This window comes from Methylobacterium sp. Leaf87 (genome assembly GCF_001422775.1).
Lineage (GTDB): Bacteria > Pseudomonadota > Alphaproteobacteria > Rhizobiales > Beijerinckiaceae > Methylobacterium.
Genome location: NZ_LMMI01000059.1, coordinates 1 through 57,419 on the forward strand (window position 1 = coordinate 1; position 57,419 = coordinate 57,419).

The 57,419-nt window shown below is 69.4% G+C and carries 47 protein-coding genes and 2 pseudogenes (1 of these 49 running past the window's edge); 15 read left to right on the plus strand and 34 right to left on the minus strand.

Annotated features, from left to right (window positions below; genetic code table 11):
- From ASF22_RS20010 to pgeF, 3 genes and pseudogenes are all read right to left on the minus strand, one after another.
- Window positions 1-407 (minus strand): annotated as a pseudogene (locus ASF22_RS20010) (porin family protein); the annotation flags it as partial.
- A 30-nt stretch (window positions 408-437) separates the two neighbouring features.
- A pseudogene (locus ASF22_RS25085) lies at window positions 438-622 on the minus strand (porin family protein); the annotation flags it as partial.
- A gap of 262 nt (window positions 623-884) precedes the next feature.
- Window positions 885-1,652 (minus strand): peptidoglycan editing factor PgeF, encoded by a 768-nt coding sequence (pgeF, locus tag ASF22_RS20015; RefSeq protein WP_056267598.1) that lies wholly within the window; start codon window positions 1,650-1,652, stop codon window positions 885-887.
- Between the two features lie 182 nt (window positions 1,653-1,834).
- Between pgeF and ASF22_RS20020 the strand changes: the two genes are divergently transcribed.
- The 3 genes from ASF22_RS20020 (at window position 1,835) to ASF22_RS20030 (ending at window position 5,045) form a co-directional block, all read left to right on the plus strand.
- Complete coding sequence (locus ASF22_RS20020; protein ID WP_082479369.1) at window positions 1,835-2,410, plus strand: hypothetical protein; 576 nt, start codon at window positions 1,835-1,837, stop codon at window positions 2,408-2,410.
- Window positions 2,411-2,829: 419 nt separating this feature from the next.
- The gene (locus ASF22_RS20025) at window positions 2,830-3,921 is read left to right on the plus strand and encodes an aromatic ring-hydroxylating dioxygenase subunit alpha (RefSeq protein ID WP_056267601.1); all 1,092 of its coding nucleotides are present in this window, start codon (window positions 2,830-2,832) and stop codon (window positions 3,919-3,921) included.
- A gap of 50 nt (window positions 3,922-3,971) precedes the next feature.
- Entirely contained in the window at window positions 3,972-5,045 is a 1,074-nt protein-coding gene (locus ASF22_RS20030) for an MBL fold metallo-hydrolase (protein ID WP_056267605.1), read from the plus strand.
- Window positions 5,046-5,089: 44 nt separating this feature from the next.
- Here ASF22_RS20030 and hslU read toward each other — a convergent pair whose 3' ends face one another.
- From hslU to ASF22_RS24255, 7 genes are all read right to left on the minus strand, one after another.
- A complete protein-coding gene (hslU, locus tag ASF22_RS20035) occupies window positions 5,090-6,403 on the minus strand; it encodes an ATP-dependent protease ATPase subunit HslU (protein WP_056267608.1) in 1,314 nt (437 codons plus the stop codon).
- Complete coding sequence (locus tag ASF22_RS20040) at window positions 6,403-7,524, minus strand: hypothetical protein (protein ID WP_244474355.1); 1,122 nt, start codon at window positions 7,522-7,524, stop codon at window positions 6,403-6,405. Before ASF22_RS20040 ends, hslU begins: the two co-directional genes overlap by 1 nt.
- Window positions 7,525-7,594: 70 nt before the next feature.
- A complete protein-coding gene (locus tag ASF22_RS20045; RefSeq protein ID WP_056267611.1) occupies window positions 7,595-9,265 on the minus strand; it encodes a methyl-accepting chemotaxis protein in 1,671 nt (556 codons plus the stop codon).
- An 89-nt stretch (window positions 9,266-9,354) separates the two neighbouring features.
- Complete coding sequence (gene hslV, locus ASF22_RS20050) at window positions 9,355-9,882, minus strand: ATP-dependent protease subunit HslV (protein WP_056175741.1); 528 nt, start codon at window positions 9,880-9,882, stop codon at window positions 9,355-9,357.
- Between the two features lie 102 nt (window positions 9,883-9,984).
- Entirely contained in the window at window positions 9,985-11,007 is a 1,023-nt protein-coding gene (locus ASF22_RS20055; protein ID WP_056175746.1) for an HD domain-containing phosphohydrolase, read from the minus strand.
- A gap of 172 nt (window positions 11,008-11,179) precedes the next feature.
- On the minus strand, window positions 11,180-11,803 hold the full coding sequence (locus ASF22_RS23485) for a TadE/TadG family type IV pilus assembly protein (RefSeq protein ID WP_056267614.1): 624 nt from the start codon (window positions 11,801-11,803) through the stop codon (window positions 11,180-11,182).
- Window positions 11,797-12,315, minus strand: coding sequence for a TadE/TadG family type IV pilus assembly protein (locus ASF22_RS24255; protein WP_056175753.1), 519 nt, complete (start codon window positions 12,313-12,315; stop codon window positions 11,797-11,799). The genes ASF22_RS23485 and ASF22_RS24255 overlap by 7 nt, the downstream gene beginning before the upstream one ends.
- Window positions 12,316-12,682: 367 nt before the next feature.
- On the opposite strand from ASF22_RS24255, the gene ASF22_RS20070 reads away from it, so the two are divergent.
- Entirely contained in the window at window positions 12,683-14,140 is a 1,458-nt protein-coding gene (locus ASF22_RS20070; protein ID WP_056267617.1) for a TadE/TadG family type IV pilus assembly protein, read from the plus strand.
- The gene (locus ASF22_RS20075; protein ID WP_244474356.1) at window positions 14,137-16,866 is read left to right on the plus strand and encodes an ATP-binding protein; all 2,730 of its coding nucleotides are present in this window, start codon (window positions 14,137-14,139) and stop codon (window positions 16,864-16,866) included. Before ASF22_RS20070 ends, ASF22_RS20075 begins: the two co-directional genes overlap by 4 nt.
- 12 nt (window positions 16,867-16,878) lie before the next feature.
- Here the strand turns inward: ASF22_RS20075 and ASF22_RS20080 are convergent, their stop codons facing one another.
- The 6 genes from ASF22_RS20080 to ASF22_RS20105 all read right to left on the minus strand — a co-directional run bounded on the left by ASF22_RS20080 (window position 16,879) and on the right by ASF22_RS20105 (window position 23,502).
- Entirely contained in the window at window positions 16,879-19,530 is a 2,652-nt protein-coding gene (locus tag ASF22_RS20080) for an ATP-binding protein (RefSeq protein ID WP_056267619.1), read from the minus strand.
- 295 nt (window positions 19,531-19,825) lie between these two features.
- Window positions 19,826-20,947 (minus strand): AAA family ATPase, encoded by a 1,122-nt coding sequence (locus ASF22_RS20085; protein ID WP_056267622.1) that lies wholly within the window; start codon window positions 20,945-20,947, stop codon window positions 19,826-19,828.
- Window positions 20,944-21,870 (minus strand): oxygen-dependent coproporphyrinogen oxidase, encoded by a 927-nt coding sequence (gene hemF / locus ASF22_RS20090; RefSeq protein ID WP_056267624.1) that lies wholly within the window; start codon window positions 21,868-21,870, stop codon window positions 20,944-20,946. Before hemF ends, ASF22_RS20085 begins: the two co-directional genes overlap by 4 nt.
- 66 nt (window positions 21,871-21,936) lie before the next feature.
- Window positions 21,937-22,209: a YiaA/YiaB family inner membrane protein gene (locus ASF22_RS20095; RefSeq protein ID WP_056175765.1), complete on the minus strand. Its 273-nt coding sequence runs from the start codon at window positions 22,207-22,209 to the stop codon at window positions 21,937-21,939.
- Between the two features lie 48 nt (window positions 22,210-22,257).
- Window positions 22,258-22,935: a PspA/IM30 family protein gene (locus tag ASF22_RS20100; RefSeq protein ID WP_056267627.1), complete on the minus strand. Its 678-nt coding sequence runs from the start codon at window positions 22,933-22,935 to the stop codon at window positions 22,258-22,260.
- A gap of 87 nt (window positions 22,936-23,022) precedes the next feature.
- Entirely contained in the window at window positions 23,023-23,502 is a 480-nt protein-coding gene (locus ASF22_RS20105; protein WP_056267630.1) for a tRNA (cytidine(34)-2'-O)-methyltransferase, read from the minus strand.
- 154 nt (window positions 23,503-23,656) lie between these two features.
- Here ASF22_RS20105 and ASF22_RS20110 point away from each other — a divergent pair, with 154 nt between their 5' ends.
- Window positions 23,657-25,522: an ABC transporter ATP-binding protein gene (locus ASF22_RS20110; protein ID WP_056267632.1), complete on the plus strand. Its 1,866-nt coding sequence runs from the start codon at window positions 23,657-23,659 to the stop codon at window positions 25,520-25,522.
- Here the strand turns inward: ASF22_RS20110 and ASF22_RS20115 are convergent.
- On the minus strand, window positions 25,501-26,781 hold the full coding sequence (locus ASF22_RS20115; protein WP_082483876.1) for a GGDEF domain-containing protein: 1,281 nt from the start codon (window positions 26,779-26,781) through the stop codon (window positions 25,501-25,503). The two genes, ASF22_RS20110 and ASF22_RS20115, sit on opposite strands and share 22 nt — an antisense overlap.
- Before the next feature lie 321 nt (window positions 26,782-27,102).
- Between ASF22_RS20115 and ASF22_RS20120 the strand changes: the two genes are divergently transcribed.
- From ASF22_RS20120 to ASF22_RS20140, 5 genes are all read left to right on the plus strand, one after another.
- A complete protein-coding gene (locus ASF22_RS20120) occupies window positions 27,103-28,578 on the plus strand; it encodes a SulP family inorganic anion transporter (RefSeq protein WP_056267635.1) in 1,476 nt (491 codons plus the stop codon).
- Between the two features lie 89 nt (window positions 28,579-28,667).
- Window positions 28,668-30,491: a phosphogluconate dehydratase gene (gene edd, locus ASF22_RS20125; protein ID WP_056267639.1), complete on the plus strand. Its 1,824-nt coding sequence runs from the start codon at window positions 28,668-28,670 to the stop codon at window positions 30,489-30,491.
- 167 nt (window positions 30,492-30,658) lie between these two features.
- Window positions 30,659-31,276, plus strand: coding sequence for a bifunctional 4-hydroxy-2-oxoglutarate aldolase/2-dehydro-3-deoxy-phosphogluconate aldolase (eda, locus tag ASF22_RS20130; protein ID WP_056267642.1), 618 nt, complete (start codon window positions 30,659-30,661; stop codon window positions 31,274-31,276).
- Between the two features lie 773 nt (window positions 31,277-32,049).
- A complete protein-coding gene (locus tag ASF22_RS20135; protein ID WP_056267645.1) occupies window positions 32,050-33,702 on the plus strand; it encodes a porin in 1,653 nt (550 codons plus the stop codon).
- Between the two features lie 279 nt (window positions 33,703-33,981).
- Window positions 33,982-34,911, plus strand: a complete 930-nt coding sequence (locus ASF22_RS20140) for an amino acid ABC transporter substrate-binding protein (RefSeq protein WP_056175791.1) — start codon at window positions 33,982-33,984, stop codon at window positions 34,909-34,911.
- A 61-nt stretch (window positions 34,912-34,972) separates the two neighbouring features.
- Here the strand turns inward: ASF22_RS20140 and ASF22_RS20145 are convergent, their stop codons facing one another.
- The gene (locus tag ASF22_RS20145; protein ID WP_244474357.1) at window positions 34,973-35,785 is read right to left on the minus strand and encodes an urease accessory protein UreD; all 813 of its coding nucleotides are present in this window, start codon (window positions 35,783-35,785) and stop codon (window positions 34,973-34,975) included.
- A 59-nt stretch (window positions 35,786-35,844) separates the two neighbouring features.
- On the minus strand, window positions 35,845-36,690 hold the full coding sequence (sseA, locus tag ASF22_RS20150) for a 3-mercaptopyruvate sulfurtransferase (RefSeq protein ID WP_056267929.1): 846 nt from the start codon (window positions 36,688-36,690) through the stop codon (window positions 35,845-35,847).
- Between the two features lie 219 nt (window positions 36,691-36,909).
- On the opposite strand from sseA, the gene ASF22_RS20155 reads away from it, so the two are divergent.
- Window positions 36,910-37,158 carry a hypothetical protein gene (locus ASF22_RS20155; RefSeq protein ID WP_056267650.1) on the plus strand — a complete coding sequence of 83 codons (249 nt, stop codon included), beginning with the start codon at window positions 36,910-36,912 and terminating at the stop codon, window positions 37,156-37,158.
- Between the two features lie 6 nt (window positions 37,159-37,164).
- Window positions 37,165-37,527 (plus strand): hypothetical protein, encoded by a 363-nt coding sequence (locus tag ASF22_RS20160; RefSeq protein ID WP_056267652.1) that lies wholly within the window; start codon window positions 37,165-37,167, stop codon window positions 37,525-37,527.
- On the opposite strand, the gene ASF22_RS20165 is transcribed toward ASF22_RS20160, so the two are convergent.
- Entirely contained in the window at window positions 37,508-38,704 is a 1,197-nt protein-coding gene (locus ASF22_RS20165) for a GNAT family N-acetyltransferase (protein WP_244474358.1), read from the minus strand. The two genes, ASF22_RS20160 and ASF22_RS20165, sit on opposite strands and share 20 nt — an antisense overlap.
- A gap of 26 nt (window positions 38,705-38,730) precedes the next feature.
- Window positions 38,731-40,143 (minus strand): oligosaccharide flippase family protein, encoded by a 1,413-nt coding sequence (locus ASF22_RS20170; protein WP_056267656.1) that lies wholly within the window; start codon window positions 40,141-40,143, stop codon window positions 38,731-38,733.
- A 252-nt stretch (window positions 40,144-40,395) separates the two neighbouring features.
- On the opposite strand from ASF22_RS20170, the gene mntR reads away from it, so the two are divergent.
- Window positions 40,396-40,848 carry a manganese-binding transcriptional regulator MntR gene (gene mntR, locus ASF22_RS20175; RefSeq protein ID WP_056267662.1) on the plus strand — a complete coding sequence of 151 codons (453 nt, stop codon included), beginning with the start codon at window positions 40,396-40,398 and terminating at the stop codon, window positions 40,846-40,848.
- A gap of 6 nt (window positions 40,849-40,854) precedes the next feature.
- Here the strand turns inward: mntR and ASF22_RS20180 are convergent, their stop codons facing one another.
- From ASF22_RS20180 to ASF22_RS20205, 6 genes are all read right to left on the minus strand, one after another.
- The gene (locus ASF22_RS20180; RefSeq protein WP_056267664.1) at window positions 40,855-42,132 is read right to left on the minus strand and encodes a type III PLP-dependent enzyme; all 1,278 of its coding nucleotides are present in this window, start codon (window positions 42,130-42,132) and stop codon (window positions 40,855-40,857) included.
- On the minus strand, window positions 42,125-43,621 hold the full coding sequence (locus tag ASF22_RS20185; RefSeq protein ID WP_056267667.1) for an AMP-binding protein: 1,497 nt from the start codon (window positions 43,619-43,621) through the stop codon (window positions 42,125-42,127). The genes ASF22_RS20180 and ASF22_RS20185 overlap by 8 nt, the downstream gene beginning before the upstream one ends.
- A 4-nt stretch (window positions 43,622-43,625) precedes the next feature.
- On the minus strand, window positions 43,626-43,877 hold the full coding sequence (locus ASF22_RS20190) for an acyl carrier protein (protein ID WP_056176188.1): 252 nt from the start codon (window positions 43,875-43,877) through the stop codon (window positions 43,626-43,628).
- 123 nt (window positions 43,878-44,000) lie between these two features.
- Window positions 44,001-44,918 carry a transglutaminase family protein gene (locus ASF22_RS20195; RefSeq protein WP_056175823.1) on the minus strand — a complete coding sequence of 306 codons (918 nt, stop codon included), beginning with the start codon at window positions 44,916-44,918 and terminating at the stop codon, window positions 44,001-44,003.
- Complete coding sequence (locus ASF22_RS20200) at window positions 44,915-47,434, minus strand: circularly permuted type 2 ATP-grasp protein (protein WP_056267668.1); 2,520 nt, start codon at window positions 47,432-47,434, stop codon at window positions 44,915-44,917. The genes ASF22_RS20195 and ASF22_RS20200 overlap by 4 nt, the downstream gene beginning before the upstream one ends.
- Window positions 47,431-50,700: a transglutaminase family protein gene (locus ASF22_RS20205; protein WP_056267671.1), complete on the minus strand. Its 3,270-nt coding sequence runs from the start codon at window positions 50,698-50,700 to the stop codon at window positions 47,431-47,433. The genes ASF22_RS20200 and ASF22_RS20205 overlap by 4 nt, the downstream gene beginning before the upstream one ends.
- Before the next feature lie 351 nt (window positions 50,701-51,051).
- On the opposite strand from ASF22_RS20205, the gene ASF22_RS20210 reads away from it, so the two are divergent.
- Window positions 51,052-52,212, plus strand: coding sequence for a putative zinc-binding peptidase (locus ASF22_RS20210; protein ID WP_056175832.1), 1,161 nt, complete (start codon window positions 51,052-51,054; stop codon window positions 52,210-52,212).
- 18 nt (window positions 52,213-52,230) lie between these two features.
- On the opposite strand, the gene ASF22_RS20215 is transcribed toward ASF22_RS20210, so the two are convergent.
- The 7 genes from ASF22_RS20215 to ASF22_RS20240 form a co-directional block, all read right to left on the minus strand.
- A complete protein-coding gene (locus tag ASF22_RS20215) occupies window positions 52,231-53,853 on the minus strand; it encodes an ABC-F family ATP-binding cassette domain-containing protein (protein ID WP_056267673.1) in 1,623 nt (540 codons plus the stop codon).
- Between the two features lie 72 nt (window positions 53,854-53,925).
- Window positions 53,926-54,336: an acyl-CoA thioesterase gene (locus ASF22_RS20220; protein WP_056267676.1), complete on the minus strand. Its 411-nt coding sequence runs from the start codon at window positions 54,334-54,336 to the stop codon at window positions 53,926-53,928.
- Window positions 54,337-54,411: 75 nt separating this feature from the next.
- Window positions 54,412-54,540: a hypothetical protein gene (locus ASF22_RS25270; protein ID WP_274533805.1), complete on the minus strand. Its 129-nt coding sequence runs from the start codon at window positions 54,538-54,540 to the stop codon at window positions 54,412-54,414.
- A 193-nt stretch (window positions 54,541-54,733) separates the two neighbouring features.
- A complete protein-coding gene (locus ASF22_RS20225; protein ID WP_056176191.1) occupies window positions 54,734-55,027 on the minus strand; it encodes a hypothetical protein in 294 nt (97 codons plus the stop codon).
- Window positions 55,028-55,177: 150 nt separating this feature from the next.
- The gene (locus tag ASF22_RS20230; RefSeq protein ID WP_056176194.1) at window positions 55,178-55,363 is read right to left on the minus strand and encodes a DUF1508 domain-containing protein; all 186 of its coding nucleotides are present in this window, start codon (window positions 55,361-55,363) and stop codon (window positions 55,178-55,180) included.
- Between the two features lie 142 nt (window positions 55,364-55,505).
- Complete coding sequence (locus ASF22_RS20235) at window positions 55,506-57,002, minus strand: DEAD/DEAH box helicase (RefSeq protein WP_056267679.1); 1,497 nt, start codon at window positions 57,000-57,002, stop codon at window positions 55,506-55,508.
- A gap of 276 nt (window positions 57,003-57,278) precedes the next feature.
- On the minus strand, window positions 57,279-57,419 hold the 3' portion of the coding sequence (locus tag ASF22_RS20240; RefSeq protein WP_200927165.1) for a LysR substrate-binding domain-containing protein. The gene runs 756 nt beyond the window's last position; 141 of the gene's 897 nt are visible here — the last part of the coding sequence; its start codon lies off the right edge, out of view; the stop codon is at window positions 57,279-57,281.

The window sequence follows — 57,419 nt, forward strand, 5'->3', positions numbered from 1 at the left end:
CCGGCCGGGTTGAAGCCGGCCGGGTTGAAGACCTGCTGGGCGGCGAGGGGGCCGGTGGCGGAGAAGCGGTTCCGCTCACGCCCGAAGTCGACGTACTGGGCGTCGGCCTCGACGCCGACGACGAAGCCGGAGCCCGGGGTGAACTGGTAGTTGTAGCCGATCTGGCCACCGCCGACGAAGCCGTCGTTGCTGCGGCCGTTGCCGAAGGCGATCGCCTGGGTGGTGCCCGGCAGAACCAGGGTGCTGGCGCTGTTCACGCCGATGACGGTCGGGGCGCTGTTGCTGGAAGCGTCGAAGCCGTAACCGGCGTTGAAACCGGCGTAGAAGCCCGTCCAGGTGAACACCGGCACCGGCACGAACACCGGCGGAGCCGCACGGCGCGGAAGGTCTGGCGACGTCCCTCGCATTGTGAACGAGCGCGGTGGTCACGGCCTCGNGCGTCGAAGCCGTAAGCGTCGAAGCCGTAACCGGCGTTGAAACCGGCGTAGAAGCCCGTCCAGGTGAACACCGGCACCGGCACGAACACCGGCGGAGCCGCACGGCGCGGAAGGTCGGCGGCGAAAGAAGAACCGGCGATAAGGATGCCGGCGAGCGCGGTGGCGCCGCGAAGAATGGATTTCATAGTATGGTCCTCTACCAATTCGCCCCGCCGCTCCTTTTGGAGGCATCCGGTGCAGTTCCCCGTCTTTAGTCCAGTCGACCGGAAGAAGCTGTGGCTTTGCGAACACGTCGCTTGCCGGGAAGGCGGCCCCATTGTGGCGGTGCCCGCCTCGATCTTCTGGTAACTCGCCGGGCCAACGCGCGCCAATGGCCAAGGTTCAACCCTCGACGCGATTCGTTGCATCAAAAGTTCTGCCAGATTGTCGCACCTGGCCTCAAGGTGATCAGACGAGGGTGATGGCCGAAATCAGCCGGCCGTAATCGGCCTCGTGGCGGTGGGTCGCGCGGCGGAAGCTGTAGAAGCGCTCCGCGTCGGCATAGGTGCAGAGCCCGAGACTGGAGGCCTGGACGATGCCGGCCTCGGCCAGGCGGGCGGCGATGAACCCCGGCAGATCGAACTGCGCGTGGTCGGGCCGTTCTCCGGCACCCAGGAACGCTTCGCATCCGGGGGCTTCGACCCGGAAGCGCGCGATGAAGTCGGGGCCGACCTCGTAGGCGGCCTGCGCGATCGTCGGCCCGAGCACGGCGACGATGCCGGGCCGGCGCGCGCCCAACCCTTCCATACCCTGGACCGTCGCCTCGATCACGCCCGTGAGAGCGCCTTTCCAGCCGGCATGGGCGGCGCCGACGACGCCATTCTCCGCGTCGGCGAACAGGATCGGTCCGCAATCGGCCGTGGCGATTCCGAGCGCGAGGCCGCGCACCCGCGTCACCATGGCGTCGGCCTGCGGCCGCGCCGCGTGGGGAATGGGGGCCTCCACCACCACGGCCTTGGCGGAATGGACCTGATACAGGCTGGCGAGGTTCTCCGGTGCCACGCCGAGGGCCGTGCACATCCGGGACCGGTTCTCGGTGACACGCGCCGGATCGTCGGCCGAGCCGAGGCCGCCGTTGAGAGAGGCGTAGAGCCCGTCCGAGACGCCGCCCTCCCGGGTGAAGAAGGCGTGGCGCAGGCCCGGCAGGGCCCGCAATTCTGGGGCTTCGAGGAACATGGTCGTTGGCTCCGGCGACGGGGAGGCCTCGATACCCTGTTCCGGACAGCGCGACGACCATCCCGGCATTCGCCGGGTGCCACCCCAAACATCGGAGCCGCCCGTAACGGTTCGCGCGCCGAATTTCACACTTCGTTAAGCATATTTTGATCGGATGCTCGCGAAAGCCGAGGACACATCCGATGTCGGAACCCGCCCGCCAATTCCCGCCCAACGATCAGCCGGGTCGTCCCCAGCCGGGTCCGCTCCGGGATTGGCTCGCCGCGATGAAGGCGGTGACGGCCACCCAGGCGGCGCAGGCCTCGCGCCCCGCCGGCATGCCGCAGCCCGTCGAAGAGGTGGCCGAGCCGCAGGCCGAGGCCCCGGCCTGGACCCCCCGCGTCGTCGCACCGAGCGCGGCGACGCCGGCGCCCCTCGTCGATTCCGAGACCGATCTCTCGGACCTGATGGCCGAGAATCTGATGCTGAAGGCCAAGCTGAAGGTCGAGTTCGAGCGCTACGACAGCCTCCAGGCAGTCCTGGCGGACGAGCTGCGGGGCCTGCGTGGCCATGTCGAGTCCGAAATGCAGGCCCTCGACGAGGTCCGCGCCGAGCGCGATCAGCTCAAGGCCCTCACGGCCGCCGCCGCCAGCGAAATGCGCGAGATGCGCACCAAGATCAACGCCAACGCCGAGGAGCTCGCTCAGGCCCGCTCGGAGCGGGATCTCTGGATGGCCCGGGCCGAGACCCTGGCCCAGCCCTTGTTCCAGCGTCGCTGAACCGACATCCAAGGCAAAGCCGCAGGCTCGTCTTCAGGCAAGCCGCAGGCGCGCCAGACAGGCCGAAGGCCCGCCCCTTTCGGGGCGGGCCTTCCATTGCCGGACCACTCGTTGTCCGGCCGATCCCTTGTTCTTCCCGCCGAGGCGCTAGTAGGCAGCGCCGGAGGCGACGGTCCAGGTCAGGGTGGCCGGGGAGAGCGGCTGATGACAATGAGACACTGGATCACCTCCTTTCGTTCGTTGCGACTGAGGGCAAGGTAGGGGTCGGATCGGGGTTTGAAAAGGGCCTCGGTTGCGCCCTTCCGCCGCTCCCCTCCAGACCCGGGCGGGCCGAGGTGGACTTGAAGTCGACTGGCCACGGCGAGGCCCCAAGTCTAAGACGCTGGCACCCGCCCGGGAGGGCGTGCCCGGAACCCGCCATGTCCGCCAGCCCCAGCCCGCGCGCTCCGGCGCCCGACGAGGCCGCCCTCGATCCCGATGCCATGCGCCAGCCGCTCGGCGACGCGTGGTACTGCGTCGCCCGCTCCGACGGTCTGAAGCCCGGCAGCCTCAAGGCGGTGGAACTCAACGGCGAGCAGATCGTCCTCGGCCGCGACACCGCCGGAGCCGCCTTCGCACTCCGGGATCGCTGCCCCCACCGCGGCATGGCCCTGTCGAAGGGCCGCTTCGACGGCGGCGCCCTGACCTGCCCGTTCCACGGCTGGCGCTTCGGCACCGACGGGCGCTGCCGCGACGTGCCGACCCTGTCCTCCTCCGACGCCGCCGATTTTTCGAAGATCGCGGTGCAGCGCTTCCCCGTCCGCGAGAGCGCGGGCTTCGCCTGGGTCAATTCGTATCTTGGGAGCCCGTCCGGCACCGACGTGCCGGCCCTGCCCGAACTCGGGTTCGAGGCCGCCGGCCGTGTCGTCATCGAACTCGTAGTCGAGGCCTCGTTCGATCTCACCACCTTGAGTCTCGTCGATCCCGGCCACGTCGCGTTCGTGCACGATTCCTGGTGGTTCCGCCCGTCGAAGGAACTGCGCGAGAAGGTGAAGACCTTCACGCCGACGCCGCACGGCTTCACCATGACGAGCCACGCCACCACCACGAGTTCGCCGGTCTATCGGCTGCTCGGCGGCGCCCCGGCGGTGGAGATCGAGTTCCGCCTGCCCGGCGTGCGGCTGGAGCGGATCGTGGCGGGGGCCAAGCGCGTGGCGAACTACACCTTCGCCACGCCGCTCACCCACAACCGCACCCTGCTGACCAACGCCCTGTACTGGAACATGCCGGCGCTGAACCTGCTGAAGCCCGTGGCCCGCCCGCTGATGCGCCAGTTCCTGACCCAGGACCAGCAGGTGCTCCAGCACGCCCAAGCCGGCCTCGACCGGAAGCCCACCATGGTGCTGTTCGGCCAGGGCGATCTGCCCTCGCAATGGTACTTCCGCCTGAAGCGCGAGGCCCTCGCCGCCGCCCGCGAGGGCCGGCCGTTCCGCAATCCCCTAGCGACGCAGGAACTGCGCTGGCGCTCTTGAACCGCAGCGTGGCCGCTTGAACGGCCGCGTGCACCAGCCATCTCGGGTGGATGAAGCGCAACGATCTGATCACGGCCCTCAGCGCCGCCACGGTGATGACCCTCGGGGGCGTCGGCTATGCGGCGCACAAGCGCACGCGCAACCCGTATTACCGGGGGCCGAAGAGCGATCATTTCGACGGCCTGCGCTTCCACGGGCCGGACCAGCCCGCCGACAAGGATCTCTCGGACATCGCCCGCTGGCGCCGCCGGCGCGGCATCTACAGTCCGGTGCGGGCCCTGTGGCCGAAGCACCATCCGAGCCCGTTCCAGGACCGGCCGCCCGAGCGGTTCGCGGGACTGCGCGTCACCCTCATCGGGCACGCGAGCTACCTGTTCCAGGTGGCGGGGCGCAACATCCTGGTCGACCCGGTCTACGCGAACCGGGCCAGCCCGGTGCGGTTCGCGGGCCCCAAGCGCGTCAACCCGCCCGGCATCGCCTATGCCGACCTCCCGCCCATCGACGTGGTCCTGATCACCCACAACCACTACGACCACCTCGACGGCCCCACCGTCGCGCGCCTGTGGCAGGCGCATCAGCCGCTCATTCTGGCGCCGCTGGGCAACGACGCGATCCTGCGGGCCTACGACGACACCATGCATGTGGAGACCCGCGACTGGGGCGAAGCGATCGACCTCGGCGGCGGCCTCACGGTGCATGTCACGCCAGCCAATCACTGGTCGGCGCGTGGGCTCAACGACAAGCGCATGGCCTTGTGGTGCTCGTTCGTGCTGACGACGCCGGTGGGCGTGCACTACCATTCGGGCGACACCGGATTTCGCGGCGGGGCGATCTTCGCCGAGGCCCGCACCCGGTTCGGGCCGCCGCGCCTCGCCACCCTGCCCATCGGCGCCTACGAGCCGCGCTGGTTCATGCGCGACCAACACATGGACCCCGCCGAGGCGGTGGCGGCCGGCCTGCTCCTCGGCGCCGACCAGATGATCGGCCACCATTGGGGGAGCTTCCAGCTCACCGACGAGGGGATCGAGCAACCCGTCGAGGCCCTGGCGGTGGCGTGCGCCGAGAACGGGATCGCGCCGGAGCGCTTCCGGGCGTTCCGGCCGGGCGAGGTCTGGCAGGGCTGACGCCCTGCTGCCTCACAGGATGAACCGGCTGACGCCCTGCCGCCTCACAGGATGAACCGGCTCAGGTCCGCATTCGCCGCCAGGCTCTCGACCCGCGCGCGGACGTAGGCGGCGTCGATGGGCACGGTCTCGCCGGACCGGTCGGTGGCGGTGAACGAGATTTCGTCGATGACGCGCTCCAGCACCGTCTGGAGGCGGCGGGCGCCGATGTTCTCCACCGAGTTGTTCACGTCCACCGCGACCTTGGCCAGGGCATCCACCGCGTCGTCGCTGAATTCGAGGGTCACGCCCTCGGTCTGCATCAGCGCCACGGTCTGCTTCAGCAGGCTCGCCTCCGTGGTGGTGAGGATCTGCTTGAAATCCTCCACCGTGAGGGGCTGCAGCTCGACGCGGATCGGCAGGCGCCCTTGCAATTCCGGCAGGAGGTCGGACGGCTTCGAGACGTGGAAGGCGCCGCTGGCGATGAACAGGATGTGGTCGGTCTTCACCGGCCCGTGCTTCGTCGCCACCGTGGTCCCCTCGATCAACGGCAGCAGATCGCGCTGCACGCCCTCGCGGGACACGTCGGCGGACGAGCGACCCTCCTTGGCGCAGATCTTGTCGATCTCATCGAGGAAGACGATGCCGTTGTCCTCGACCTCGCGGATCGCCTCCTGGGTGAGGGATTCGGTGTCGACGAGCTTGTCGGATTCCTCGGCCAGCAGGGGCGCGTAGGCCTCCTTCACGGTCATCCGCCGGGGCTTGCCCTTCTGGCCGCTGAGCGCCTTGCCGAGCATGTCGCCGAGGTTGACCGCGCCCATGGACGCACCCGGCATGCCCGGGATCTCGAACATCGGCAGGCCGCCGGACGGGTTGCCGCTGAGTTCGATCTCGACCTCCTTGTCGTCGAGTTCGCTCGCCCGCAGCTTCTTGCGGAAGCTGTCGCGGGTGGCCTGACCGGAGGTGGGGCCCACCAGGGCATCGAGGATGCGGGCCTCGGCCGCCGCCTCGGCCTTGGCCTTCACGGCCCGGCGCTTCTCCTCGCGCTTCAGGCCGATGCCGACCTCCACGAGGTCGCGCACGATCTGCTCCACGTCGCGGCCGACATAGCCGACCTCGGTGAACTTCGTGGCCTCGATCTTGAGGAACGGCGCGCCGGCCAGGCGCGCGAGGCGGCGGGCGATCTCGGTCTTGCCGCAGCCGGTGGGGCCGATCATCAGGATGTTCTTCGGCGCGACCTCTTCGCGAAGCGGGCCGGTCAGTTGCTGGCGGCGCCAGCGGTTGCGCAGCGCGATGGCGACGGCGCGCTTGGCGTCGGCCTGGCCGACGATGAAGCGATCGAGTTCCGAGACGATCTCGCGGGGGGAGAAACTGGTCATCACGCTCCGATCGGGTGCGGCAGCCGGGCTGCCCAGGGGCGGGGGAGGGCGCGCAGGATTCGGGCCCGCAGGGGATGCCAGCCGGCGCTCAGAAGAAGGATGAAGGTGCCGAGGGCGAGGAGCGCCAAGGGCAGAACGTTGCCCGTGATTCCGATCTCACGCAGGAGGGCGTCGAACGAAAGGCCGGCATAGACCAGGCTCGACACGAGAATCGCCCGCCGGTCCGTCACAAGGGCAACGCAGGCTAACCCGAGGACGATGGCGAGTATTGGAAAGGCCAAGCCGATCTGCGAGGTGTTCCCATTCGCGACAGCGCTGAGTACCGGATGGACGATCATCGGGGCCGCAAGGAGGTGGAGCCAGAAGGCGATGTCGGTCCGGCGCGTCAACCGCCGGGGATCCGACAGGTCGAAACGCATCGCAAGCGCGAAGGTCCCGAGGCCCGCGGCACTCAGCAGCCAGGGCAGCCGGTCGTAGGCGAAGAACGGATCGACGGCGGCGACGAGACCAAGCAGCAGGCCGATCAGGGCCGCCGTTCCCGCCGCGATGGTGATGGGCACCCTGAAGCGCCAGTAATGCAGCCCCACGAGAAGCAGCGTGACGAGGCCGGCACCAATCAACGGCCGCGCTTCCGGATGACCGCGAAACACGAGATCGAACAACGTCGTCCCCCGTGAGGCCTCCGTATCCGGATCGACCAGTGTGAAGCCGGCGGCGTTATAGGTCGCCAGTGCGAAGACCACGAGTAGGACGATGCTCGGCAAGGCCATGCGTCTGCGTCGCGTGAAGAACTCCGCGAGCATCCAGGCCTCGAGGGCGACTAGACCGTAACCGCCGACCGGCCCCAGCCGATCTATCCCGAGATGACCGGTGGTGCCGAAGAACAGTACGAGGCCAAGGGTCACAAAGATATCGGCGAACCCCGTGACGAACCGCAGGCGCTCGTCGTCGCGGGGCTCGTCCTGGGCGGCGACGTCCTCGCGCGCCAATCGGTCGAGGGCCAGGGCCTGATCGTCGGTGATGATCCCGCGTGCCACCCCGGCGCGCAGGAGCACCGCATGATTCGGCAGCGGGCCGTCGCCCGGGAGGGCGAGGGCGGAGGCGGTCGGGGGCTGTTCCACGCTGCCGACTTAAGCGCGCCGGGGCTGCCTTACCAGGGTGCGGCCGGGCTCACGCCGCCCGGACGCGGGGTCAGGCCGCCCGGATGGTGCCGACGAAGCCCGTGACCTCGCCGTCGAGGGTGGTGGTCTGGCGCGCGAGTTCGGCCGCCGCGCCGAGGACCCGGGCAGCGCCCGTGCCGACTTCGGCCGCGGCGGCGCGCACCTGCCCCATGGTCCGGGTCACCTCCTGGGTGCCGTGGGCGGCGTCGGAGATGCTGCGGGCGATGGCCTGGGTGGCGGTCTGCTGCTCCTCGACGGCGGCGGCCACCCCCTGGGCGATGCCGTGGACGCTGCCGATGGTGGTCCCGATCTCCGCGATGGCCTCGACGGTCTCGCGGGTCGCGGCCTGGATCGTGGCGATCTGGGCGGTGATCTCCTGTGTCGCCTGGGCGGTCTGGGACGCCAGGTCCTTCACCTCGGCGGCGACCACGGCGAAGCCGCGCCCGGCCTCGCCGGCACGGGCCGCCTCGATGGTGGCGTTGAGGGCGAGAAGATTGGTCTGGCCGGCGATGTTCGAGATCAAGGCAACGACATCGCCGATACGGGCGGCGCTGCCGGCGAGCACGTCGACCCGCGCATGGGTGCGCCGGGCGCTCTCCACGGCGCCGGCGGCGGCGGCCGAGGTGTGCGCCACCTGCTGGCCGATGGCGTCGGCGGTGGCGGCGAGTTCCTCGGTCGCCGCCGCCACCGCCTGGACGTTGAGGGCGGTGGCATTGGCCGCCTGCATGACGGCGCTCGACTGGGCGTCGGCGTGCTCGGCGTTGCGGGCCATCGTCCGGGCGGTCTCCTCCAGGGCGGCGGCCGCCCCCGACAGGGTGCCGACGAGGCCGCCGACGCTGCCCTGGAACCGATCGGCGAGGTCGACCCGATCGGCCCGGCGCCGCGCGCTCGCATCCGTGGAGGCCCGGTCCCCATCGATCCGCAGGGTCTCGGCCTGCCGCATGGCGGTGGCGAACACCGCCATGCTGCGCTGGATGTCGCCGATCTCGTCGCGGCGCGGCGTCATGGCGGCGAGCTGGTGATCGCCTTCGGACAGGCGCCGGATCGCGGCGGCGACGCCCACCAGGGGGCGGGCGATCTGGCTGTTGCCGACGCCGACGCCGATGAGCAGGCAGGCGAGGGGCCCCCCGATCGCGAGGGCGACGAGGAGCACGATGCGCTGATCGTAGAGGCTGTCGGTGGCGCGCTCGATGGCGGTGAGGCGGGACAGGCTGTCGGCCACCAGGGCGTCGATGCTGTCCTGGTAGGCCTGCCGATTGGCGCGGTTCGCTTCCGTGAAGCCCTGGTCGGCGGCGGCCTTCGGCGAGACCTCGGTGCCGAGGCGCGCGGTCTCGAGGCGCAGCGGCGTGAAGGCGGCGGCCCCTTCGGCCACCTTGGCGAACAGCGCCTCCTCGGCCGGCGTGAGGCGGGCCGGCCAGGCCGCCAGGACCGCGTTCATGTCCGTGAGGTTCTGGCGCAGGCGCGCGGCGTATTTCACCGCATCGGCGGTGTCCTTGGCGGCGTAGATCCCGCGGGACTCGAGGGCGATGGTGGTGACGTGGCGGTTGAGCCGGGCGGCGTCGAGGGCGCGTTGGGTCGCGAGACGCCCCTGCTCGATGGCGGTGTCGAACGCCCGCAGGGTGAAGACCCCGACGCCCGCCACGAGAAGCGTCACCGCGCTGCAGGCGATGACGAACGCCAGAATCTTCGCCCTGATCCGCATGATCTTCGACTCCCCAGAACAGCTTTTCGCGTCAGTTTGGGGGGAATCTCGGAAAGGTTCGTTAATCGTACGAGACTTCGCTCAGTCGATCATGCATCCAAAGCCTCGATGACGAGACTGTGATTCGTATAGACGCAGATTTCGGCCGCGATCCCCATCGCCCGCCGGACGATGGTTTCTGCGTCGTGCTGTCCATCTTCGAGGGCGCGGGCGGCGGCAAGGGCGTAGTTGCCACCCGAACCGATGGCCATGACGCCGTGCTCCGGCTCGAGGACATCGCCGGACCCCGAGAGCAGCAGGCTGACCTCGCGGTCGGCGACCAGCATCATGGCTTCGAGGCGGCGCAGGTAGCGGTCCGTGCGCCAATCCTTGGTGAGCTCGACGCAGGCGCGGGTGAGCTGGCCCGGATACTGTTCGAGCTTGGCTTCCAGCCGTTCGAACAGCGTGAAGGCGTCGGCCGTGGCGCCGGCGAAGCCGCCGATCACCGCGCCCTTGGCCAGCCGCCGCACCTTGCGGGCGTTGCCCTTCACGATGGTCTGGCCGAGGCTGACCTGACCGTCGCCGCCGATGACGACGCGCCCGCCCTTGCGCACCATCAAGATCGTCGTCGCGTGCATCTGCGGCGGGCCGCCGGATTCGTGTGTCAAAGGGGCTCTCCCGTGTGCGTGTCCGACCGGGAGATAGGTCGTCGGGCCGCCGGGCGCCAACCGGGGACGGGATCAGGCCGGCGTCCCACCCTTCGGCAGCATCCGGGCGAAGGCCGCGACGCAGGCCGGGTCGAAATGCGAGCCGGCGTTGGCCAGGATGTGGTTGAGGGCTTCCCGCTCGCTCCAGGCCTTCTTGTAGGGCCGGTCGGAGGTGAGGGCGTCGAACACGTCGGCCACGGCGACGATGCGGCCCGACAGGGGAATCGCCTCGCCGGCGAGGCCCGCCGGGTAGCCGCTGCCGTCCCAGCGCTCGTGATGCGTGGCGGCGATCTCGGCGGCGCGCTGCATGAGGAGGGACGACGAACCCTCGAGGATGCGACGGCCGCGCTCGGCGTGGCGCTCCATCTCGGTGCGCTCTTCGGGCGTCAGGGGGCCGGGTTTCAGCAGGATGGTGTCCGGCACGCTGATCTTGCCGACGTCGTGCATGGTCGAGGCGAGGCTGAGCTGCTCGACCTCGGCGTCGGGCAGGTCGAGGCCGCGGGCGATGAGGGCGACGAGCCCGGCCACCCGCGCGACGTGGTTGCCGGTCTCATTGTCGCGATGCTCGGCGGCCTTCATCAGCATCAGCACGATCTCGCGCTCGCGGGCGGCGATGAGGGCGGTGGCCGCCTTGACCTCGCGGTCGAGCCAGGCGGCGCGCTCCCGTTCTCCGATGCGGGCGCGGTTGAGGGCGAGCAGGTTCGACACCCGTGCGCGGATCTCGATGGGGTCGAAGGGCTTGGCCAGGAAATCCGTGGCGCCGGCCTCCAGGGCCTCCCGGCGCAGGCTGCGCTGGTCGAGGCTCGTCACCATCACCACCGGAACGTGCTCGAAGCCCGGCACGGCGCGAGCGGCGCGGATGAACGCGACGCCGTTCATGCCCGGCATGTCGTAATCCGAGATCGCCAGCCCGATGGCGTCGGCATTGGCGGCGACGAAGGCCAGGGCGTCCGCCGGCCGCGTGAAGTCGCGCACGGTGCAGTCCGGAATCGTCCGGATGGCCTCGGCCATCAGCATGTTGTTCAGGGGGGCGTCGTCGAGGACGAGAACGAACATCGCGTGGCCTTGAGATCCCGGACCGCCATCGTACGCCCGGGGGCCGAGCCCCCGCCGTGCCGTGCGGCCGCGCTCGTTTTCTGGACTATCGGCGCCGTCTTGGCTGCCCGTCGCGTGCCACAGGGTGAATGAAATCTTCCGGCCGGCGCCATTTCGCTTCACCGGACGGGCCTCAGGGCGGGCAGGGCAGCCCACCCGGCAGCACGATCTCGGGACTTTCGCTGGCGTAGCGCCGGCCGTAGCGCACGGGCCACAGGGTCTTGCGCACGAGGTCGAGGCCCGACACCGCGTCCCGGAACACGCCCGGCCCCGAGACGGGCCGGTAGGTGCTGGTGATCTCGACGAGGATGAGCCGGGTGCCGGCGGGCTGGGTCGCCTCGGCGTCGCTCACCGGCGCCGGGGCCTCGGGCGCGCGCAGGGGCGAACCGGACGCCGCCGCGCTCGAGCACACCCGCAGGGGCCCGGGCTCGGTGCCGCCGGGGACGCCGGGGACGCCGACGGCGCTGATGGTGATGCGGACCCCGTCGGCGGCGTAGGGCGCGAGAACGATGGCGGCCGCCCGGAAGATGTCCTCGACCTCCGCCGAGGTCGGACGGGTGCGCTGGGACAGGGTATCGCCGATGGTGCGGGACAGGATGTCGAGCTTGCGCGCGTGGCGCAGGACGTTGGTGATCTCGACGGTGCCGAAGTAGAGCAGCAGCAGGACCGGGATCAGGAGGGCGAACTCGACGATGGCCACGCCGTCGCGTTGCCCGGCGAGGCGACGCGCTGCGCTCCGTGCGGCCCGGCTCAGCATCCGCTCGCGACGGGGGAATTGCCTTCGAGCTGGATCACCGCCGCCGCATTGATGAGGCGGCTGCCGTCTCGGAACTGGCCCGGGGCGATCCCGAAGGGCTGGAACGTGTGCTGGGCCAGCGCCGCCTGGACCACGACGACGCTGCCCTTCAGCAGGCACCCGTGCTGGGTCCCGAAGCCCGGCCGCCAGTCCTTCGTGGCGGCATCGACCGGAGAGGCGCGGTCGACGCTGGCGAAGCTGTCGTAGGCAGCGACATCGACCTTGAGGGCGTCGCATTTCACGAAGGGAGCGACCTGCCGGCACAGCTCCGTGCGGACCCCGTCGAGGGGCGAGCCGCCCGAGCCGTCGGCGCGGACGTAGAATTGCCGCATCGCGCTGTCGAGGCCGTTGTCGAGGGAGGCCGTGATCCAGTGCACGAGGGCGTTCTCGAGGACGAACAGAATGACCACGAAGAGCGGGACGATCACCACGGCGAACTCGACGGCCGCGGCCCCGCCCGTGTCCCGGCGCAACCGCCCGGCCAGACCCCGGACTCGTCGATGCGCCCCGATGGGACGTGTCTCGCCCGCGTGCCCGGCCTCCGTTGCATCCGGAGCCGCGCAGCTTCGTGTTCGGCGGTGAGCGGCGGGCGGAAACACGGGCGTGAGGGGAACCTGCGCGCGGCGCGACGGCGACACGCTCGCAACGGGATCGCATGGCGGCGGTTAATTCACCGTGTGCGCCAGCATCGATCCGCCGACGATAACGTGTTCGTTATCCGATAACCTTAAAATTTATCAGGATAGATGTTCGAAGTTGTCTCGCCTCGGCGGCGCAACTTCGCGAGGTTTATTCAATCTCAACCGGTCCGTGCCCATTCCTAGGCATGGGAGCTGAAAGATGAGCCGGTCGTTCGCCGAATTCGCCAGGGACAAGCGCGGCGGCATCGTGTTGATCTTCGCGCTGCTGCTTCCCGTCGTGACGGGGATGAGCGCCGCGGCCGTGGAATACGGGTCCCTGGTCAAGCGCCGGTCCGAGCTCCAGCGCGCGGCCGACAGCGGCGCCATCGCGGGCGTCAACCAGTTCAAGCTCGCCAACACCGACGATGCCAGCGCGGTCCGCACCGCCATCGCCATGGCCCGCGCCCAGGCCGGGAACCAGCGTCCCGTCGCGGCGGCGGCGGAGGTGGTGGGTACGCATTCCGGCGTGCGCGTCACCCTCTCGGAGACCATCGTCCTCACCCTCGGCCGGCTCCTGAACCTGCCGAGCCTGGACGTCCGGGTCCAGTCGACGGCCAAGCTCGCCGGCACCACCCGCCTGTGCCTCCTCGCCCTGGACGGCCTGTCCATGGGCGCGTTCCACCTCGAGAGTGCCGCGCGGATCACCGCCTCGGATTGCTCGCTCTACTCGAACTCGATCAATCCCGCCGGCATCCAGGGCGAGAACGCCGCTGTGGCGCAGGCCATCTCGATCTGCTCGGCCGGCGGCTATGCCGGACGGGCGAACTTCTCACCCCAGCCCGCCACGGGCTGTCCGGTCATGCGCGACCCCCTCGCGCACCTCCCGGCTCCGAGGATCGAGCCGTGCCTCGACCTCGGGAGCCTGCTCAACCCGAAGAAGTACGTCGAGGACCCCGACAATCCGGCCTACGGCAAGAACATCGTCACCACCGTGGCGACCCTGAATCCGGGAACCTATTGCGGCGGCCTCCACATCACCAAGGGCGCGACGGTGACGCTCCGGCCGGGGGTCTACGTGATGAAGGACGGGCCCCTGGTGGTCGACAAGAAGAGCTCCCTGGAGGGGGTCAACGTCGGCTTCTACTTCACCGGCCCGCGGGCGGGCCTGCTGTTCGACGAGAAGAGCGTCATCAGCCTCACCGCGCCCAAGGAAGAGCCCATGCGCGGATTGCTGTTCTTCGAGGAGCGGAACCTCGTCGCCGAGGCCGTGTCCAGCTCCCTCGTCGGCTCCCTCCTCGGGGGCGTCGGCGGCGTTGTCAACGGCGTCGGCAATCTCGCCACGGGTGTGGTCGGCCTCGTGGTGGAACTCCCGCCGCCGCTGGGCGGCAAGGGCAAGCCGAAGCCGCCGCCCGGCGGGCCGCTGCCGTTGCGCGAATACCGCATCATCAGCGACGAGGCGCGGACCCTGCTCGGCACCATCTACCTGCCTTCGGGTCGCCTCATCATCGATTCGAAGAGGCCGGTGGCCGATCAATCCGCCTACACGGTGATCATCGCCCGGCTCATCAACCTGTACGACGGCCCCAACCTCGTCCTCAACGCCCGGTACGGCGCCACCGACGTTCCGGTGCCCCGGGGCGTCGGCCCGAGTTCGGCCAACACGGAGCTCTCCCAGTGACCGCGCCGGCCGCGTCCGCGCGCCCTCGGCGCCTGCCCGTGTTCCGCTCCCTCGCGGGGCGGCTGGCGCTGGCGGTGTTCGCGTCCGTCGCCCTCGCCCTCGCGGCGGCGGCGGCGTTCAACCTGTGGCAGGAGGTCCATCGCTACGCCGAGGCCAAGCGCGACGCCCTCTCGACCATCGCGCAGGTCTTCGCCGCGTCGAGCGCCCGGGCCGTCTCCGAGGGCGATGCCGCGGAGGCGACGCGCACGCTCAGCGCCATCGCCCGCCGGCCCGACCTCGTCTACGCGGGCATCGAGCGCCCGGACGGCTCGACCCTGGCGGACCAGGGGCTCGCCATCCGCCTCGACAGCGACATCGACCTCGATGCCGGCGGCTCGCCCCTGTGGCTGCTCGGCAGCCGGACCGCGCAGGTGCGCGTCGCGATCCTGCATGCCGGCCTCACCGTCGGAACCCTCGTGCTCGTCGCCGACACCACCGACCTGATCGACCGGCTCCTCACGATCCTGAAGGCGTCGGCTCTGGCCTCGGCCCTGGCGCTGGCCCTCGGCCTCGCCGTCTCGTACGGCCTGCACCGCTCCATCACACAGCCCATCGCCGAACTCGCCGCCACCATGGACCGGGTCCGCGCGGCCGAGGATTACGGCGAGGTCGCCCGCATCGTGCGCGACGACGAGGTCGGCGTGCTGGCTCGCACCTTCAACACCCTGCTGGGCACCGTGCGCGAGCGCGGCGACCGCCTCGCCCGCCACATGGAGCGCCTGGAAAGCGACATCGCCGCGCGCACGGCCGACCTGCACGAGGCCAAGGAGGCGGCCGAAGCCGCCAACGGCGCGAAATCGTCCTTCCTCGCCACCATGAGCCACGAGATCCGCACGCCCCTGAACGGCATGCTGGTGATGGCGGAACTGCTCGCCGCCGCCGACCTGCCCGACCGGCAGAAGCGCTACGCCGAGGTCATCGCCCGTTCGGGCCAGAATCTGCTGGCCATCATCAACGACATCCTCGATTTCGCCAAGGTCGAGGCCGGCAAGATCGACCTCGAGCGCATCGCACTCGCGCCGGCCGAGATCGTCGATACGGTGGTGTCGCTGTTCGCCGAGAAGGCCCGCGAAGCGAATCTCGATCTCGCGGCCTTCATCGCGCCCGACGTGCCCCGTCAGATCGTCGGCGATCCCGTGCGCCTGGGGCAGATCCTCTCGAACTTCGTCAACAACGCCCTGAAATTCACGCCGCAAGGCCACGTGCTGGTGCGCCTCGAACGCGCCGGCCCGGACCGCCTGCGCCTCAGCGTGCGCGACACCGGGATCGGCATTCCCGCGTCGAAGGTCGGCACCATCTTCTCGGCCTTCTCGCAGGCCGACCAATCCACCACACGCCGCTTCGGCGGCACCGGCCTCGGCCTCTCCATCGCCCACCGACTCGCGCTGGCCATGGGCGGCACCATGGGGGTCGACAGCGTCCTGGGCGAGGGCTCGACCTTCTGGGCCGAACTCCCCCTGGAGGCCGTGGACGATGCGGTCCGGGCAGATCGGCGCGCCGACGGCATCCCGGAATTCGTCGTCGTGGCGCACGCGGGCGCCGCCAGCGTCGCGAGCCTGTGCGAGCGCCTGGTCGCGGCCGGCTTCGTGCCGGTCGCCGCCGATGCGCCGCAGGCCGCGACCGCCCACTGGATCGCCGATGCGGCCGATCTCGTCGCCCTCGGTCGCCGTCCGTCGGCGACGGGCCGGGTGCTCGCAATCGCCCGCATGGGCGATCCGGCCGCCGGCACGGTGCTGGGGGCGGGCTTCGCCGACGACCTCCTCCGCTGGCCCGTGGTTCAGGACGAATGGGACCGGGCCCTCGGCGCCCTGGCCAGCGGCGCCCCCTTCGCCGCAGCGGCGCGGACCGCGCTCGCCGGTGCCGCCCTGGCGCAGTTCCCCGGCGCACGGGTGCTGGTGGCCGACGACAGCGCCGTCAACCGCGAGGTTGCCTGCGCGGCCCTGGCACGCTGCGGCATCACGCGGATCGTCACGGTGGTCGACGGGCGCGAGGCCGTGGAGGCGTGCCGCGCGCAGGCGTTCGATCTCGTCCTCATGGACGGCAGCATGCCGGTGCTCGACGGCTACGACGCCGCCCGCGCGATCCGGGCCGAAGAGGCTTCGTCCGGCCGGCGCATCCCCATCGTGGCGCTCACCGCCCACGTGATCGGCGCGGCGGCCGAGGCCTGGCGCGACGCCGGCATGGACGGGACCCTGACCAAACCCTTCACCCTGGCGGCCCTCGCCGCGATGCTGTCGCGCGTTCTCGATCCCGCTGGGATGGGTTGCGATGCAGTCGCGCCCGATGCCCCCGGTGCCGAGCCCGATGGCCTCCTCGACGACGAGGTGGTGAACGGCCTCGTCGAAATGGCACTATCCGCCGGCAGCGGGTTCGCCGAGCGTATCGTCGCCCTCTACGCCGAGCACGCCCCCGTCGCCCTGGTGGAGATCGCGGCGGCTTGCGCGGCGGGCGACGCGCCCGCGCTCGCCAGTGCGGCCCACAGCCTCAAGTCCATGAGTCTGAACATCGGCGGCCGGGCCTTGGCGGCACGCCTCGCCGTCCTGGAGGAGGACGCCCGCTCGGGCGGTGTCCCGCCCGACGCCGAGACCCTGGCGACCATCGAAATCCTGACCACCGACACCCTGGCGGCGATCACCGAGCGGATGCGGGTACCGGCGCCGTCGGGACCGGATTCCGTCGCTGCGTGAAGCGCATCGGCGTCAGTTGCGACGCTCGACACCCGCATGGACCGACGCGTGGCTTGGCGGCTGGGCCGCCACCCGCAAGGCATGCCTCGCCGATCTCCGGGCCAGACCACGGGCTTCGTCCAACAGGTCCTGGAAGACCGCCGATCCTTCGCTGGCGATCCGTTGCTCGCTGCAGAGCTCCACGGCATGGCAGGCATTCGAGAGCGCGAGGAAACCCAGCGTGCCGGCGGACGACACACAGGTATGCGCTTCGAAGCGCAGCTGATCCCGGTCCGCCGCGGTCTCCCCGGCCGTGGTGAAGCGCGCGTCCAGTTCCTCGGCGAGCATCCCCAGGGCGTCGTGGACGGGCCCACGGCCGATCACGCCGATCATGGCGTCGTAGGCGCTTCGATCGAGCAGGCTCAAATCCTCGCCGCTCCGATCGACGCCCGTGGCAAGCGGGTCGGATCGGGTCGTCCGGGCCGGCGCCCGCGACAGCCACCGATCGATGATGCGATAGAGGTCCGCCCGGGCGAAGGGCTTACCCACGTGATCGTCCATGCCGGCTGCCCGGAACATCCGGATCTGGTCCGGCAGCACGTTGGCGGTCATCGCCAGGATGGGGATCGTGGCCGCTTCGGCCCCGAGCGCACGGATGTGCCGGGTCGCCGTCATGCCATCCATACCCGGCATCTGCACGTCCATCAGGATCAGATCGTAGCACCCTTCGGCCACGGCGCGGATGGCGGAGGCTCCGTCCGCAACGATCTCGACGGCATGGCCCGCGACCTCGAGGACCGCCCGGGCGAGGTCCTGGTTGATCCGGTTGTCCTCCACGAGAAGGATCCGCCCGGGCCGCTGCGCGATGGGGGGGCAACTGGCGCGCGGCGCCGACGGTTCGCCGGTCCCGAGCGGCAGTGTCAGGGCGAACCAGAACCTTGCACCCATGCCCTCCTCGGAGCGGACGCCGATCTCGCCGCCCATGAGGTCGACCAGCTGCTTGCAGATGGCAAGGCCGAGGCCGCTCCCACCGAAGTTCCGCTCGATGGAGCCGTCGATCTGCGAGAAGCGCTGAAACAGGCGATCCTGCTTCGCGCGGGCGATGCCGATCCCCGTATCCTCCACGCTGAAGCGCAGGCGCTCGCCGGTTTCCCCGGTACCCTCGTACTGGGCATTGAGTGTCACGGAGCCGTGCGCCGTGAACTTGATCGCGTTGTTCAGGAGGTTCAGCAGGACCTGCCGGAGGCGCGCCTGGTCTCCGTTCAGGCTTGGGGGCAAAGCGGAGTCGATCATCGCCCTGACATCCAGGCCTTTCTGGTCCGCGGAGCCTCGAACGATGCTGAGGCAGTTGTCGATCAGCACCCGTGGATCGAAAGCCTGCCGGTCCAGCACGACGGCTCCGGCCTCGACCTTCGAGAAGTCCAGGATGTCGTTGACGATCGTCAGCAACGCCGACCCGCAGGTGCGTACGAGTTCGGCCTGGTGCCGGAGGTCCGGGGGAAGCCGATCCGAGGCGATCATCACGTCGGTGAAGCCGATGATCGCATTCAGGGGCGTCCGGATCTCATGGCTCATGGAGGCCAGGAACTCGGTCTTGGCGAGGCTCGCCCGCTCGGCCTCCCGCTTGGCCGTTTCGGCATCATGCGTCCGGGCGGCGACCCGCTCGCTCAGGGTGGCGTTCAATCCGCGCAGCTCCGTCTCGCTCGCCCGAAGCGCCCGCTCGGCGGCATCGCGCGCGGTGTCGTCCCGAAGCGTCATGACGGCGCCGATCTGCCGTCCGTCACGGGTCAGCAGCGGCCGGGCGCTGCCGATGCCCAGCACTTCGGTGTCGTCCGGCCGCCGGACCCGCCAGCGGGCATCCAGGACCGTCTCGCCCCGAACGGCACGTGCCAGGGGCAGGTTCTGCGAATCGTAGGGCGCACCGTCCTCGGTGAAGACGCGGTAGGCGTCGCTGTACTGATCGGGCGTCACGTCGAGATGGACCGTCCCGAGAATCCTGCCCGCTGCTTCGTTGACGAGGGTGATGCGGCCGTTGCCGTCGGTGACGATGACCCCCTCGACGAGTTGGCCCAGGATGGCATCGTGGGTCGAGTCCAGGGCTTCACGGTAGCGCGCCTCGCTCTCGGCCGCCGCCTGCTCGGCGTTCCTGCGGGCGGCGACATCGAGGGCACGTTGCTCGGCGGCGGCTTCTCCGGCCCGCAAGGCGCCGCGGAGGCGCAGGTGAGCCACGACGACGCGCGCTAGATCCTCGAGTTGGCGTGCCTCCGCATCGGTGAGGGCCCGAGCCTTCGTGCCGATCAGGCACAGGGTGCCGACCCGGACTCCCGGTCGCAGGATCAGTGGGGCGCCCGCGTAGAAACGGATATGCGGCGCGCCCGTGACAAGGGGATTCGAGGCGAATCGAGGGTCGTTCTCCGCGTCTTCGACCACCATGACCGCGTCCGAGAGGATGGCATGACTGCAGAAGGACACCGCGCGCGACGTGCCTTCCAGGGCCAGACCGCACTTGGCCTTGAACCACTGCTCGTGTTCATCGACGAGGGTGACGAGGCAGATCGGAACGCCGAACAGTGCCTGAGCCGTCCGGCAGACGGCATCGAAATGCGGCTCCGGCGGCGTCCCGACGAGGGCGAGTGCACGAAGATCGGCCAGACGGTCGGCTTCGTTTGGCGTGGTTGCAGTCATGGACGGCCATCAACCCAAGGTGATTATTTCGCACAACCATTCGGCATCGGCGATCGGAAGTACAGGAACGTAAATGTGTTCTGCGATACGGCTCGATCATGTGTTGAGTTCCGCGGAGCGTCGGCGTCGATCCGGACGCAAGCGGTCCATGAATTCATTGGTTTATATCCGGTCGTGGCGAGGATTTGATGAGCTGGCCGCTCGTCTTCGGACAGACTTTGGTCGGGCAACAATCCCGCATGTCCGCAACCTTCGCGATTGGTTTCACGAGGCGTTCTTGCCGCGTCGCGCGGTCCTACATCACCACCGTGATCGCCTGCGCCGCCCGGGTCAGGCCGGTGTAGAGCCAGCGCGCCCGGTGCTCGCGGAAGGCGAAGGATTCGTCGAACAGGACCACGCTGTCCCATTGCGAGCCCTGTGCTTTATGGACGGTAAGCGCGTAGCCGTAGGTGAACTCGTCGGTCTCGCGGCGGAGGAAGGCCGGGATCTCCTCCTCGGAGCCGGACATCACCGCGCGCAGCACCTTGATGTCCACGGGGCGGCGGCGGAGCGCCGGATCGTCGTCCGGCACCACGTCGAGGCGGATCGTGTCGGGGCGCTGGGCCGCGCGCTGGGCCTGCACCGTCCAGGTCGAGCCGTTGAGCAGGCCCTTGGTGCGGTCGTTCCGGAGACAGACGAGCTTCTCGCCCACCGCCGGCATCGGGTCGGTGTGGCCGGCGATCTCGCGCAGGCGATTGTTGTAGAGCCGCCGGGTCTTGTTCATGCCGACGAGCACTTGGTCGGCCGCGATCACTTCGTTGGGGTCGAGGCTGCGCCGGGAGACCACGCGGCTGCGGCCGTACTCGCCGAGGGTGAGGCGGCCGCCCTCGCGGATCGTCATCGCCATGCGGACGATGGGGTCGTCGGCGGCCTGGCGATGGACCTCCGTGAGCATCACGTCGGGCTCGGCCTCGGTGAAGAAGCCGCCGCCGCGCACGGGCGGCAGCTGCGCCGGATCGCCCAGCACCAGCACGGGCTTGTCGAAGGACAGGAGGTCGTTGCCGAGGTCGGAATCCACCATGGAGCACTCGTCGATGATGACGAGTTCGGCCTTGGCGATGGGCCCGGTGCGGTTGAGGGTGAAGGCGGGGCCGCCGTCCTCCGTCTCCTTGGTGCGGTAGATCAGGCTGTGGATCGTCGCCGCGTCGTGGCAGCCCTTCGACCGCATCACCGAGGCCGCCTTGCCCGTGAAGGCGCCGAACACCACGGTACCGTCGACGTCGTCGGCGATGCGGCGGGCCAGCGTGGTCTTGCCGGTGCCCGCATAGCCGAACAGGCGGAACACCTGGGCGCCCCCGCCCTTGCGCCAGTCGGCGATGGCTTTCAGCGCCGCATCCTGCTGCGGCGCGAACCGGGTCGGCAGCGCGGTCTCGCTCACGGCCAGCGCACGGTCGGCGGCAGGGACGACAGGATCGACGCGACGTTGCCGCCGGTCTTGAGGCCGAAGATGGTGCCGCGGTCGTGCAGCAGGTTGAACTCGACGTAGCGCCCGCGCCGGACCTGCTGCTCCAGCCGGTCCGCCTCCGTCCAGGGCGTGCCCATGTTGGCGCGCATGATCGCCGGATAGGCCTCGAGGAAGGCCCCGCCCACGTCGCGGGTGTAGGCGAGATCCGCCGCCGGATCGCCGGTCCAATGATAATCGTAGAAGATCCCGCCGATGCCGCGCGGCTCCTTGCGGTGCGGCAGATAGAAGTACTCCTCGCACCACGCCTTGTAGCGGGCGTAGTCGGCGGCCGGCGCATGGGCGTCGCAGGCCGCCTTCATGGCGGCGTGGAAGGTGAGCGTGTCGGGGTCGTCCTGGTTGCGCCGGCGGTCGAGGACCGGCGTCAGGTCGGCGCCGCCGCCGAACCACGTCCGCGTGGTGGCCACGAACCGGGTGTTCATGTGGACCGTGGGCGCGTTCGGGTTCCACGGATGGGCGATGAGCGAGATGCCGGTGGCGAAGAAGCGCGGATCCTCCGCGGCCCCCGGCATCTGCGCCCGGAACTCCGGCGCGAACTCGCCGTGCACCGCCGAGACGTGGACGCCGGCCTTCTCGAACACCCGCCCCTTGAGGATCGCCATGGTGCCGCCGCCGCCGGGCTTGCCGGTGTGATCCGTGCGCTCCCAGGGCGTCTTCTCGAATCGTCCGGCCTCGGCCGGCGCGTCCTCGTGGAACGGCCCCGTCGCCTCGTCCTCCAGGGTCTCCAGGGCGGCGACGATGCGGTCGCGCAGGGTGGTGAACCACGCCGTCGCCTCGCCCTTGAGGGCCGTCAGCTCGGCTTCGGGCAGGGGCGTGAAGGGCGTGTCGGGGCGCGTCATGGCCCCGATGTCCCATATCGATCCCGGCGGTTCAATCCTCGCCGTCGCCTCGCCGTCACCGCGCCCTCAATCCTTGCCGACCGACATCAGCAGGCGCTCGGTCTTGGCGTCCTCGATGCGGTTGACCATGCGGCGGCCCTCGTGGACGTCGCGGACCGTCTTGGTGGCGGTGATGCACGACTGGACCAGCATGATCACCCCCATGGCGAAGTAGCCCTTCATCCAGATGTCGATGGGCATGAACAGGATGCCGAGCGCCACCATCAGGGCGGCGCCGAGGAACGACGCGTAGGTGAAGGCGACCCAGGCGCCGGAATGCTGCGTGGTTTCGTTGGTCATGGGATCGGTCCTTTTTGAAGGGGTTATTTCGCAGGGCAAGTGCGTGGATCAGGCTTGGGCGGTCGCGCGCTGGCGTAGGCGTTCGAGCACCGCGCTTCCCGTCGGACGCGTCGCTTTCCCAAACCCTTCGCGCTCCAAACGCTCGGCGATGTCGGCGCCCGACTCGGCTTCGGCCAGGGCCGCTTCGGTGTCCGCGGCGTGCGCCTGGAGGCTGCGCAGGCGGGCCAGGGTCGCCTCGGCTTCCCGCAGGGTGGCGCGGTCCTCCGGTGCGGCGGCGACGCCGAGGCGGCGGGCGGATTCGGCCGCCGCCGCGATGCGCCGGCCCCGCTCCAGTTCCGCCTGCCGGCGGGTGGCGTCGCTCACCACGGCGCGGATGCGGGTGAGTTCGCGGGCGAACCGCGTCCGCGCGGTGCGGATGGCCTCGGCTTCGGATTCGAGTTCGGCAATGGCGTCGGCGGCGTCCCGAGCGAGGTCCTCGCGGCCGGCGTCGAGGGCGGCGACGGCCCGGTCTTCGAGGTCCCTGGCGCGGCTCTCCACCTCGGCGAGGCGGCGGGCCTCGGACGTGTCGCCGGCCACCGCCGTCGCCAGGGCCATGCGGCTGCGCTCCAGGGAGACGCGGGTCTCGCGGATCTGCTGGTCGAGGATCAGCAGGGCGTTGCGGTCGATGAGGTCTTCCCGGGCCTGGGCGGCGGCGCCACGGGCGAGGGTTCGAAACAGGTTGAACATGGGGCGGTCTCCCGAGCGACGGGCGCTGCCGTCGAGGAGGAGATTGCCACGGATTGAACAGTGTTCAAGTGCGTTTATGCACGGCGTTCAAATAGGCGCTTGCGCGCCGCCCGGGAAACCGTCCGTCTGGCGCAGGCCCTCGCCGAGGATCATGGCGGCGCAGACGGCGACGTTGAGGGAGCGCAATCCGGGCCGGATCGGCACCACCACCCGGGCATCGGCGGCCGCATGGACGGAATCCGGCACCCCGGCGGATTCCCGGCCCATGAGCAGGCAATCGTCCGAGCCGTAGGCGAAGTCGCCGTACGGCAGGGCGCCCTGCGTCGTCGCCAGGACGAGGCGCAGGCCGGCTTGCCGGCGCCACCCGTCGAACGCGGTCCACGAGCGGTGGCGCGTGATCGTCACGTGGTCGAGGTAGTCCAGCCCCGAGCGGCGCAGGTGCCGGTCCGACACGTCGAACCCGGCCGGCTCGATGATCTCGACGGCGATCCCGAGGCAGGCCGCGAGGCGCAGCAGGGTGCCGGTGTTCTGCGGAATATCTGGCTGGTAGAGGGCGAGGCGGAGCATGGGCGACGTCGCGGTTGGGGAAGGGGTGGCTGGCGTATCGGATGGAAGCACCAAGTAAGGCAGGCGGATTCTCGTGCGGCATCGCCTCCGGTTGGCAGGGGCCCTACGCTGCCTAGCTATAAGGGCGCTGCCGCAACCGCATATCGGACATCTCATGTTTCTCGACTGGCTCGAGCGCCGCATCGAACCGTTCGCGCCGTTCGATGACGGGCGCATGCCGCCCAAGACCGTGCTGGGCTTCGCCGGCTTCTACCTGAAGCCCGTGCGGGCGGCGCTCCTCGCCTTGTTCCTGGTGGCGATCGTCGCCGGCACCGTCGAGGCGTCGCTCTACCTGCTCATGGGCTGGTTCATCGACCTCCTCAACACCGCCGATCGGGCGACGTTCTGGGCCGATCACGGCACCAAGATCCTGCTCGCCGCCGGGTTGGTGCTGGTGGTGCGGCCGATCACGATCTGGCTGCACGAGATCCTGTCGAACCAGCTCATCGTGCCCCAGGTGACGAACCAGATCCGCTGGCGCACGCATCTCTACACGCTCGGCCACTCGCTTTCCTATTTCCAGGCGGATTTCGCCGGGCGGCTCGCCAACCGCGTCGTGCAGGTCGGGCCGGCGGTGCGCGAACTCGCCGTCGTGTTCATCGACACGCTCCTGTACGTGGCGATCTACGCCGTGACGGCGGTGGGCCTGTTCGGGTCCATCTCCCTGTGGCTCGCCCTGCCGGTGGTCCTGTGGGTGCTGGCCTACGGCTTCCTCACCCGCTGGTTCGTGCCCCGCGCCCGCACCCGGTCGCTGGTCACGGCCGACACCCGCTCGGCCCTCATCGGGCGCATCGTCGACAGCTACACCAACATCCTCACCGTGAAGCTGTTCGCCCGCGACCGCGAGGAGCGCGCGGCGGTGCGCGACGCCGTCGACATTCACACACGCGCCTACCTGCACCAGTTCCGCCTCGTCAGCTCCACCACCACGGTGCTGGGCGTCCTCAACAGCGCCCTCATCGTCTCCACGGCGGGCGTCTGTCTCGTCCTGTGGCAGCGTGGCGGCATGACAACGGGCGAAGCGGCGGCCGGCCTCGCCCTGGTGCTGCGCCTCATGGCCATGTCGGGCTGGGTGATGCAGACCGTGCGCGGCATCTTCGAGAATGTCGGGGTGATCCAGGAGAGCATGCAGACCATCGCGCGTCCGCACGCCATCACCGACCGGCCCGAGGCCGCCACCCTGCGGGTCACCGGCGGCGACATCCGCTTCGAGGACGTGAGTTTTCACTATGGGCGCGATGATTCCAGCATCATCGAGCGTTTGAACCTCCACATTCGGGCGGGCGAGAAGGTGGGGCTCGTCGGCGTGAGCGGCGCGGGCAAGACCACCATCACGGCGCTGCTGCTGCGCCTGCACGACCTGGAGAGTGGCCGCATTCTGGTCGACGGCCAGGACATCGCCGAGGTCACGCAAGGGTCCCTGCGCAGCGCCATCGCCATGGTGACCCAGGACACCTCGCTCCTGCACCGCTCGATCCGGGACAACATCGCCTACGGACGCCCCGATGCCACCCTGGCGGAGGTCGAGCGGGCGGCGCGTCTGGCGGAGGCCGATACCTTCATCCGCGCCCTCGTCGATCACAAGGGCCGCACCGGCTACGACGCCCAGGTCGGCGAGCGCGGGGTCAAGCTGTCCGGCGGCCAGCGCCAGCGCATCGCCATCGCGCGGGTGATCCTCAAGGATGCGCCGATCCTGATCCTCGACGAGGCGACCTCGGCCCTCGACAGCCAAGTCGAGGCGGCGATCCAGGACAGCCTCGACACCCTGATGCAGGGCAAGACCGTGCTGGCCATCGCCCACCGCCTCTCGACCATCGCGGCCCTCGACCGGCTCATCGTCATCGAGGCCGGGCGCATCGTCGAGGAGGGGACCCATGCGGCCCTCATCCGCTCGGGCGGTCTATACGCCCGTCTGTGGCAGCGCCAGTCCGGCGGCTTCCTCGGCGAGGCGGCGGCGCCCTACGAGAACGCGGCCGAATAGGCGCCGGACCCGGCATCGGAGTACGCGCCCGAGATCCCGTCTCGCGGTCCGGCATCGCGGTTGGCGGCGTCAGGCAGGACGGGTCGGGCCTCGACGCGGTTCCGGCCCCGGCTCTTGGCGTCGTAGAGCGCGAGATCGGCAACCTTGAGCAAACCGGAGGGCCGAACGCCGCAGGCCCGTGTCGCACCATGGGCGGCGGTGATCCCGACACTGACGGTGACCGTCCGGTCGCGGCCGTTCTTGCGATAGCGGAAGCCGATGGTCTCCACGGCCGCTCGCAGGCGCTCGCCGAAGTCGAGGGCGTCTTCCGGAGTGCAGGCGGGAACGAAGGCCGTGAACTCCTCGCCGCCGTAGCGCGCGAGGAGGCCCCCCGCCGCCCGCGTCGGCCCGTCGAGGGCGGCCGCGATGGCGGCGAGACAGCGGTCGCCTTCGGGGTGGCCCGCCGTGTCGTTCAGGTCCTTGAAGCGGTCGATGTCGATGGCGACCACGCAGCACCAATCCTCGGCCCGGTCCCACGCCGCAGCCAGGGTCGCGTCGAAGACGCGCCGATTGGCGAGGCCCGTGAGGGCGTCGATCTCCGACAGGACCTTGAGGCGGGCATTGGCCTGCGTCAGTTCGGCGGCCTGCGCTTCCACGGAGAGCCGCAGGAGGAACGCCTGCTTCTCCTGCCGCTCTCGCGAGAAACTCACCTTGATCGGAACCAGGATCAGGCTCGCCACGAGGAGCGGCAGGCCGTTCCCGGCGAGGTCACCCTCGTGCAGGGCCACCACCCAGCCGAGGTAGAGCGCGAACGAGAGGCCGCAGAACACGAGGCTGTGCCGGAACGACAGGGCGGCGATGAGGCCGACCACGAGGGGCACGATCACCGCGAGGACCATGTAGACGTCGGCATGCCCGTCCGGCACCGTCCGGGCGCCGTTGAGGACGATGGCCATGTCGAGCAGGCTCGTCACCGTCGCCGCCACGGTTCGGCGCAGGGGTGAGGGGCGGTCCTTCAGGGACAGGATCGCCAGGCAGGCGACCGGCGTGAACACCCCGAGGGTGAGGAAGGCCGGAACGGCGAACGCGTCCGGTCCGAACACCTCGTAGTCGAGCTTCAGCGACAGGATGTTGAACAGGATGAAGACGAGGAGCCAGGAGCGGATGTAGGTGCCCGAGCCCCCGTCGTCCCCGGCCCGAAACCGCGCTTCGAGGTCGGGCGGCAACGAAAGTCTGTACCAGGGACGAAACCGGTTCGCATCGATTTCGCTCTGTAACATCGGGGCGACACGTCTCTTCCGGCAGTACGACTCGGTTTAATTTCGTACATTTCGCTTGCAGGACCGTAAACGCCGCGCGGCCTTGTATCACGCAATGGTTTTCGGCCGTTCTTTCCCTTCGCGAGAGGCGCGTGTTATGGGGCGGACATGCTGAAGGACCGCGCAAGACTCTACTGCCGTCTCGGGCCGCCATAGGGCGCCCGCACCGGACCGCGTCTCCGCGCGGATGCCCGCATGGGCGCCGCGCCTCCTCCTGGCATCCCCCGACGCCGCGGCCCCGAACGGGCCGGCCCGCGAACGGGGCGAACGGACTGATCTTCCATGACCCGACGCAACCTGCGGAGCGAGTGGGCTCCCGATGTCACGCGCGAACTCCTGGCCGGGACGGTGGTGGCCCTCGCGCTCATTCCCGAGGCCATCGCGTTCTCCCTCATCGCCGGGGTCGACCCCAAGGTCGGCCTCTACGCCTCGTTCTGCATCGCCGTGGTCTCGGCCTTCGCGGGCGGGCGCCCGGCGATGATCTCGGCCGCCACCGGCGCCATGGCGCTCGTGATGGTGACCCTCGTGAAGGAGCACGGCCTCGGCTACCTCTTCGCCGCCACCATCCTGACGGGATTCCTGCAGATCGGCGCAGGGGCGCTGAAGCTCGGCAACCTCATGCGGTTCGTCTCGCGCTCCGTCGTCACCGGCTTCGTCAATGCGCTCGCGATCCTCATCTTCCTCGCGCAGATGCCGGAACTCTTGGGCCAGGGCGCGACGGTCTACGCCATGACGGCCGCCGGCCTCGCCCTGATCTACGGCCTGCCGTACCTCACGAGGGCCGTGCCCTCGCCGCTGGTGACCATCGTGCTGCTCACGATCGTCGCCGTCGCGTTCGGCCTGCCGATCCACCGCGTCGGCGACATGGGGGCCCTGCCGACGGAACTGCCGTTCTTCGCCCTGCCGCAGGTGCCGTTCACGTGGGAGACCCTGCGGATCGTCCTGCCCTACGCGCTCACCCTCACCATGGTGGGCCTGCTCGAGAGCCTGATGACGGCCGCCATCCTCGACGAGATGACCGACACCGGCTCGAACAAGAACCGCGAATGCGCCGGCCAGGGTCTCGCCAACATCACCGCCGGGTGCTTCGGCGGCATGGCCGGATGCGCCATGATCGGGCAGTCGGTGATCAACGTCTCGTCGGGCGGGCGCGGCCGGCTCTCGACTCTGTGGGCGGGCGCGTTCCTGCTGTTCCTCATCGTGGTGCTCGGGCCCTACGTCGCCCAGATCCCCATGGCGGCTTTGGTCGCCGTGATGATCATGGTGTCGATCAACACCTTCCAATGGGGCTCCGTCCGCACCCTGCTGACCAACCCCAAGAGTTCGAGCGTCGTGATGCTCGGCACCGTCGCGGTGGTGGTGGCGACCCACGACCTCGCCCGCGGCGTGCTGTTCGGCGTGGTGCTGAGCGGCCTGTTCTTCGCCCACAAGGTGACGCGGTTCTTCGCCGTCGCCTCAGAGCGCACCGGCGGCACGCGCACCTATCGGGTGACGGGGCAGATCTTCTTCGCCACGGGGCAAGCCTTCCACGACGCCTTCGACTTTCGCGAGGACGGCCTCGAGCGCCTGGTCATCGACCTCACGGCGGCCCATTTCTGGGACATCACCGGCGTCAACGCCCTCGACCGGGTGGTGCTGAAGTTCCGCCACCACGGCGTAACCGTCGAGATCGTCGGCATGAACGCCGCGACCGCCACCCTGGTCGAGCGTCTCGCCACCCACGACAAGCCCGGCGCGACCCTTGCCTCAGGGCACTGACCGGACGCCCCGGTAGCCACGGCGGTGCCGCCGTGGTCTGAAGGCGTTCCAGACTTCGCGCCAGACTTCGCACCACGCGAGGACCAGACATGACCGAGCTTCACCCCGAGATCGCCGCCGTCACCGCGCGGGTGATCGAGCGCTCCAGGCCGACGCGAACGGCGTATCTCGATCTCGTCGCCCGCGAGCGGGACCACGGCGTCCACCGGCCGATGCTCAATTGCGGCAACCTCGCCCACGGCTTCGCGGCCTCCGGCGAGGACAAGCCGGCGATCCGCGCCGGCCGCACCATGAACATGGCCATCGTCACGGCCTACAACGACATGCTCTCGGCCCATCAGCCCTACGGCCGCTACCCCGAGCAGATGAAGATCTTCGCCCGCGAGGTCGGCGCCACCGCGCAGGTGGCGGGCGGCGTGCCGGCCATGTGCGACGGGGTCACCCAAGGCCAGCGCGGCATGGAGCTGTCCCTGTTCTCGCGCGACACCATCGCGCTCTCCACCGCCATCGCGCTCAGCCACGGCATGTTCGATTCCGCCGCCCTGCTCGGCATCTGCGACAAGATCGTGCCGGGCCTCATCATCGGGTCCCTGCGCTTCGGCCATCTGCCGATGATCCTGATCCCGGCCGGACCCATGCCGTCGGGCATCGCCAACAAGGAGAAGCAGCGCGTCCGCCAGCTCTACGCCGAGGGCAAGGTCGGGCGCGACGAACTGCTCGAATCCGAATCCGCTTCCTATCACGGGGCCGGCACCTGCACCTTCTACGGCACGGCGAATTCCAACCAGATGATGATGGACGTGATGGGCCTGCACATGCCCGGCGCCTCGTTCATCAATCCGGGCACGAAGCTGCGCCAGGCCGTGACGCGCGCCGCCGTGCACCGCCTCTCCGAGATCGGCGCCACGGGCAACGATTACCGGCCGCTCGGCCACTGTATCGACGAGAAGGCCATCGTCAACGCCGTGGTGGGGCTGCTCGCCACCGGCGGCTCGACGAACCACGCCATCCACCTGCCCGCCATGGCGCGGGCCGCCGGCATCGTCCTCGACTGGGAGGATTTCGACCGGCTCTCGGCGGTGGTGCCCCAGGTCGCCAAGGTCTATCCCAACGGCTCGGGCGACGTGAACCACTTCCACGCCGCCGGCGGCATGAGCTACGTCATCGCCAGCCTGATCGACGCCGGGCTGCTGCACGATGACATCCTGACGGTGGCGGGCACGCGCCTGCGCGATCACGCCCGCGACCCCAAGCTCGTCGACGACGCGCTGGTGTTCGAGGACGCGCCGGAAAAATCCCACGACGAGAGCATCCTGCGCGGCCCCGCCGACCCGTTCCAGACGGATGGCGGCATGCGCCTCGTGAAGGGCAACCTCGGCCGGGCGACGTTCAAGACCAGCGCCGTCGAGCCGTCGCGCTGGACCATCGAGGCGCCCGCCCGCGTCTTCGACGACCAGGACGACGTCCTGGCGGCGTTCAAGGCCGGCGAACTCGAATGCGACGTCGTGGTGGTGGTGCGATTCCAGGGGCCGCGCGCCAACGGGATGCCCGAACTCCACAAGCTCACGCCCCAGCTCGGCGTGCTGCAGGACCGGGGGTTTCGCGTGGCTCTCGTCACCGACGGGCGCATGTCGGGGGCGTCCGGCAAGGTCCCGGCGGCGATCCATCTCAGCCCCGAAGCCCTCGGCGGCGGCCCCCTGGCGAAGATCCGCGACGGCGACAGGGTGCGCCTCAGCGCGGAGGACGGCAGCCTCGAAGTCCTCGTCGATCCCGCCGAATGGGATCTTCGCGATGACGCCGCGGCCCCCGCGCCCGCCTTCGGCACCGGCCGCGAGTTGTTCGCCTTCCTGCGCCACGGCGCCGACGGCGCCGAGCAGGGCGCCTCCGCCATGCTGGCCGCCGCCGGATTGTAGGATGGCCTTTCCGGCCCATCGGTTCGCCGCGTGTCTCCGCGAGGGAGAGGCAAGGCGGGGGCTCCCTCTCCTCCCGGGAGGGGGAGCCCGTCGCGACCGCCCGATCCCAGGCGAGCGCACGCGTTTGGTATGATAGCCTCCGCTTCCCGAACCCCGAGGACCGCCCCATGACCAGCATCGACGCGCTGATGCGCTCCGTTCCCGTCATCCCCGTGCTGGTGGTCGAGGACGTGGCCCATGCCGAGCCCATCGCCCGGGCGCTGGTGGCCGGCGGCCTCACCGCCCTGGAGGTGACCCTGCGCACCCCCGCCGCCCTGGAGGTGATCCGCATCATGTCCGGGGTCGAGGGCGCCGTCGTCGGCGCGGGCACCGTGCTCAACCCGCGCGATCTCGACGCCGCCCTGCAGGCGGGCGCCCGGTTCGTCGTCAGCCCGGGCCTCACCGAGTCCCTCACCCGCGCGGCCATCGACCGGGGCGTGCCCTACCTGCCGGGCATCGCCAATTCGGCCGACATCATGCGCGGCCTCGATCACGGCCTCGATCGGTTCAAGTTCTTCCCGGCCGAGGCCGCCGGCGGCATCAAGGCCCTCAAAGCTCTGGCCGGGCCGTTCCACGCCGTCCGCTTCTGCCCGACCGGCGGCATCACCGAGGCCACCGCGCCCGACTGGCTCGCCCTGAAGCCGGTGCTGTGCGTGGGCGGCTCCTGGGTAGTGCCCGCGGGCTTGCCCGAGGAAGCGGTGATCCGCCGCTCGGCCGAGGCCGCCGCTCGCCTGCGCGCCGCCTGAGGGGGACCGAGCAGTCCCACCCGGCCCATCGTCGCCATGGAACCGCTCGGGGCATGGCCTCGACAGCGCGGGGTCGGGCCTCAGGCCGGGGACCGTCGGTATTGCGTCACCCGGGACGCCCGGGGGACGAAGCCGCTTGGCCGCCTTCGGATCTCAGGACCCCGATCCCCCGGCGTCGCCCGATTCGCACGGGCTTACCCGGAGCTGGGAGGCCGGGCCCCGCGTCATCCACAGGGGGTGTGGACGCCGCCGGGCCGTGATGGCCGATCCACCGGGATCGCCCGACGGGATCGCTTGGTATGCCAAGCGTCAGCTCCGAATCGGCACCCATCTTGAAAATAATCCCGTGCCTGCCTCGGAAAACGCCATTCAAATCAACGGGAGAATGATTTTAGGCCTTTTTCAATCTAGAAGCGGAATCATAATTCAAGTTTGAGCCGTTATAGGGCAGTTTGTTCTCCCTGGTCCAGGTCTAGGCGCGCGTCGCGGCGGCCCGGAAACCGCCTGTGCGTCATACGCTTAGCCGCCTGTGCAACGTTGCATGGCCGCAACACGGCAGCGGAACCGCTGTGCTGATCACGTTTTCGAGTTGCCCGGCGGAACCGGCTCGCACAGAGTGACTGGGCACTGGGGGCATCGCCAGCGCAACACTTCTGCAAACCAGCGAACATCGCTCGGCTGTTGAAAAATAAGGACGACACGGGTCGTGGTCCGCCGGATCACCATGCCCGAAATCGTTCATCCCTCGGGTCTCGAAGCTTTTGGAGATATCAATGAAGCTCTTGAAGAGCTCGCTTCTTGCCTCTGCTGCTGGTTTTGCAGCCGTCGCTGGAGCACACGCAGCCGACCTTCCGGTCAAGAAGGCTGCCCCCATCGAATACGTTCGCGTCTGCTCCGCCTACGGCGCCGGCTTCTTCTACATCCCCGGCACCGAGACCTGCATCCGTCTCTCCGGCCGCGCCCGCCTCGAAATCGGCTACCAGCAGCAGGACAGCCGCTCGGGCAGCAACGGTGACACCACCGGCTACCGCGGCCTCGCCCGCATCAACGTCGACGCCCGCACCCAGACCGCCTACGGCACCCTGCGCGCCTTCACCCGCCTCGAATTCGCCTCCCGCACCGGTTCGACCCAGGGCCTGCGCTCGGGCACCCAGGAGCGCATCGGCAACGCCTTCGGCGCCAGCGGTCAGGATCAGTTCGGCCGCGTCCAGCAGTTCGTGAGCACCGAGAAGGCCTTCATCCAGTTCGCCGGTCTCACCGCCGGTCGCGCCTCCTCGTTCTTCGACTTCTACGCCCACGACTTCGAGATCAGCTCCGCCACCGGCGGCTCGGACCTCGCCTCCACCAACCTGCTCGCCTACACCACCAAGCTCGGCACCGGCGGCTTCTCCGCCACGGTCTCGCTGGAAGACCCGAGCTTCCGCCGCAACACCATCTACTCGCAGGAGGCCACCACCTCGCCTGCACCCCAGCGCGTCCTGATCAGCACCGATGCCTTCGGTCGCCCGGTCTTCGGCGCCGTCGACGTGTCCCAGCGCAACCGCGTGCCGGACTTCGTCGGTGTCCTGCGCTACGACGCCGCCTGGGGTTCGGCCCAGCTCTCGGCCGCCGCCAAGGAGCTCAACACCGCCAACTTCATCCAGGGCTACAACGCCGCTACCTTCGGCGCTCCAGCCGGCGTGCCCATCGCCAACTTCGGCGGCTTCACCGCACGTCCCGCTTCCGAGTTCGGCTGGGCCGTGCAGGGCGGCGTGAAGATCAACATGCCGTTCATCGCCCCCGGCGACACCTTCTACCTCCAGGGCGCCTACGGCGAGGGCGCGACCCTCTACACCGGCTACTCCTCGTACAACGGGTCCTACGCCTCCCGCGTCAGCACCATCGCGGGCGCCGCCTTCGACCCCTACATGTCGGATGCGACCCTCAACCCGCTCACGGGCAAGATCGAGCTCTCGACCTCGTTCACCGTCGTCGGTTCGTTCCTGCATTACTGGTCGCCCGAGTGGCGTTCGGCGATCTTCGCCAGCTACGGCGAGCTGAGCTTCGCCCGCGGCGCCCGCTTCAACAACGCCCTGGCCTACGCCACCGCCACCGGCGCCCCCGGCGCCAGCGCCGCCACCGTCAATGCCCTCGCCGGCTCGCAGTTCACCGGTATCATCGGCACGCCGTCCTACAACGTCAGCCCCGTGCTGCGTGACACCTACCAGGTCGTCGCCGGCGCCAGCCTGATCTGGTCGCCCGTCAAGGATCTCGATATCGGCGTCGAGGGCCTCTACACCAAGGTCGGCGTTCAGAGCGGCCGCGTGGTCGATCAGACCCGCTCCAACGGTGCCGTCAACGCGATCAACCTCGCCAACGGCAACGTCAAGACGGTCACGGCCGACGACACCTACCAGATGCGCATGCGCATCCAGCGCGACTTCTAAGCCGCTTTCGACCGGTCGGTGTCGCTGCGACATCCGACCGGCGGTATCACCTTACCTTCGAGAATACGAACTGGCCCGGCTGCGAAGCCGGGCCTTTTTGCGTCTCGGCCTGGCCCAGTCCGGCACGCGAGTTGCGAGTTACAAGTTGCGCCGAACAGTGCGCATTCCGCGAGATCCGTGGAAATCACCGATTGCGTCGGCGGTGGCCGTCGCTAACCTGCTATAAGCGCCTTCAGCGATGGACGTCGTGCCAATCGCCCCCCGGGAGTCAGCCTGACAATGCGTTCGCGCCATTCAAGATCCGCCGTCACGGCGGCTTTCGTTGCTTTTGCGGTCTCGGCCACGGCCGTGGGTTCTGCCCAGGCCGACGATCTGACCGGCACCTTGAAGAAGATCAAGGAAACCAACGGGATCACCATCGGCTACCGCGATGCATCGGTGCCGTTCTCCTACCTCGACAACGATCAGAAGCCCGTCGGCTACGCGTTCGAGATCTGCAAGAAGGTCGCCGATGCGGTGAAGGTCAAGCTCGGCCTGCCGAAGCTCGAGGTGAAGTACAACCCGGTCACTTCGGCGACGCGTATCCCCCTCATCGCCAACGGCACCATCGATCTCGAGTGCGGTTCGACGACGAACAACCCCGACCGCCAGAAGCAGGCGACCTTCACCAACACCCACTTCCTCACGGCCACCCGCTTCGTGTCGAAGAAGACCGCCAAGCTCGACAAGATCGACGATCTCAAGGGCAAGACCGTGGTCTCGACCTCGGGCACGACCAACATCCGTCAGATCAACGAGATCAACACGGCCCGCAACCTCGGCCTGACCATCCTGCCGGCCAAGGATCATGCCGAGGCCTTCCTCATGGTCGAGACCGGCCGCGCCGTCGCCTTCGTGATGGACGACGTGCTCCTCGCCTCGCTCGCCGCCAGCTCTAAGGAGCCGGGCGCCTACAGCATCTCCAGCGAGGCCCTGTCGAAGCCCGAGCCCTACGGCATCATGCTGCGCAAGGACGATGCCCCGTTCAAGGCGGTCGTCGACGAAGCCACGGCCAAGCTCTACAAGAGCCCCGAGGGCAAGGCGCTGTACGACACCTGGTTCACCAAGGCGATCCCGCCGCGGGGCATCAACCTGAACCTGCCCATGAGCGAGGCCATGGTGAAGGCGTTCGCCAACCCGAGCGACAGCCCCGATCCGGCCGCCTACTGATTCGAACCGCCTGATCCGGTTCGTGAGAGGGGCTCCGGCGATGCTGGGGCCCCTTTTTGCATCAGGCCTGCCACACCCGGGGGAGGGGGCCGCCGCGGTAACCGACGAGGATGTGCTGGGCCAGCGCCCGCAGGGCCGCCGGGTCGCTCCCGAGGAACCGCACCACGAGGTTCCCGTTCCAGGCGCTCGCCGCCGCCTCGACGCCATCCCGCGCGCCCGCTCCGTCGAGCAGCGCCCGTATGGCGTCCAGGCGGCCTTCGGCCCCGGGCGCCACGTGAACCAGAGTCGCCATCGCCCGGGCGTCGTCCCCGATGGCCGCCCGTTCCAGGGCGTCCGCGATCGCGCCCTCGAGGCGCACCGAATCGGCGTAGACGAGGCGCCCGTCGCGCCGGATCCGCCAGTGATCGTGGAAGCGGCCCTCGCGGATCCGCTCGCCGCGCGCCACCCGCCCGAACGTCACCGCCTCGAACGCGAGCAGGCCCGCATCGCCATCGAGATCGGCGACGAGGCTGCGCTCCAGACTGGCTCCGTCGAACAGGATCGTCTCCTGCGGCAGGAAGGCGAGGTGGCCGCCGGCACCCACCGCGACCCGCGTCTCGATGATCGTCCTCGGCCCGTCGGAGCGATAGATCTTCTCCGCCGCCGTGGTGGTGAGCACGAGCTCCGCCCCCGGCCCGACGGCGACGGACACGGCGAAACGGTCGCCGCAGGCGATGCCGCCGGCGCTGTTCAGCAGCACCGCCTCGCACGGCCCCGCCGGCCCGCGCGGCAGGCGCACGCGCAAGGGGCCGGCTTCGGCGATGTCGAGGATTCGCGTGTCGGAACCGAGCCGTCCGACGCGCAGGTGCACGCGCCCGTCCGAGCGCTGGCGCATGGGCGGCGTGGAACGGTCGCCGTCCGTCACAACAGGGCGTGCGCCGGCGCGCCGACACCTCATGCGCCGGTGGCGACGGGGCGCTCCGGGTCCGAACCCCATTCCGACCACGACCCGTCGTAGAGGGCCCGTGCCGGCCGTCCGAGGCTCTCCAGGGCGAGCGAGACGATGGCGGCCGTGACGCCGGATCCGCAGGTGGTGATCACCGGCTTGCCCGGATCGACGCCGTTCTCGGCGAACACCACCCTCAGGGCGTCGGGCTCCTTCAGCCGGCCCCCCGCTTGCAGCGCCGAATAATGGACGTTCCGGGCGCCCGGCATATGGCCCGGACGGACCCCGGGCCGGGGCTCCGCTTCCTCGCCGCGAAAGCGCGGCCCGGACCGCGCGTCGACGACCTGGGCCGATCCGGATTCGAGAGCGCGCGCAACGTCTTGCGCATCCGCCACGGCCCCGTTGTCGAGGCGGGCCGTGAAGGGCCGGGGCTCGCGCGCCCGCCCTTCGCCGTCCTCGACGGGCCCACCCGCCGCGACCCAGGCCGGAAATCCACCCTCCAGGATCGCGACGTCGCGCGCGCCGAACACCTGCAGCATCCACCGCACCCGGGGTGCCGAGAACAACCCCAAGCCGTCATAGACCACGATCTGCGCGCCATCGCCGATGCCGAGCGCCCCCATCCGTGCGGCGAACACCTCCGGCCGCGGCAGCATGTGCGGCAGGCCGGACGTCCCGTCGCTCATGGCATCGATGTCGAAGCGCACGGCGCCGGGGATGTGCCCGGCCCGGTACTCGGCCGCCGCGTCGCGCCCCTGCGCCGGCAGGTACCATGAGCCGTCGAGGACCACGATGTCGGGGGCCGCGATCCGGGCCTTGAGCCATTCGGCGGTCACGAAAGGCGTCGTCGCCATCTTGTCTGAATCCATGCAGTCTCGGGGATGGGCACACTCAACCATATCCCGGCGCGACATGCATCCATCGCCGGAATTCGGGCGCCCGGGCGATCGACATCCCGCGGAACGATGCCGAGCTTTACGCGCGAAGCCGCCCGCCATGGTTTCACGGGCGAAGCCGCCCGCGATGCCCTATGTCATCCGTCGCCCCCTTCGGAAAGCCGGAGCGTTCCACCTTTGACCCCACGCGAGACCTTCCACATCGAGATCTTGAGCCCGGAACCGGTGGCGGACGGCGAGGACCCCGTGCGCCAGCGGGTCTCCGTCCGCGTCGGCAGTCTGGAAAGTGCCACGGAGCATGCCTTGAGCCTGTTCGCCCGCGCCCGCGCGCCGCAGCGCGGCGGCGGACCCGCCGAAGCCGTACGGGTCATCGACGGGGCCGGGACCGAGGTGTTTCGCCGAAGCCGCTTCGACGAGCCGGGCTGAGGAGCGATGCGACGCCTGTCCCGTCTTCTCCTGATCCCGGCCCTGGTTCTGGCCTTCTGCGCCCTGTTCGTGCGGAGCTACAGCCTGCCGCCGGCGCCCGACCGGCGCGGCGGCACGGTCGTCGTTCTCGACTGGCCGAACCGGCCGTTCTTCGGAAGTCCCCGCGGCGATTGCCTTGGGCAGCCCGCGTCCGATCTCCCCATCGCCTGCCTCATCGCTTCCGTCGCCCGTTCGCGGGAGGCCGTGGTGCTGGCGTCCCTGCCGTTCTGCGTCACCTGCCACGACCTGTCGCAGCGCATCGCTGCTTTCGGCCGCGATCCCGCTTCCGTCTCGGCGGCGCAGGCACGGATCAGTCGCTTCGGCTGGTAGGGGGCGCCGAACGTCTCCACGGCCACACGCTTGCGAGGACCGAAGCCGGGCTTCGGCGAGCGAGGGAACGGCTCAGCCAGGCACGCAAGGCTTCGAGCCGCCGGGCAAGTCCGAACAGCGGGTCGCCCCCCGGCGTCGCAACAAGCACGTGCGCGAGGGGCATCCGTCCCGCCCAGAACGTCTCGGCGAGGCGGAAATCCGGTGGTGCGCAGGAATCGGCCCCGGTGAGACCGGCATCCGCGATGACGCTCAGGGTCATGCGATGGACGAGTTGTGCGCCGGGGGAGTCGCGGGCCTCCGCTTCCGCGAACGAGATCTTCAGGCACCACGCCGTACCTCCGGTGACGTAGGTCACCGCGCTGGCCAGCGTCGTGTCCCCGCGTCGTAGCCGGTCGATCCGGGCCGTGCCGCGCGCCCCGAAGGCGGCCACGGATGCGTGCAGGAACGCGACCTGCTCCGGAGAATCGCCGAGGGCGGTCCCGGCGCGGCCCTTCCAACCCCTTCCTTCGAGGGCGACGTAGTCGTCCAGGGCCGCGCCGAGGTTCGCCGGATCACGCACGATCTCGAACGTCATGGGCCCGAGGCGTTCGGCCGATTGCCGGAGGCGCCGGCGGCGTCGCGAGGACAGGTGGTCGAGCGCGGCGGCGCGCTCGGGCTCCGTCCGGCCGGAGAGCTCCAGGACGGCGCGGGCATGGGCCCAGAAATCGGCACGCGGCAAACCGTATGCGCGGCACGCCCCCGACAGCAGTTCCGCGAAGGGGCCGCGTGTGGGCACATAGGTCAGCATCAGGCGCCGGCCGGCGAGGTGACCGGCCGCGCGCAGAAGAGCATTGAGGGCGTGGGCCGGCCTGTCCGGATCGAGGAGGGGAACACCGAAAACACCGAACCCGTGCATCCAGCCCATGGCGAGCCGCAGGGGAAAGCCCCAGCGTCGCCGTCCGCGTCGGCACGGCCACACGGCAATGAGGCGGAGGCCTGGCTCTTCCGGCGGGCGATCTCCCACCAGCAGCACCTCTACGCCGGCCCCGAAGGCCTCCCGGGCGGAGAGGGCGAAATCGGCGTCGTAGAACAGGTTCTCGATGAAGGGACGCCGGCTCAGGGTCCGCCAGGCCGCGATCCACGGCGCCGTCGGATCGAGGGGGCGCAACGCGGCGACCCAGTCATCGGCCCGATGCAAGGGCGGGGTGTCCCTGCGACCGGCCATCAGGTGCCGCGCCTGCGTCGGATCAGGGTCGCGACTCCGAGGATGTCGAAGCGCCACGCCATGGCGCCGGCCCCGAAGAGCAGGATCACGAGTTCGAGGACGACGGCCGGTACCGTCCGCCCGGCGCCCGAAGCCTCGATCCACCCGATGGCGAGCCTGCAGGCGAGGGCGGTCGCTGCGATGATGGAAACGTCGCGCCAGGGCACCGGCATCCGGATGCCGCTCGGGTCGCCGACGATGAAGACGAGGCACGCCAAGGCCTGTCCGACGACGACGGCGATGGCGGCGCCGGTGATCCCATACGGTGGGATCAGCACGGCCGAGAGGCCCGTGATGGTGACTAGGAGTGTGACGGACGCGACGGCGTCGAGGCGGCTCGACGCGGAAAAGTAGATCACCTGCCCGAAATAGTACGAGCGCAGCATCAGAAGGACGCTGGCGGCCACGAGGAGGGGGGCCACGCCGAGGGCGGCGGCGCGATAATCCGGCCCGAGGAGAATGGCGACCACGAGATCGTCGAAGGCGAGGAAGAAGACGCCCCCGAAAGCCGCGATGAGCGTCATGAGCCGCGCGGCGCCCTCCAGAACCGGGCGGGCGGCCTCCATGCCGCCGCTGCGCGCCTCCCGTTTGGCGATGGAGACGAGGGCGAGGGCGATGCTGTCGCCGAACACGACGAAGCTCTGTCGGAGAAAATCGGAGAACGCACCGTAAGCGCCGAGTTCGGCGACGCCGACGCTCTGGCCGATGATGAGGCGGTCGATGGTTTGAGCCAGGGCCGCGGCGGCGAAGGACAGGACCAGGGGCCATCCATAACTCAGCAGGCGGCGCGCTTCTGCCCAGCTCCCGCGCCCGCCTAGGAGCGGTCCGATGGCGAACAGCGGGGACAGGGCGGCCAGGATGTTGGCGAGTGCCGTCGCGAGCAGAAGATCGACGGCGTGCCCGGTCCAGAGGAGGACGCCGCTTCCGAGCACGAGAACCAGGATTGCACGCAGGACGATGGCGGCGGCCACGGCACCGACCTCGAGACGGGTACGGGCGATCTCGCAGGCCCCCTCGAACACCATCATGCCGAGGACGGCCGCCACGATGGCGGCGGCCGCGGCGGGCGCGACGATTCCGAGCCAGGCTCCGAGGGCGGCCGCCAGGGCGGCGAGGGCGATCATCGCCCCGAGCAGGCGCACGACGGTACCGACCTGATCCGGCGCGCGTACCTCTTCGTAGAGGGCGAAGAACGAGAACTTCGGCCACTGGCAGGTGGCGCCGTAGAGGACCAAGGCCCAGGACAGCATCAGAAGGTAGCCACCATAAGCCTCCACCGGTGCGAGCCGGGTGAAGACCGCCAGGGATGCCATGTTGAGGGCCGCTCCAACTCCGCGCGAGCCGACATAGGTGAGGGTGTGGCGGGCGATCATCGATGATCCACGGATCGGGCGGGCGTTGCTGGACGTCGATGGCGTCCCGTCGCTTCCACCGTTCTGTTCCACCCGTCGTCGACGCGGGCTTACCCGCTGGAGCCGCATCGAGCCCTAGCACGCCGGTGTTGCCGAGGTGTCAACGCAGTCAGACGGTGCCGATGGGGGGTCCCTTTCGCGCGCCGCCTTCGCTACACAGCGGAGATCGGACGCCCATCCGGCGCATCCACGGGAAGGGAGACGGCCGGTCACATGCAGGATTCGTCGCGATCCGATCCCGCCACCGCGCTCGTCGATCCCGACGTGCATGTGGAGAGCTTTCGCCAGGCCCGCGAGGCGAGGCGCCTGGAGCTGGTGGAGGATTACGTCGAACTCATCGCCGACCTCATCGGTGACGGCGGCGAGGCGCGCCAGGTCGACATCGCCGCGCGCCTCGGCGTGGCCCAGCCGACCGTCGCGAAGATGCTCAAGCGATTGGTGGAAGACGGCCTCGTCCAGCAGCGGCCGTATCGTGGCGTCTTCCTCACCACGGCCGGGCAGGCGCTTGCGGTGCAGAGCCGGGAGCGCCACCGCATCGTCGAGAAATTCCTGTGCGTCCTCGGCGTCAGCGCCGAGACGGCCCGGCGCGATGCCGAAGGCATCGAGCACCATGTCAGCGCCGAGACCCTGGAAGCCTTCCGGCGCTTCTCGGAGGGCAAGGTCTGAGGGGCGTCACCGCCCGATCGGCACCGCCCGTCCGCCATCGACGAGGATTTCCGCCGGCAGGGGGTGGCTGAGAAAGCCGGTCGGGCTCGCGGTCAGGCCGTAGGCACCCGATTGCAGCACGGCGACGAGGTCCCCGGCGGCGAGATCGGGCAGGAGCGCATTGCGCGCCAGCATGTCGAGGGGCGTGCAGAGGGGGCCGACCACGGTGCAGGGCGTGCGCACGCCACCCTGCGGTTCGACGACCGCGGCGACCGGATAGTCGCGCTTGACGATCTGCCCGAGATTGCCCGACGCAGCCAAATGATGATGCATGCCGCCGTCGGTGATGGCGAAGCGTTGCCCGCGCGAGATCTTCACGGCGCGGACCTCCGCCACGTAGATCCCGGCCGCTCCGACGAGATAGCGTCCCGGTTCGAGGACGATGCGCGCGGTCGCGAGGCCGGGAGCGGCGGCCACCATCGCGCGAAGGTTCGGGATGCCGGCGCCGACGGCGTCGAGGTCGAGGGCTGTATCGCCCGCGAAGTACGGGATACCGAGGCCGCCGCCGAGATCGACGGTCTCGAGGGGGCGCTCGATCCGAGCGGCGACCCGGGCGGCCAGCCGCAGGCCGTAGGCCCATTGGCCGAGGAGGGTCGCGGCGGAAAGCCCCTGCGTCCCGGCGAACAGGTGCAGGCCGACCAGGCGGAGGTCGGGTTCGGCCTCGACCCGATCGACGACGGCGTCCAGTTCCTCCTCGTCGAAGCCGAAGGGCGACGGCTTGCCGCCCATGCGCATGGCCCCGCCCTGCGCGTCCGGCCCGGGATTGACCCGGATCGCCACGGCGGTCCTGCATCCGTGCCGGGCGGAGGCCGCCGCGACGCGCTCCATCTCTTCGATATTCTCGAGATGGATCTCGCCGATGCCGCCGGCGACGACCCGATCGATATCGGCCGCGCTCTTTCCCGGTCCGGCAAACAGGATCCGCTCGGATCGCACGCCGGCGGCCAGGGCCGCCTCGTATTCCGCACCCGATGCGATCTCGGCACCCGCTCCCGCCTCGGCGAACACGCGGATGACGGCCGGGCGCGGATTGGCTTTGACGGAATAATCGACCTCGGCGAAGCCCGCGACGGCCTGCGACAGGGCACGGTAGGCCCGTCGCATGAGATCGGCATCGTAGACGAAGAGCGGCGTGCCGTGGGCCCGTGCGAGGGCGGCGAGATCGAGTCCACCGACGTGAATCACCCCATCGTGCCTCGGGAAATCGGCGGCGATCAGGTGTTGGGCGAGACCGTCGTCAGACATCCCGGCGTTCCGCCGCGAGGCGCTTGTAGTCGATCTTGCCATTGGGCGTGACGGCCAGGGACGTCACCGTTTCGATGGTGCGGGGGACCATGTGGGGCGCCACGGTTTCCCGCAGGGCGCGGAGGGCCGCCTCGGGGTCCGGGCCGCCCTCGGCGGCGATACCGATGGCATGGATGCGTTGCCCGAGACTCGGATCGGGCAGCCCGATGACCGCCACGGCACGGAAGCCGCCCGTCGCCATCAGCGCCGCCTCGACCTCGGTCGGGCTGACGCGAAAGCCCGAGGTCTTGATCATCGCATCGTCGCGGCCGACGAAGGTGAAGTAGCCGTCCGCGTCCTCGACGACGATGTCGCCCGAGCGGCACACGGGTGGTCCGCCCGGAACGAACGGATCGGGCACCAGCACGCGCGCGGTGTCCTCGGGCCTGTTCCAGTAGCCGAGGGACACGGTCGGGCCGCGATGCATGAGGATTCCGGGCTCGCCCGGCGCGGTGCGGCGTCCGTCGGCGGTGACGGCGAAGATCTCGGTCTCCGGGATGGCGCGACCCATGGAGGCCGGGCGGGCTTCGAGCTCCGCGGGCGGGAGCCAGGTCGACCGGAAGGCTTCCGTCAGCCCGTACATCAGTACGATGTCCGTGTGGGGCAGTGCCCGGCGGAGGCGTGCGACGGTGTCCAGGGGCACCGCCCCCCCGGAATTGGTGACGTAGCGCAGGCTCGCCAGATCCGCCGTGGCGAGGCGCGGCGCGGCGCGGGTCAGGAGGGTCCACAGGGTCGGCACCCCGGCGAGACCGGTGATCCCGTGTGTTTCGATGGCGCGCACCACTTCGTCGCCGAACCGGGCGTCGAGGAGCACGAGGCAGGCGCCCTGCTCGACGGCCGTGAGGAGCTGGTTCAGGCCGTAATCGAAGGCGAGGGGCAGCACCGACAGGATGCGTTCGTCCGGCGTGAGGCCGAGGTAGGTCCGCACGATGCGGGTTCCGGCGAGGAGGTTGGCGTGCGAGAGCATGACGCCCTTCGGCAGGCCGGTGGAGCCGGAGGTGTAGAGGATGGCGGCGAGATCCGGGGGCGGGGCCGGCCCGTCGCGCTCCGGCAGGATCAGGAGGACGCCGCCGGGCATCGATGCCTCGGCCTCGACCGCGAGACCGTCTCCGAGGGCGGCGCGCAAGACCGCTTCGGTCAGAAGGGCGCGTGCGCCGCAATCCTCGACGATGTGGCGGATCTGGGCCGCGCGCAGGCTCGGATGGATCGGCACGAAGGCGGCGCCGGCTTGCGCTATGGCGAACAGGGCCGCGCATTCGCCGGTGGATTTCGGCAACAGAACCGCGATCCGATCGCCGGGGCGGACACCGGCTTCGATCAGCCGGGCCGCCAAAGCGGCGACGCGGTCACGCAAGCCTGCGTAGGTCAGACGCTCCGCGCCGGCCACGAGGGCCGTGCGGTCCCCGGCCGGCCGGTCCAGCAAATGGTGAACGCGGGTCGGCCCTTCCATCGCCTCAGGCTCGATCCCGCTTGGCCGCGGCATAGGCCGCGAGGGCATCGATGCTCTCGAAATGGGCGAGGGCGAACGCGTCCTCCTCGATCTCGAACCCGAAGCGTTCGCCGAGGTCCATCATCAAATCGAGGACGCCGATGGAATCCAACGCGTCGCTCGTCACCAACGACGTCCGGCCCGTGATGGCGTCGGGAGCGAGACCGGGATTGCGCCCGAGGATGAACGCGCGGATGGCCTCGCGCGCTTCGCTCACCGTCTCCACGCTGTGTCTCTCGACCAAGGCTCGCACTCCACCGGACGCCCTTGCGGGGACGTGACGCGATTAAGCCATGCGAGGTGCGCGTGTCCATGCGGGGGGTGCGTTCGCGAGCGAACGTCAGACGGAGTCCACTGCTTCCGCACTCACCGTTTCGGGCATCGGCTCGCCATCCGGCACCACGTCGACCTCGACCTTGAGCTTCTGCGAGCCGGATGACGAGACGATGCCGTCGATGGGCGAGACGTCCGTGTAGTCGCGTCCGCGCGCCACGACGATGTGGTCGTCGCACATGCCGATTCCGTTGGTGGGATCGAGGCCGATCCAGCCCTCTCCGCACCAGACCGAGACCCAGGCGTGGCTTGCATCGGCGCCGCGCAGGCGGGGGCGCCCGACGGGGGGAATGGTGCGCAGGTAGCCGCTGACATAGGCCGCCGGCAGTCCGAGACCGCGCAGGCCCGCGATCATGATGTGGGCGAAGTCCTGGCAGACCCCGGCCCGAAGGGCGAACGATTCGGCGAGCGGGGTCCGGACGGAAGTCGCCTTGGCGTCGAACCGGAAATCCTTTCGGATGCGCTGCATCAGGTCGAAGGCGCCGCCATAGGCGCTACGCCCGGGCGGAAAGCTCGTCCGCGCATATTCGGTCACCTCGGGGGCGAGGGGCACGCGAATGCTGGGGAAGAGAAAGTGCACCGGTGCGTCCGGCGCGAGTGACCGCCGATCCAACGCGCCGTCGCGGACCCGCTCCCAGGACGGCCCGGATTCGGGCGCGGGTGCGGGGGCGCGCGTGACGTCGACCCGCGAAAGCGACTCGACCCGTAGCTCCGTATGCGGGGTGTCGATGGTGACCGCCACCACGTCGAGGCCGAAATAGTCGCGCCGGACCACGCGCTGGCGCGGCTCGGGGGTGATGGTGAGGGTGCTGCCCAGCACCGTCTGGCCCTCGCCGTCCGTCGGGCGCAGGCGCAGGCCGCAGCGGGCGTAGCGGACGGGCCGGGCGTAGCGGTAGGTCGTGAGATGGCGCAGCGTGTAGATCACCCGAGCCCCACGAGCTTCTCCGGCCGCAGGGCGTGCGGACCATTGGGGAAATAGCGGGTCGCGATGGCGTCGGCCAAGCGCTCGAATTCGTTCTCCAGGCGCGCCAGGGTCGCACCGTCGAACTCGGCCGCTTCGCCCGTGGCGAATTCGGCACCGATCCTGGCGGCGAGGCGCTGATGCGGCTCGGGCAGTCCATCGACGCGGAGCGTCGGCAGACCCGACAGGTGCCGCTCGATGGCGACGATCTGGAAGGCGACGGAGCGTGGATTGAACGGATCGAGCAGTACCATGTCGCGCACGGGGTCGAGGGCGGCCCCCTGCATGTAGCGTGCGCCGAAGGCGATATGCGAATCGCAGAGCGAGAGCATCACGCCGAGATCCTCGGCGGTGGCCGCATCTCCGGCGAACTGGGTCGCGAAGGCGCAGGTGTTGATCACCCGCTCGATGCGCCGCCCGAGATCGACGAAGTGCCAGCCCGCCGTGCGGTTCATGTTCTCCTGCGCCAGACCCGCGAGCGCGGCGATGAGACCGAGGCCCCGCTCGGCCAAACCGACGAGTTCGGCCTCGGAATAGGCACGGGCGTCGCCGATATCGAGGAGGTCCTTGAGATCGGCCAGAACCCGCCAGGCTTCGCCCGAGAGCCGTTCGCGCAGGATCGCCGCGTTGGCGCGTGCCGAGAGGCTGTGGCACAGGGCCGAACCGAAATTGTCGCGCTCGCTCAGGGCCTCGCGCGCCAAGGTGGCTGTGGGGAGATCGGGGGCCGAAATCGCCCCCCAATCGTCGAGAAGGGCTCGGATCCGCAACGAGGTCGGAGACCGTGCATCACCGACGATATCGGCGCTGACGGCGGCGCCGACGCTGCCGAGATGCGCGACCACGAGACGGATCACCGCCTCCGCCCGCTCGACGTAGCGCCCGAACCAGAACAGGTTGTCGGCGGCCCGCGACGGCAGGTGTCCGGCGATTCGACGCACCTTCTGGGTCGCGGGCTGAATCGTCGGGACCGACTCGACGGGGCCGTCGGAGAGGATCCAGACGTCGGCCGCCTTGATGCCGGCGCGCATCTCGATGGGGTCGAGGTCGGCACGCTCCGAGATGCGGCAGAAGCCGCCGGGCATCACCCGCCAACCCTCCGGCGTCATCGCGGCGAACACCCGCAAGGCGAAGGGGCGGGGCACGAGGTGCAGGGAGCCGCCGGTGCGATCCCAACCGGGCGTCGTCGCGAGGGGCGCCCGCTCCTGGGCGACGTAGTCGAACGGTCGGTCGCGTAAGGCCGACACGACCCGTTCGCGGTCCGCCCCGAAGGCGAGGGGGGCCATGATCGCGTCGCGGGCCATGCCCTTGGGGGGCGTCGCCACCGGCCGGAGCGTCAGGCCGTCGAGGTTCTGGCGCACATGGGCAAGGCTGTCTGGATCCCCGCACCACCAGGTGCGCGGGCCGGACAATCGAAGGTCGGTGTTCATCATCTGCCGGGCGATGCCGGGCAGATAGGCGGCGAGGGCACCGGACTCGAGGATGCCGGAGCCCGGCATGTTGCCGACGACGAGGCTTCCATTGCGTAGGGCCTCGATCAGGCCCGGGACCCCGAGGCGGGACGACGGGTTCAGTTCGAGGGGGTCGACGTAGTCGGAATCGATGCGGCGCCACAGGGCATCGGCCCGCTTCAGGCCCGAGACCGTGCGGACATGGAGCGCGCCGTCCTGCATCACGAGGTCGTCGCCCTCGACCAGGAGCAGGCCGAGATAGCGCGCGAGCACCGCCTGCTCGACATAGGTCGAACTGAACGGGCCCGACGTGAGCAGGCAGATGCGCGGGTCGCTGCGCTGGGAACCCAGGGCAAGTCCCTGCCGGAGGGCCTGAAAGAACGGCGCCAGACGCTCGACGTGGAGATCGGTGTAGAGATCCGGAAAGGCGCGGGTGAGCACCATCCGGTTCTCCAGGGCGTAGCCCGGTCCGGACGGCGATTGGGTCCTGTCGGCCAGCACCTGCCAGCGCCCGTCGGGTCCCCGGGTGACGTCGGCGGCATAGAGCTTGAGGAAGCGACCGCCCGGCGGCGCGATGCCCGCGAGGGGACGCATGAATTCCGGACTGCCCGCAACGACCGCGGCCGGGAGGAGACCGCCGGCGACGAGGCGGTTGGGGCCGTAGATGTCGGCGAGGATCGCTTCCATCAGCTCCGCCCGCTCGACGATGCCTGCGCTCAAGTCCTGCCAGTCGGCCGCCTCCACCACGAACGGGAGGGAGCCGAGCGGCCAAGCGTGATCGCGCTTGTCGCCGTAGATCCGGTAGGAGATCCCGGTGTCACGGATGTGGCGTACCGCCGAGACGAACCGGGCGGCGATATCCACCTCGGTGAGGTTGCCGAGGTGGTCGAGGACGCGCGTCCAGACCGCGCGCGGCTTGCCCGAGGCGTCCATGAATGCATCGGGTACGCCGGAAAGCGGCCGGTAGCCGGAGGTCCAGCGTGCCAGCCGTTCTGCCCGCCCGGAGACCTCCGCCTCGGCCGCAGCGTTCATCGCGGAGCCGGGCTCCGCAGGTCGAGGGTCATCGGGAATTCCCGATTGGTCTCCTCCACGGGCATTTCGACCTTGCCGGGGGTGTGGCCGTGGGCCTGGAAGCGGGCAAGGCGCCGCCCCTCCGCCTCGTAGGTGTTGACCGGGAAGGTCTCGTAGTTGCGCCCGCCCGGATGGCTGACGTGGTAGCGGCAGCCGCCGAGCGACCGGCCGCTCCAGGCATCGAGAATGTCGATGGTGAGCGGCGCGTGCGCGGGGATCGTCGGGTGCAGGGACGAGGCCGGCTGCCATGCCTTGAAGCGCAGGCCCGCCACCGCCTCGCCGGCCGTGCCCGTGCCGGTCATCGGCAGGCGACGTCCGTTGCAGGCGATCACGTGCCGGCCGGGCACGAAGCCCTCGACCTTGACCTGCAGCCGCTCCACGGACGAATCGACGTAGCGCACGGTTCCCCCGATGGCGCCTTCCTCACCCAGCACGTGCCAGGGCTCGAGGGCTTGGCGCAGTTCCAGCTTCACGCCGCCATGCTCCACGGTCCCGAACACGGGAAAGCGGAACTCGCGCTGCGCCACGAACGCGGCTGGATCGAAATCGTAGCCGGCGCCCCGGAGATCCTCCAGCACGTCGAGGAAGTCGGCCCACAGGAAGTGGGGCAGCATGAAGCGATCGTGCAAACCCGTGCCCCAGCGGACACAACCACCCTCCTGCGGCTCGCGCCAGAGCCAAGCCACGATGGCGCGCAGCAGGAGTTGCTGGGCCAGACTCATGCGGGGGTCCGGCGGCATCTCGAACGAGCGGAATTCGAGAAGCCCGAGCCGTCCTGTCGGGCCGTCGGGCGAGTAGAGCTTGTCGATGCAGATCTCGGAGCGGTGGGTGTTGCCCGTCACGTCCACGAGGATATTGCGGAAGATGCGATCGACCAGCCAGCGCGGGATGTTGGGCTCGTCGGGCTTCGGCACCTGCGCCATGGCGATCTCGAGCTCGTAGAGTCCGTCGTGGCGCGCCTCGTCCATGCGTGGAGCCTGGCTCGTCGGGCCGATGTAGAGTCCGGCGAACAGGTACGACATGGCCGGATGGCGTTGCCAGTACAGCACCAGGCTCTTCAGGAGGTCGGGCCGGCGCAGGAACGGTGAATCCGTCGGCGTGGCGCCGCCGAGCACGACGTGATTGCCGCCGCCGGTGCCGGTGTGGCGACCGTCGGTCATGAATTTCTGCGCGCCGAGGCGGATCTGGCGGGCGTCCTCGTAGAGGTCCGTGGTGATCGTCACGGCATCGCGCCAGGACGGAGCAGGATGGACGTTGACCTCGATGACGCCGGGGTCCGGGGTGACCTTGATGACGTTCATACGCGGATCGAACGGCGGCTCGTAGCCCTCGATGTGCAAGGTCTGCTTGAGTTCGGCCGCCGCGTCCTCGAGATGGCCGAGGAGTTCGAGATACTCGTCCACCCGTTCCAGGGGCGGCATGAATACGTGAATGATGCCGTTGCGCGGCTCCACGGCGAAGGCCGTGCGCACCGCGACGCCGGTCATGCCCGACCCGTTGATGGTCTCGGCGCCCGGATGGCCCTCCGGCAGGGCGTCGCGTGCCTCCAGGGGGTCCTGGGGCTGGTAGTAGGGATAGCTCTGCGGCGGCACGTAGGGCAACGACGAGAGCGGCAACCGGTAGCCGACGGGGGAATCGCCCGGCGTGAGGAAGGCGTGACCGCGCCGGAACTCCCAGGCTTCCGAGACCCAGACGCGGTCCGCAGCACCCTCCCGGCCTGTCGGAAGGCTCGCTAGCGGCAACGCGTATCCGGCGGGAGCGCCGAGCCCGCGCTCGAACACCCTCGCCATGCGAGCGTTGGTCTCGGGATTCGGAAATCTCGGTTCCGAGGTGGTGACGTTGACGGGAAGCTCATCGCGCTTCTCCGTCCAGTAGATCGGATCCTCGTAGGCGGGAAAGACATAGGGACCGAGCCCGATGCGCTTGGCGACCCCGTCGATCAGGGCCTTGGCTTGGGTCGCGTTGGCGTCGCGCGGTCCATCCTCGGCGGCAATCAGACTGTCGTCCTTCCACACCGGCACGCCGTCGCGGCGCCAGTACAGGGCGAAGGCCCAGCGCGGCAGGCTCTCGCCCGGATACCACTTGCCCTGGCCGTAATGGAGCATGCCGCCGGGTGCGAAGCGCGTGCGCAGGCGCCGGATGAGCTTGTCGGCCAAGCCGCGTTTCGTCGGTCCCACGGCGGCGGCGTTCCACTCCGCCGATTCGAAATCGTCGATGGACACGAAAGTCGGCTCGCCGCCCATGGTCAGGCGCACGTCCTGCTCGGCCAGATCCACGTCGATGCGGTCGCCGAGCGCGTCCATGGCCGCCCAGATCTCGTCGGAGAACGGCTTGGTGATCCGCGGGGCCTCGGCGACCCGCGTCACCGTCATCTCGAAGCCGAACGCGACCTCGGCCGGCTCGGCGAGCCCCGAGATGGGCGCGGCCGAGTTGTAGTGCGGGGTCGCGGCGAGCGGGATGTGGCCCTCGCCGCAGAGGAGGCCGGACGTGGCGTCGAGACCGATCCAGCCGGCGCCCGGGAGATAAACTTCGGCCCAGGCATGCAGGTCGGTGAAATCGGTGGAGGTCCCGACGGGGCCGTCGACCGCGGTGGTGTCGGGGATGAGCTGGATCAGGTAGCCGGAGACGAAACGGGCGGCCATCCCGAGGCGGCGCAGGATCTGCACCATCAGCCATGCGGAATCGCGGCACGAACCGCTCTTCAGGGTCAGGGTCTCGGCGGCGCTCTGCACGCCCGGCTCCATGCGGACGCCGTAGGTGATCTCGCCCGCCACCTGAGCGTTAAGGGCCACGAGGAACAGGACCGTGTTCGGTTCGGCCGGAAGGCGGGTCAGGAATTCGTCGACCTCCGGCGCCATGGCCTCGTCGAGCACGAGGTAGGGCTTCAGCTCCGCCGTGAGATCGTCGGCGTAGGTGAAGCCGCGCGCCTGGGCATACTCCTCCACGAAGAAGTCGAACGGGTTGATCACCGACATGTCGGCGGTGAGATCGACCTCGATCTTCAGCTCGGTGGTCTTCTCGGGGAAGATGAGACGCGCGAGCCAGTTTCCGTTCGGGTCCTGCTGCCAGTTGATGAAGTGGTTCTCGGGCAGGATCTTGAGGGAGTAGGCCGGTACGGCGGTGCGCGTGTGCGGCGCGGGCCGCAGGCGGATCACCTGTGGACCGAGCGCGATCGGCCGGTCGTAGGTGTAGTGCGTGACGTGGTGCAGGGCGGCTTTGATCGACACGGGGACTCCCGCAGTACCAGGGCGTGGGGCCGGAGGGGCGTGGACACGCCCGATCCGGCTGCGGAGAACCGGGCCACCGCCCTGCGGTGCTCCCGGGGGATGCTGTCTTCAAGCCATACGCCAACGGTCGCGCTTGTGCGATGGGCTTGCCGACGATGTGCCGTCGTGCCGTGGGGCACAGACCTCGCATCGAAGCGAGTCCGTAAGCAAGTTCCGTGCATGATCCGCTGGCGGCCCGGTCTGGGAACATAGTCGGACGCCACCGCTTAGCTCACCGCGTCGGGGGGCGGGTCGTTCCCGGTGGGCACGTGGTGCTTGAGGGTGGTAAGGGACGGGCATCGGAACGGCATCATGAAGATCTTCCAGTGCCAGGCCTGCGATCAGCCCGTCAGCTTCGAAAGCACGGCTTGCGAGAGCTGCCAGCGCCGCCTCGGCTATGTGGGCGAAGTGCACGAGATGTCGGCACTGGAGCCCGTCGGCGAGATCTGGCACGCCTATGCCAACCCGACCCGCAAGTACCGCTTCTGCGCCAATGCGGAGCACGGCGCCTGCAACTGGCTCGTGCCCGACGACATGCCGGAGCGGTATTGTACCGCCTGTCGTCACAACCGTGTGGTGCCGGACCTCGGCATCACCTGGAACCTCACGCGCTGGCGCCAGATCGAGGCGGCCAAGCATCGGCTGTTCTACTCCCTGCTCCGCCTGAACCTGCCGCTGATGAACCGGACGGAGAATCCCACCACGGGGCTCGCCTTCGATTTCCTGGTCGATCCGTCGGAGAGCTACCGCATCGGGCCGCCCGTCCTGACGGGGCACCACAGCGGCATCATCACCCTGAACATCGCCGAGGCCGACGACGTCGAACGTGAGCGGCGGCGGATGCTGTTCGGCGAGTACTATCGCACCCTGCTGGGGCACTTCCGCCACGAGATCGGGCATTACTTCTGGAACGTGCTGGTGCGGTTCGACCAGAGTTTGTGGACGTTCCGGTCGCTGTTCGGCGACGAGCGGGACAATTACGGCCGTGCACTGCAGCGGCACTACCGGGAAGGCGCACCGCCGGATTGGGAGGAATCCCACGTCAGCGCCTACGCCACCAGCCATCCGTGGGAGGATTTCGCCGAGACCTGGGCACAGTATCTCCACATCGTCGACACGGTGGAGACGGCCGGCACCTTCGAACTCCACGTGCGGCCGCGCCTGCGCAACGGGCCGGCGGACCCCGTCGTGATCGACTACGATCCCTACCAGATTCCGGATTTCAGCCGCCTGGTCGAAGCGTGGCTGCCGCTCACCTACGCGGTGAATTCCCTGAGCCGCAGCATGGGGCAGCCGGCGCTCTACCCGTTCAAGCTGACGCCGGCGGTGATCGCCAAACTGTCCTTCGTCCACGAGCGCATCGTCACCATGCGGTGCATGGGCCATGGCATGGACAGCGAGGAGGCCGGATCGGAAATCCTGAAGGCGGTCATCACCGGTCTTCGCAAGCGCGTCGCTGCACCGAACGTATGATGTCCGGCGCTGTCGGTCTCAGCTCCGCAGGCCGGGCGCTTCCTGGCCGGTGCGGGCGACGTACTCAGTGTAACCGCCGCCATACTGGTGGATTCCCTCGGGGGTCACTTCGAGCACCCGGTTCGACAGAGCGGCCAGGAAGTGGCGGTCATGGCTCACGAACAGCATGGTGCCCTCGTAGGCCGAAAGCGCCGCGATGAGCATCTCCTTCGTGCCCATGTCGAGGTGGTTGGTCGGCTCGTCGAGGACGAGGAAGTTCGGGGGATCGAACAGCATCAGGGCCATGACGAGACGGGCCTTCTCTCCGCCCGACAGCACGCGGCAGCGCTTCTCGACATCGTCGCCGGAGAAGCCGAAGCACCCGGCGAGGGCGCGCAGGGACCCTTGCGCGGCCTGTGGGAACGCATCTTCCAGGGACTGGAACACCGTGCGCTCGCCGTCGAGCAGATCCATGGCGTGCTGGGCGAAGTAGCCGAGCTTGACGCTGCCGCCGACGGAGACGGTACCGTCATCGGCCTGGGTCGAGCCGGTGACGAGCTTCAGGAGCGTCGACTTGCCGGCGCCGTTGATGCCCATGACGCACCAGCGCTCCTTGCGCCGGATGGAGAAATCGAAGCCCTCGTAGATCCGGCGGCTGCCGTAGCTCTTGTGGACGTTCTTGAGCATCACGACGTCTTCGCCCGAACGCGGCGGAGCCTGGAAGTCGAAGGCGACGGATTGACGGCGCTTCGGGGGCTCGACCCGCTCGATCTTGTCGAGCTTCTTCACTCGGCTCTGCACCTGCGCCGCGTGCGAGGCGCGCGCCTTGAAGCGCTCGATGAACTTGATTTCCTTGGCCAGCATCGCCTGCTGCCGCTCGAACTGGGCCTGCTGGTGCGTCTCGTTGAGCGCCCGCTGCTGCTCGTAGAACACGTAGTCGCCGGAATAGGTGGTGAGCGTGCCGCCGTCGATCTCGATCACCTTGGTGACGATGCGGTTCATGAACTCGCGATCGTGCGAGGTCATCAAGAGAGCGCCCTCGTAGTTCTTGAGAAAGGCCTCCAACCAGATCAGGCTCTCGATGTCGAGGTGGTTGGAGGGCTCGTCCAGCAGCATCACGTCGGGGTTCATGAGGAGGATGCGGGCGAGAGCCACGCGCATCTTCCACCCGCCCGACAGCTTGCCGACGTCGCCGTCCATCATGCCTTGCGAGAAGCTCAGGCCCGCCAGCACCTCGTAGGCCCGGCCTTCGAGGGCGTAGCCGTCGAGTTCCTCGAAGCGCGCCTGGACCTCGCCGTAGCGCTCGATGAGCGCCTCCATCTCGTCCACGCGGTCGGGGTCGGCGAGCCCCGCCTCAAGGGCCTTCAATTCGGTGCCGACGACGCTGACGGGGCCGGCGCCGTCCATCACCGCCGAGACCACGGAGCAGCCCGACATCTCGCCCACATCCTGGCTGAAATACCCGATGGTGATGCCCTTGTCGGTGGCGACCTGACCCTCGTCGGGCTCCTCCTCGCCGGTGATCATCCGGAACAGGGTGGTCTTGCCGGCGCCGTTGGGGCCGACGAGCCCGACCTTCTCGCCCTTCTGAAGGGCGGCGGACGCTTCGATGAAGACGATCTGCCGGCCGTTCTGCTTGCCGATTTTTTCGAGGCGGATCATGCGCGCACGGGACCTTGTCTGGGGTCTCGCGCCTTTACGGCATGGCGCGTCCGAGCGGAAGGGAAGGCAGCCTCAATCGTTTGCCCGTGCGGGCAGATCGACGGCCCGCGGCCGGCCGGCATCGTCGATGGCCACGAAGGTGAAGGTCGCCTCCGTGACCTTCTCTCGGACCTGGGTGCGGAAGCGCCTGGCCCAGGCCTCGACCTCGATCTTCATCGACGTGCGCCCGACGTGCCCGACGCGGGTGTAGACGCAGAGGACGTCGCCGACACGAACCGGCCGAATGAAGGTCATGGCGTCCACCGCCACGGTGACGACGCGTCCCTGGGCTCTGTCGACGCCCGCGATGCCGCCGGCCTGATCCATCTGCGACATCACCCATCCGCCGAAGATGTCGCCGTTGGCGTTGGTGTCCGCCGGCATCGCGCTGGTTCGAACCGTGAGATCGCCGCGCGGACCTCCACCTTCCTCTTCGACCGTCATACCAATCCGCCTTCGCGTTTCATCCCGCCCGATCCTAGGCAGATTTCCTGCCGTCGGGGGGCGGCGTCGCCACCTTCACGGTAGCAGTCCCGTGAGTTTGAGACCGCCCGCGAGGATCACTGCGCCGACCGACATCAGAAGCTCGAGGGGGATCGAATGCCAGAGGCCATGGGCTGGCACTTCGGTCGCGGTGAGTTCGGTCATGGTCTGCCTCCGAGAGCCCCGAGGATGAAGCTCGCATCGCCGCCAAGACCTAACGCACGATCGTGCATGGTTCCTAATCTTATGATGCATTTTCATGCAAAAAGCCTGGTCACTCGAACTGAGTGCCAGGCTTTCGAGCAAAGCTATTCAGAGCGATGCTGCGGCGCCGACGAAAGCGACACCGCGCCGGAGCTTAGTAGTAGAAGCGGCGCGGGCCGTAGAACGGACGCGCGCCATAGAAGCGACGCGGGCCGTAGAACCGACGCGGGCCATAGAAGCGGCGACCGTAGTACGGACGACGGTAGAACGGACGCGGACCGTAAAAGCGGCGACGGTAGCCGTAGTACTGGACATTCTGGGCGACCGCGGGTGCGGCCTCGGTCTGCAAGGCGAGGGCAGGGCCGATGGGGGCGGCGGACGCGCCCTGCGGCGCCGTCGCGGCGAAGCCTAAGGCCAGCAACGCGGCCAGCACGAGTTTCCTGAGCACGTTCTCAAACTCCCTGAGATAAGTCGGCAGGACGTGAAACGCCGACGGTTCCGGAATCGGACCCGGTCGCATGAAACGCACGAAGCCCGGAAGTGTTGCCGGGCCGGATCCTTCCGGATGTCGGTTAAGTCAACGAAGCGTTCGGGGCGCTCAAGCGATCTTCATGGTCATGTCGACGATGGACGCCGCCTGGCTGCCCTTCACGAGGGCGATGCCGTGCTCGCAATCTTCCCGGCGCCCATAACCTTCGGCGGAGTCGGCCACGACGTTGCCGTTCGTGGCGCGCAGGCGCCAACGCCAGTCGCCGGTCGCATCCCGATAGAGTTCGAACCGCATGGCATCCTCACGCTTCACGATCACGCCATGAGATGGCGTCGCGCGATTTCGCGGCAAGTGGTCCTTCCCCAAACGAAAACACCGCCCCGGAGACCCGGGGCGGTGTCGTCATGACGGACCGCAAGGCTCAGCGCGGAAGGACTCAGCGCGGGAAACGGTCGAGCCAGCCGATGGTGCGGCCCTCGCCGGTGCCGGTGCCCTGCGGGCGCGGCGTGCGCTGACGGGTGTCGCTGCGGGGCTCGGAGCGGTTCTCCGAACCGTGAACGGCCGGACGGCGCTCGCCGCGACCGTCCTGCGGGCGGGCCGCTCCATCCGGACGGGCGTTGCGACCGGGCGCGCCCAGGCCACCACGACCGCCTTCGCTGCGGCCCTGGCCCGGGCGTCCGCCACCGGGACGACCGCCGCCGGGACGCTGGCCCTGGCGCTGACCGGGACGCTGACCCTGCGGCGCCGGACGGCGCTCCTCGGCCTGAGCGGCATCCATGGCTTCCTGGCGCGACGGGGGCGTGAAGCCCTCGGGGAAGGCGCCGACGGGAATCTTCTGACGCGTGGTGCGCTCGATGTCCCGCAGGTAGGCCTTCTCCTCGTCGTTGCAGAACGAGATCGCGAGACCGTTGGCGCCGGCACGGGCCGTGCGGCCGATGCGGTGGACGTAGCTCTCCGGCACGTTCGGCAGGTCGTAGTTGATGACGTGGCTCACGGCCTCGACGTCGATGCCGCGCGCGGCGATGTCGGTCGCGACCAGAACCCGGCACGAGCCGTCCTTGAAAGCGGCGAGCGCCCGCTCGCGCTGCGGCTGGGACTTATTGCCGTGGATGGCGGAGGCGTTGATCGAGACTTTCTCCAGGCCACGCACCACGCGGTCGGCGCCATGCTTGGTCCGGGTGAAGACGAGGACGCGCTCGATCTTCGGATCCCGCAGGATGTGGTTGAGGAGGGCCTGCTTCGCACCCGTATGGGCGAAGATGACTTCCTGGGTGACGCGCTCGGCGGTGGTCGCCACGGGAGTGACGGCGACCTGGACCGGATCGCGAAGATACTGGTCGGCGAGGCCGGCGATGTTCTTCGGCATGGTGGCGGAGAAGAACAGGCTCTGACGCTCCTTCGGCAGCATCTTCACGATGCGCTTGAGGGCATGGATGAAGCCGAGGTCTAGCATCTGGTCGGCCTCGTCGAGGACGAGGATCTCGACGGCCTCGAGGGTCAGCGAGCGGCGCTCGATGAGGTCCATGAGGCGGCCCGGGGTGGCGACGAGGATGTCGACCCCGTTGGCCAGCGCCTTCTCCTGGCGGGAGATGGTGACGCCGCCGAACACCACGGTGTTAGTGAACGAAAGATGCCGGCCGTAATCCGAGAAGCTCTCGGCGATCTGGTTGGCGAGCTCGCGGGTGGGCGAGAGCACCAGCACGCGACAGCCGCGGCGGATGGCTTTCCGCGGGTTCTGAGCGAGGCGGTGCAGGATCGGCAACGCGAAGGCGGCCGTCTTGCCGGTACCGGTCTGGGCGATGCCGCAGAGGTCGCGACCTTCCATGGCGGGGCGGAGGGCCTGAGCCTGGATCGGGGTCGGCGTCTTGTAGCCGGCCTCCTCCAGCGCCCGCAGCACGGGCTGGGCGAGGCCGAAATCGGTGAACTGGGTCAAGTCTAATCTTTCAAGGCAGCGGGACCGTGGCGCACGCCGTCCAACTATGGTCGGTACGCAGATCGATTGCGAATCGGTCCGTTGAGCTGGAGCCGCCCGCGTGCCGGGGCAGTCCGGGTGCATGCACGTTGAAGAGAGGGGCTCAGGTCGGTCGGAATTCGCGCGTAGCGACCCGTCGATCCGTCACGCAGCCCTCTCAAGCGGAACCATGACGGCCGCTGACGCTGCATTCGCGATATGCGTGTTCGCGGATGCGAAGTCAATCCTCGAATCCGCTCAGGCAGTTGGCGGTGCGCGCAGGTGGGCCACGAAGTCCCGCGCGAAGGCGGGTAGGGCGGAGAGCGTTCGCACGCAGATGGTCAGATCGCGCACCGCCCAAGGATCGAGGAGCGGCACGACCGCGATGGCCATGGTGCG

What these genes read in the sequence shown, in the direction of transcription:
- pgeF (WP_056267598.1), bottom strand. Translation starts at nt 1,652, where the DNA reads ATGTTCCTCGAAGCCCCAGAATTGCGGGCCCTGCCGGGCCTGCGCCAC.
- ASF22_RS20020 (WP_082479369.1), top strand. Translation starts at nt 1,835, where the DNA reads ATGTCGGAACCCGCCCGCCAATTCCCGCCCAACGATCAGCCGGGTCGT.
- ASF22_RS20025 (WP_056267601.1), top strand. Translation starts at nt 2,830, where the DNA reads ATGTCCGCCAGCCCCAGCCCGCGCGCTCCGGCGCCCGACGAGGCCGCC.
- ASF22_RS20030 (WP_056267605.1), top strand. Translation starts at nt 3,972, where the DNA reads ATGAAGCGCAACGATCTGATCACGGCCCTCAGCGCCGCCACGGTGATG.
- hslU (WP_056267608.1), bottom strand. Translation starts at nt 6,403, where the DNA reads ATGACCAGTTTCTCCCCCCGCGAGATCGTCTCGGAACTCGATCGCTTC.
- ASF22_RS20045 (WP_056267611.1), bottom strand. Translation starts at nt 9,265, where the DNA reads ATGCGGATCAGGGCGAAGATTCTGGCGTTCGTCATCGCCTGCAGCGCG.
- hslV (WP_056175741.1), bottom strand. Translation starts at nt 9,882, where the DNA reads ATGCACGCGACGACGATCTTGATGGTGCGCAAGGGCGGGCGCGTCGTC.
- ASF22_RS20055 (WP_056175746.1), bottom strand. Translation starts at nt 11,007, where the DNA reads ATGTTCGTTCTCGTCCTCGACGACGCCCCCCTGAACAACATGCTGATG.
- ASF22_RS23485 (WP_056267614.1), bottom strand. Translation starts at nt 11,803, where the DNA reads ATGCTGAGCCGGGCCGCACGGAGCGCAGCGCGTCGCCTCGCCGGGCAA.
- ASF22_RS20070 (WP_056267617.1), top strand. Translation starts at nt 12,683, where the DNA reads ATGAGCCGGTCGTTCGCCGAATTCGCCAGGGACAAGCGCGGCGGCATC.
- ASF22_RS20080 (WP_056267619.1), bottom strand. Translation starts at nt 19,530, where the DNA reads ATGACTGCAACCACGCCAAACGAAGCCGACCGTCTGGCCGATCTTCGT.
- hemF (WP_056267624.1), bottom strand. Translation starts at nt 21,870, where the DNA reads ATGACGCGCCCCGACACGCCCTTCACGCCCCTGCCCGAAGCCGAGCTG.
- ASF22_RS20095 (WP_056175765.1), bottom strand. Translation starts at nt 22,209, where the DNA reads ATGACCAACGAAACCACGCAGCATTCCGGCGCCTGGGTCGCCTTCACC.
- ASF22_RS20100 (WP_056267627.1), bottom strand. Translation starts at nt 22,935, where the DNA reads ATGTTCAACCTGTTTCGAACCCTCGCCCGTGGCGCCGCCGCCCAGGCC.
- ASF22_RS20105 (WP_056267630.1), bottom strand. Translation starts at nt 23,502, where the DNA reads ATGCTCCGCCTCGCCCTCTACCAGCCAGATATTCCGCAGAACACCGGC.
- ASF22_RS20110 (WP_056267632.1), top strand. Translation starts at nt 23,657, where the DNA reads ATGTTTCTCGACTGGCTCGAGCGCCGCATCGAACCGTTCGCGCCGTTC.
- ASF22_RS20115 (WP_082483876.1), bottom strand. Translation starts at nt 26,781, where the DNA reads ATGTTACAGAGCGAAATCGATGCGAACCGGTTTCGTCCCTGGTACAGA.
- ASF22_RS20120 (WP_056267635.1), top strand. Translation starts at nt 27,103, where the DNA reads ATGACCCGACGCAACCTGCGGAGCGAGTGGGCTCCCGATGTCACGCGC.
- edd (WP_056267639.1), top strand. Translation starts at nt 28,668, where the DNA reads ATGACCGAGCTTCACCCCGAGATCGCCGCCGTCACCGCGCGGGTGATC.
- eda (WP_056267642.1), top strand. Translation starts at nt 30,659, where the DNA reads ATGACCAGCATCGACGCGCTGATGCGCTCCGTTCCCGTCATCCCCGTG.
- ASF22_RS20135 (WP_056267645.1), top strand. Translation starts at nt 32,050, where the DNA reads ATGAAGCTCTTGAAGAGCTCGCTTCTTGCCTCTGCTGCTGGTTTTGCA.
- ASF22_RS20140 (WP_056175791.1), top strand. Translation starts at nt 33,982, where the DNA reads ATGCGTTCGCGCCATTCAAGATCCGCCGTCACGGCGGCTTTCGTTGCT.
- ASF22_RS20145 (WP_244474357.1), bottom strand. Translation starts at nt 35,785, where the DNA reads ATGCGCCAGCGCTCGGACGGGCGCGTGCACCTGCGCGTCGGACGGCTC.
- sseA (WP_056267929.1), bottom strand. Translation starts at nt 36,690, where the DNA reads ATGGCGACGACGCCTTTCGTGACCGCCGAATGGCTCAAGGCCCGGATC.
- ASF22_RS20160 (WP_056267652.1), top strand. Translation starts at nt 37,165, where the DNA reads ATGCGACGCCTGTCCCGTCTTCTCCTGATCCCGGCCCTGGTTCTGGCC.
- ASF22_RS20170 (WP_056267656.1), bottom strand. Translation starts at nt 40,143, where the DNA reads ATGATCGCCCGCCACACCCTCACCTATGTCGGCTCGCGCGGAGTTGGA.
- mntR (WP_056267662.1), top strand. Translation starts at nt 40,396, where the DNA reads ATGCAGGATTCGTCGCGATCCGATCCCGCCACCGCGCTCGTCGATCCC.
- ASF22_RS20180 (WP_056267664.1), bottom strand. Translation starts at nt 42,132, where the DNA reads ATGTCTGACGACGGTCTCGCCCAACACCTGATCGCCGCCGATTTCCCG.
- ASF22_RS20185 (WP_056267667.1), bottom strand. Translation starts at nt 43,621, where the DNA reads ATGGAAGGGCCGACCCGCGTTCACCATTTGCTGGACCGGCCGGCCGGG.
- ASF22_RS20200 (WP_056267668.1), bottom strand. Translation starts at nt 47,434, where the DNA reads ATGAACGCTGCGGCCGAGGCGGAGGTCTCCGGGCGGGCAGAACGGCTG.
- ASF22_RS20210 (WP_056175832.1), top strand. Translation starts at nt 51,052, where the DNA reads ATGAAGATCTTCCAGTGCCAGGCCTGCGATCAGCCCGTCAGCTTCGAA.
- ASF22_RS20215 (WP_056267673.1), bottom strand. Translation starts at nt 53,853, where the DNA reads ATGATCCGCCTCGAAAAAATCGGCAAGCAGAACGGCCGGCAGATCGTC.
- ASF22_RS20220 (WP_056267676.1), bottom strand. Translation starts at nt 54,336, where the DNA reads ATGACGGTCGAAGAGGAAGGTGGAGGTCCGCGCGGCGATCTCACGGTT.
- ASF22_RS25270 (WP_274533805.1), bottom strand. Translation starts at nt 54,540, where the DNA reads ATGACCGAACTCACCGCGACCGAAGTGCCAGCCCATGGCCTCTGGCAT.
- ASF22_RS20230 (WP_056176194.1), bottom strand. Translation starts at nt 55,363, where the DNA reads ATGCGGTTCGAACTCTATCGGGATGCGACCGGCGACTGGCGTTGGCGC.